This is a genomic window from Pseudomonas sp. P1_F7, from assembly GCF_056405655.1.
This window is the reverse complement of sequence record NZ_JBFUBR010000005.1, coordinates 459,641-516,879: the sequence shown is the minus strand read 5'-3', so window position 1 is coordinate 516,879 and position 57,239 is coordinate 459,641. Positions and strand designations below refer to the sequence as shown.

The 57,239-nt window shown below is 59.6% G+C and carries 50 protein-coding genes and 3 pseudogenes (2 of these 53 running past the window's edge); 23 read left to right on the top strand and 30 right to left on the bottom strand.

Annotated elements, in window-relative coordinates; genetic code table 11:
- The 7 genes from AC1D1M_RS10760 to AC1D1M_RS10730 form a co-directional block, all read left to right on the top strand.
- Window positions 1–753: the 3' portion of an energy transducer TonB gene (locus AC1D1M_RS10760; protein ID WP_477775616.1), read on the top strand. The gene continues 57 nt to the left of window position 1, outside the view; only the last 753 of its 810 coding nucleotides appear in the window; its start codon lies beyond the left edge, outside the window; it ends in the stop codon at window positions 751–753.
- A gap of 44 nt (window positions 754–797) precedes the next feature.
- The gene (locus tag AC1D1M_RS10755; RefSeq protein ID WP_110660782.1) at window positions 798–1,523 is read left to right on the top strand and encodes a MotA/TolQ/ExbB proton channel family protein; all 726 of its coding nucleotides are present in this window, start codon (window positions 798–800) and stop codon (window positions 1,521–1,523) included.
- A gap of 1 nt (window position 1,524) precedes the next feature.
- The gene (locus AC1D1M_RS10750) at window positions 1,525–1,938 is read left to right on the top strand and encodes an ExbD/TolR family protein (protein WP_477775615.1); all 414 of its coding nucleotides are present in this window, start codon (window positions 1,525–1,527) and stop codon (window positions 1,936–1,938) included.
- A gap of 76 nt (window positions 1,939–2,014) precedes the next feature.
- On the top strand, window positions 2,015–2,596 hold the full coding sequence (locus AC1D1M_RS10745) for an alpha/beta hydrolase (protein WP_477775614.1): 582 nt from the start codon (window positions 2,015–2,017) through the stop codon (window positions 2,594–2,596).
- A gap of 55 nt (window positions 2,597–2,651) precedes the next feature.
- Window positions 2,652–3,545 carry a sigma 54-interacting transcriptional regulator gene (locus AC1D1M_RS10740; RefSeq protein ID WP_477775613.1) on the top strand — a complete coding sequence of 298 codons (894 nt, stop codon included), beginning with the start codon at window positions 2,652–2,654 and terminating at the stop codon, window positions 3,543–3,545.
- Window positions 3,546–3,669: 124 nt separating this feature from the next.
- Entirely contained in the window at window positions 3,670–4,452 is a 783-nt protein-coding gene (locus tag AC1D1M_RS10735; RefSeq protein ID WP_150726432.1) for a MetQ/NlpA family ABC transporter substrate-binding protein, read from the top strand.
- Between the two features lie 400 nt (window positions 4,453–4,852).
- Window positions 4,853–5,875: an RHS repeat-associated core domain-containing protein gene (locus tag AC1D1M_RS10730; RefSeq protein ID WP_477775612.1), complete on the top strand. Its 1,023-nt coding sequence runs from the start codon at window positions 4,853–4,855 to the stop codon at window positions 5,873–5,875.
- A gap of 10 nt (window positions 5,876–5,885) precedes the next feature.
- Here the strand turns inward: AC1D1M_RS10730 and AC1D1M_RS10725 are convergent, their stop codons facing one another.
- On the bottom strand, window positions 5,886–7,082 hold the full coding sequence (locus AC1D1M_RS10725) for an AAA family ATPase (RefSeq protein WP_477775611.1): 1,197 nt from the start codon (window positions 7,080–7,082) through the stop codon (window positions 5,886–5,888).
- A 177-nt stretch (window positions 7,083–7,259) separates the two neighbouring features.
- Here AC1D1M_RS10725 and AC1D1M_RS10720 point away from each other — a divergent pair, with 177 nt between their 5' ends.
- The 4 genes from AC1D1M_RS10720 to AC1D1M_RS10705 all read left to right on the top strand — a co-directional run bounded on the left by AC1D1M_RS10720 (window position 7,260) and on the right by AC1D1M_RS10705 (window position 14,879).
- A complete protein-coding gene (locus AC1D1M_RS10720; protein WP_477775610.1) occupies window positions 7,260–8,363 on the top strand; it encodes an efflux RND transporter periplasmic adaptor subunit in 1,104 nt (367 codons plus the stop codon).
- Window positions 8,360–9,424: an efflux RND transporter periplasmic adaptor subunit gene (locus AC1D1M_RS10715; protein ID WP_477775609.1), complete on the top strand. Its 1,065-nt coding sequence runs from the start codon at window positions 8,360–8,362 to the stop codon at window positions 9,422–9,424. The genes AC1D1M_RS10720 and AC1D1M_RS10715 overlap by 4 nt, the downstream gene beginning before the upstream one ends.
- A complete protein-coding gene (locus AC1D1M_RS10710) occupies window positions 9,421–12,471 on the top strand; it encodes an efflux RND transporter permease subunit (RefSeq protein WP_477775608.1) in 3,051 nt (1,016 codons plus the stop codon). Before AC1D1M_RS10715 ends, AC1D1M_RS10710 begins: the two co-directional genes overlap by 4 nt.
- Window positions 12,472–12,632: 161 nt before the next feature.
- Window positions 12,633–14,879: a glycoside hydrolase gene (locus AC1D1M_RS10705; protein WP_477775607.1), complete on the top strand. Its 2,247-nt coding sequence runs from the start codon at window positions 12,633–12,635 to the stop codon at window positions 14,877–14,879.
- Window positions 14,880–14,888: 9 nt separating this feature from the next.
- Here AC1D1M_RS10705 and AC1D1M_RS10700 read toward each other — a convergent pair whose 3' ends face one another.
- From AC1D1M_RS10700 to AC1D1M_RS10640, 13 genes are all read right to left on the bottom strand, one after another.
- Entirely contained in the window at window positions 14,889–15,518 is a 630-nt protein-coding gene (locus AC1D1M_RS10700) for a class I SAM-dependent methyltransferase (protein ID WP_477775606.1), read from the bottom strand.
- A 139-nt stretch (window positions 15,519–15,657) separates the two neighbouring features.
- Complete coding sequence (locus AC1D1M_RS10695; protein WP_477775605.1) at window positions 15,658–16,014, bottom strand: DUF6124 family protein; 357 nt, start codon at window positions 16,012–16,014, stop codon at window positions 15,658–15,660.
- Window positions 16,015–16,375: 361 nt separating this feature from the next.
- Window positions 16,376–17,020: a methionine ABC transporter permease gene (locus AC1D1M_RS10690; RefSeq protein ID WP_477775604.1), complete on the bottom strand. Its 645-nt coding sequence runs from the start codon at window positions 17,018–17,020 to the stop codon at window positions 16,376–16,378.
- Window positions 17,010–18,131 carry a methionine ABC transporter ATP-binding protein gene (locus AC1D1M_RS10685; protein ID WP_477775603.1) on the bottom strand — a complete coding sequence of 374 codons (1,122 nt, stop codon included), beginning with the start codon at window positions 18,129–18,131 and terminating at the stop codon, window positions 17,010–17,012. Before AC1D1M_RS10685 ends, AC1D1M_RS10690 begins: the two co-directional genes overlap by 11 nt.
- A 2-nt stretch (window positions 18,132–18,133) precedes the next feature.
- Window positions 18,134–18,943 (bottom strand): MetQ/NlpA family ABC transporter substrate-binding protein, encoded by an 810-nt coding sequence (locus tag AC1D1M_RS10680; RefSeq protein WP_057712486.1) that lies wholly within the window; start codon window positions 18,941–18,943, stop codon window positions 18,134–18,136.
- Between the two features lie 129 nt (window positions 18,944–19,072).
- The gene (locus AC1D1M_RS10675; RefSeq protein WP_477775602.1) at window positions 19,073–20,431 is read right to left on the bottom strand and encodes an LLM class flavin-dependent oxidoreductase; all 1,359 of its coding nucleotides are present in this window, start codon (window positions 20,429–20,431) and stop codon (window positions 19,073–19,075) included.
- Window positions 20,431–21,624: an SfnB family sulfur acquisition oxidoreductase gene (locus tag AC1D1M_RS10670; RefSeq protein WP_477775601.1), complete on the bottom strand. Its 1,194-nt coding sequence runs from the start codon at window positions 21,622–21,624 to the stop codon at window positions 20,431–20,433. Before AC1D1M_RS10670 ends, AC1D1M_RS10675 begins: the two co-directional genes overlap by 1 nt.
- 23 nt (window positions 21,625–21,647) lie before the next feature.
- Window positions 21,648–22,880: an SfnB family sulfur acquisition oxidoreductase gene (locus AC1D1M_RS10665; protein ID WP_477775600.1), complete on the bottom strand. Its 1,233-nt coding sequence runs from the start codon at window positions 22,878–22,880 to the stop codon at window positions 21,648–21,650.
- A gap of 215 nt (window positions 22,881–23,095) precedes the next feature.
- Window positions 23,096–23,860 (bottom strand): hypothetical protein, encoded by a 765-nt coding sequence (locus AC1D1M_RS10660; protein ID WP_477775599.1) that lies wholly within the window; start codon window positions 23,858–23,860, stop codon window positions 23,096–23,098.
- 482 nt (window positions 23,861–24,342) lie between these two features.
- A complete protein-coding gene (gene tcyN / locus AC1D1M_RS10655) occupies window positions 24,343–25,098 on the bottom strand; it encodes an L-cystine ABC transporter ATP-binding protein TcyN (RefSeq protein ID WP_477775598.1) in 756 nt (251 codons plus the stop codon).
- 4 nt (window positions 25,099–25,102) lie between these two features.
- On the bottom strand, window positions 25,103–25,768 hold the full coding sequence (tcyL, locus tag AC1D1M_RS10650) for a cystine ABC transporter permease (protein ID WP_477775597.1): 666 nt from the start codon (window positions 25,766–25,768) through the stop codon (window positions 25,103–25,105).
- Complete coding sequence (tcyJ, locus tag AC1D1M_RS10645) at window positions 25,768–26,568, bottom strand: cystine ABC transporter substrate-binding protein (protein ID WP_477775596.1); 801 nt, start codon at window positions 26,566–26,568, stop codon at window positions 25,768–25,770. The genes tcyL and tcyJ overlap by 1 nt, the downstream gene beginning before the upstream one ends.
- A gap of 295 nt (window positions 26,569–26,863) precedes the next feature.
- Complete coding sequence (locus tag AC1D1M_RS10640) at window positions 26,864–27,856, bottom strand: D-cysteine desulfhydrase (RefSeq protein WP_477775595.1); 993 nt, start codon at window positions 27,854–27,856, stop codon at window positions 26,864–26,866.
- 190 nt (window positions 27,857–28,046) lie between these two features.
- Between AC1D1M_RS10640 and epsC the strand changes: the two genes are divergently transcribed.
- Complete coding sequence (gene epsC / locus AC1D1M_RS10635) at window positions 28,047–28,973, top strand: serine O-acetyltransferase EpsC (RefSeq protein WP_477775594.1); 927 nt, start codon at window positions 28,047–28,049, stop codon at window positions 28,971–28,973.
- A gap of 372 nt (window positions 28,974–29,345) precedes the next feature.
- The gene (gene betT / locus AC1D1M_RS10630) at window positions 29,346–31,301 is read left to right on the top strand and encodes a choline transporter BetT (RefSeq protein ID WP_223532864.1); all 1,956 of its coding nucleotides are present in this window, start codon (window positions 29,346–29,348) and stop codon (window positions 31,299–31,301) included.
- Between the two features lie 24 nt (window positions 31,302–31,325).
- On the opposite strand, the gene AC1D1M_RS10625 is transcribed toward betT, so the two are convergent.
- Entirely contained in the window at window positions 31,326–31,586 is a 261-nt protein-coding gene (locus tag AC1D1M_RS10625) for a hypothetical protein (protein ID WP_477775593.1), read from the bottom strand.
- A gap of 236 nt (window positions 31,587–31,822) precedes the next feature.
- Between AC1D1M_RS10625 and mgrA the strand changes: the two genes are divergently transcribed.
- Window positions 31,823–32,860 carry an L-glyceraldehyde 3-phosphate reductase gene (mgrA, locus tag AC1D1M_RS10620; protein ID WP_477775592.1) on the top strand — a complete coding sequence of 346 codons (1,038 nt, stop codon included), beginning with the start codon at window positions 31,823–31,825 and terminating at the stop codon, window positions 32,858–32,860.
- A 92-nt stretch (window positions 32,861–32,952) separates the two neighbouring features.
- Here mgrA and tauD read toward each other — a convergent pair whose 3' ends face one another.
- The 7 genes from tauD to AC1D1M_RS10585 all read right to left on the bottom strand — a co-directional run bounded on the left by tauD (window position 32,953) and on the right by AC1D1M_RS10585 (window position 41,307).
- Entirely contained in the window at window positions 32,953–33,795 is an 843-nt protein-coding gene (tauD, locus tag AC1D1M_RS10615) for a taurine dioxygenase (RefSeq protein WP_477775591.1), read from the bottom strand.
- A 144-nt stretch (window positions 33,796–33,939) separates the two neighbouring features.
- Complete coding sequence (tauC, locus tag AC1D1M_RS10610; RefSeq protein ID WP_477775590.1) at window positions 33,940–34,773, bottom strand: taurine ABC transporter permease TauC; 834 nt, start codon at window positions 34,771–34,773, stop codon at window positions 33,940–33,942.
- A complete protein-coding gene (gene tauB, locus AC1D1M_RS10605) occupies window positions 34,770–35,564 on the bottom strand; it encodes a taurine ABC transporter ATP-binding subunit (RefSeq protein ID WP_477775589.1) in 795 nt (264 codons plus the stop codon). Before tauB ends, tauC begins: the two co-directional genes overlap by 4 nt.
- Window positions 35,565–35,579: 15 nt before the next feature.
- Complete coding sequence (gene tauA / locus AC1D1M_RS10600) at window positions 35,580–36,557, bottom strand: taurine ABC transporter substrate-binding protein (protein ID WP_477775588.1); 978 nt, start codon at window positions 36,555–36,557, stop codon at window positions 35,580–35,582.
- A gap of 226 nt (window positions 36,558–36,783) precedes the next feature.
- Window positions 36,784–38,367: a glutamate--cysteine ligase gene (gene gshA, locus AC1D1M_RS10595; RefSeq protein ID WP_477775587.1), complete on the bottom strand. Its 1,584-nt coding sequence runs from the start codon at window positions 38,365–38,367 to the stop codon at window positions 36,784–36,786.
- 232 nt (window positions 38,368–38,599) lie between these two features.
- Window positions 38,600–38,983: a PaaI family thioesterase gene (locus AC1D1M_RS10590; RefSeq protein ID WP_007972875.1), complete on the bottom strand. Its 384-nt coding sequence runs from the start codon at window positions 38,981–38,983 to the stop codon at window positions 38,600–38,602.
- A complete protein-coding gene (locus AC1D1M_RS10585) occupies window positions 38,983–41,307 on the bottom strand; it encodes a Tex family protein (RefSeq protein ID WP_477775586.1) in 2,325 nt (774 codons plus the stop codon). Before AC1D1M_RS10585 ends, AC1D1M_RS10590 begins: the two co-directional genes overlap by 1 nt.
- Window positions 41,308–41,668: 361 nt before the next feature.
- Between AC1D1M_RS10585 and ompR the strand changes: the two genes are divergently transcribed.
- A complete protein-coding gene (ompR, locus tag AC1D1M_RS10580; RefSeq protein ID WP_007972873.1) occupies window positions 41,669–42,409 on the top strand; it encodes an osmolarity response regulator transcription factor OmpR in 741 nt (246 codons plus the stop codon).
- Window positions 42,410–42,524: 115 nt separating this feature from the next.
- Complete coding sequence (locus AC1D1M_RS10575; RefSeq protein ID WP_111286644.1) at window positions 42,525–43,838, top strand: ATP-binding protein; 1,314 nt, start codon at window positions 42,525–42,527, stop codon at window positions 43,836–43,838.
- An 83-nt stretch (window positions 43,839–43,921) separates the two neighbouring features.
- Here AC1D1M_RS10575 and rimK read toward each other — a convergent pair whose 3' ends face one another.
- Together rimK and rimB are read right to left on the bottom strand one after the other, a co-directional pair.
- Window positions 43,922–44,827 carry a 30S ribosomal protein S6--L-glutamate ligase gene (rimK, locus tag AC1D1M_RS10570; RefSeq protein ID WP_007972871.1) on the bottom strand — a complete coding sequence of 302 codons (906 nt, stop codon included), beginning with the start codon at window positions 44,825–44,827 and terminating at the stop codon, window positions 43,922–43,924.
- A complete protein-coding gene (rimB, locus tag AC1D1M_RS10565) occupies window positions 44,824–45,303 on the bottom strand; it encodes a retropepsin-like aspartic endopeptidase RimB (RefSeq protein ID WP_150726445.1) in 480 nt (159 codons plus the stop codon). The genes rimK and rimB overlap by 4 nt, the downstream gene beginning before the upstream one ends.
- 216 nt (window positions 45,304–45,519) lie before the next feature.
- Between rimB and AC1D1M_RS10560 the strand changes: the two genes are divergently transcribed.
- The 3 genes from AC1D1M_RS10560 (at window position 45,520) to AC1D1M_RS10550 (ending at window position 48,777) form a co-directional block, all read left to right on the top strand.
- Window positions 45,520–45,924 (top strand): RNA-binding S4 domain-containing protein, encoded by a 405-nt coding sequence (locus tag AC1D1M_RS10560; RefSeq protein WP_477775585.1) that lies wholly within the window; start codon window positions 45,520–45,522, stop codon window positions 45,922–45,924.
- Between the two features lie 228 nt (window positions 45,925–46,152).
- Window positions 46,153–47,055 carry an Hsp33 family molecular chaperone HslO gene (gene hslO / locus AC1D1M_RS10555; protein WP_477775584.1) on the top strand — a complete coding sequence of 301 codons (903 nt, stop codon included), beginning with the start codon at window positions 46,153–46,155 and terminating at the stop codon, window positions 47,053–47,055.
- A gap of 180 nt (window positions 47,056–47,235) precedes the next feature.
- Entirely contained in the window at window positions 47,236–48,777 is a 1,542-nt protein-coding gene (locus tag AC1D1M_RS10550) for a phosphoenolpyruvate carboxykinase (protein WP_223462728.1), read from the top strand.
- Between the two features lie 1,190 nt (window positions 48,778–49,967).
- Here the strand turns inward: AC1D1M_RS10550 and AC1D1M_RS10545 are convergent.
- Together AC1D1M_RS10545 and AC1D1M_RS10540 are read right to left on the bottom strand one after the other, a co-directional pair.
- Window positions 49,968–50,072 (bottom strand): annotated as a pseudogene (locus tag AC1D1M_RS10545) (hypothetical protein); the annotation flags it as partial.
- A 452-nt stretch (window positions 50,073–50,524) separates the two neighbouring features.
- Window positions 50,525–51,130 (bottom strand): annotated as a pseudogene (locus AC1D1M_RS10540) (CapA family protein); the annotation flags it as partial.
- Window positions 51,131–51,490: 360 nt separating this feature from the next.
- Between AC1D1M_RS10540 and AC1D1M_RS10535 the strand changes: the two are divergent.
- The 4 genes and pseudogenes from AC1D1M_RS10535 to AC1D1M_RS10520 form a co-directional block, all read left to right on the top strand.
- Window positions 51,491–51,562: pseudogene (locus tag AC1D1M_RS10535) on the top strand (hypothetical protein); the annotation flags it as partial.
- A gap of 77 nt (window positions 51,563–51,639) precedes the next feature.
- Entirely contained in the window at window positions 51,640–51,684 is a 45-nt protein-coding gene (locus tag AC1D1M_RS10530; RefSeq protein ID WP_477775655.1) for a hypothetical protein, read from the top strand.
- Window positions 51,685–51,884: 200 nt separating this feature from the next.
- A complete protein-coding gene (locus tag AC1D1M_RS10525) occupies window positions 51,885–53,504 on the top strand; it encodes a hypothetical protein (RefSeq protein ID WP_477775583.1) in 1,620 nt (539 codons plus the stop codon).
- Between the two features lie 313 nt (window positions 53,505–53,817).
- Window positions 53,818–53,949 (top strand): hypothetical protein, encoded by a 132-nt coding sequence (locus AC1D1M_RS10520; RefSeq protein WP_477775582.1) that lies wholly within the window; start codon window positions 53,818–53,820, stop codon window positions 53,947–53,949.
- An 871-nt stretch (window positions 53,950–54,820) separates the two neighbouring features.
- On the opposite strand, the gene AC1D1M_RS10515 is transcribed toward AC1D1M_RS10520, so the two are convergent.
- The 4 genes from AC1D1M_RS10515 to AC1D1M_RS10500 all read right to left on the bottom strand — a co-directional run.
- Window positions 54,821–55,174 (bottom strand): DUF1493 family protein, encoded by a 354-nt coding sequence (locus AC1D1M_RS10515; protein ID WP_477775581.1) that lies wholly within the window; start codon window positions 55,172–55,174, stop codon window positions 54,821–54,823.
- Entirely contained in the window at window positions 55,171–56,448 is a 1,278-nt protein-coding gene (locus AC1D1M_RS10510) for a type II toxin-antitoxin system HipA family toxin (protein ID WP_477775580.1), read from the bottom strand. The genes AC1D1M_RS10515 and AC1D1M_RS10510 overlap by 4 nt, the downstream gene beginning before the upstream one ends.
- Window positions 56,445–56,936: a helix-turn-helix domain-containing protein gene (locus AC1D1M_RS10505; RefSeq protein WP_477775579.1), complete on the bottom strand. Its 492-nt coding sequence runs from the start codon at window positions 56,934–56,936 to the stop codon at window positions 56,445–56,447. The genes AC1D1M_RS10510 and AC1D1M_RS10505 overlap by 4 nt, the downstream gene beginning before the upstream one ends.
- Window positions 56,937–57,139: 203 nt before the next feature.
- A protein-coding gene (locus AC1D1M_RS10500) for a hypothetical protein (RefSeq protein WP_477775578.1) crosses the window boundary here: on the bottom strand, window positions 57,140–57,239 show its end. It continues 197 nt past the right edge of the window; 100 of the gene's 297 nt are visible here — the last part of the coding sequence; its start codon lies off the right edge, out of view — the gene reads right to left on this strand; it ends in the stop codon at window positions 57,140–57,142.

The window sequence follows — 57,239 nt, the reverse complement described above, 5'->3', positions numbered from 1 at the left end:
GGTGGTGAGTTGGTCGACCTCGGCCGACCGCACCGGGTGCCCTTGGGCCAGTTGCGTTTGCAGCGCGCGCCCAAGGGCGTCCTTCGCCGACGGGAAGCGATCGTGCTGGGCGTGCTGGCGTTGCTGGTGCATGGCGCGGTGATCTATTGGGTCAATCAGCAACCGACCACCGTGCTACCCATCGTGCCACCGCAGATTCCGCCGATGACCATCGAGTTTTCGCGTCCGGCGCCACCGGTGGTCGAGCCGCCGCCACCGCAACCTGTCCAGCCTGTGGTGGAGCCGCCTGCGCCCGTGGAGGACGAACTGGCGGTGAAGCCACCTCCACCGAAGCCGGTTCCCAAGCCCAGGCCGGTGGCCAAACCGGTACCGAAACCGGCACCAAAAGCCGTTGAACAACCACCTGCGCCGCCACAACCGGCAGCGCCTGTCGCGGCCCCGGCGCCACCTGCACCGCCTGCGCCTGCGCCAGTGACACCGGCCTCGGCCACCGCCGGTTACTTGAAAAACCCGGCGCCGGAATACCCGTCACTGGCCCAGCGTCGCGGCTGGGAAGGCACGGTGTTGTTGCGCGTGCATGTACTGGCCAGCGGCAAGCCTGGCGAGATCCAGCTGCAGAAAAGCAGCGGTCGCGATGCACTGGACGAAGCGGCGCTGAACGCAGTGAAACGCTGGAGTTTCGTGCCGGCCAAGCAAGGTGATGTCGCCCAGGACGGCTGGGTCAGCGTGCCCATCGATTTCAAGATTCATTAAACCGAAACCAATTTCGCGCGAAACGTTTACACGAGGAATACACCATGACGTTACTGGCATCTCCACTTGAATCCATCGAAAGCGCGGTGATCTGGCTGCTGGTGGTTTTTTCCGTCGCGACCTGGGGGCTGGCATTGCTCAAGGGCGTGCAGTTCGGTCGCCTCAAGGCACAGGATCGAAAGTTTCATCAACAGTTCTGGGCCGCTTCGAGCCTCGACTCGGCGGCCGAACTGAGCGAAACCCGGCCCGGAGCGGCAGCCCGGGTTGCACAGGCCGGTTATGCGGCCATCCAGGTGGGCGAGGCGCCACAGGCGGCGGACTTGAGCCAGGCGATCAATCATCAGGATCGTCTGGAGCGTGCCTTGCGTCAGCAGATCGTGCGCGAGCGCCGGTCGCTGGAAACCGGGTTGGCGGTGCTCGCGAGCATTGGCAGCACCTCGCCGTTCATTGGTTTGTTCGGCACGGTGTGGGGAATCATGGAAGCGTTGAAAGGCATCAGCGCGGCGGGTTCGGCAAGCCTTGAAACGGTCGCCGGACCGATTGGTGCGGCACTGGTCGCCACCGGCGTAGGGATCGCCGTCGCGGTGCCGGCGGTGCTGGTTTACAACTATTTTTTGCGTCGTTTGAAACTGACGGCGGCTGACCTGGACGACTTCGCCCACGACTTCTACAGCCTGGCGCAGAAGAGTTCGTTCCGTGTGCTGATCCACCCGACGGCGCACAAGGCGGCAGCCCAGGGCAATGCGCAGAAAGTGAAGGAGGCGTCCTGATATGGCCTTCTCTACGCAAGACACTGATGAGGTGCTCAGCGAGATCAATGTGACGCCGTTGGTGGATGTGATGCTGGTGTTGCTGGTGGTGTTCATCGTCACCGCACCGCTGCTGACCAACGCGATACCGATCAACCTGCCCAAGACCGAGGCGGTCGCGCCGGTGGAGCAGAAAGACCCGTTGGTGGTGAGCATCGACGGTGCCGGCAAACTGTTTATCAACAAGGACGAGATACAACCGGACTTGCTGGAGTTCAACCTCAAGTCGGCGAAGGCCAAGGACCCCGAGGTGCGCGTGCAGTTGCAGGCGGACGATGGGGTGAATTCATCAAGGGTGGCTGATCCACCGCTATCGCGAGCAGGCTCGCTCCCACAGGGGATTTGTCTAATATTCCATATAGATCTTAATAAATAGCTTCTTATTCCTTAACGAATATAACTCTCCTCCCTATACTCGACCGGGAACAGACACGCAGCAGGAGAGCTCCCCCATGCGCAACGAATCAATTCGCTACCTGATTGTGCCGGGCTGGCAAGGATCGCCAGAAGATCATTGGCAAAGCCACTGGCAGAACAGCCTGCCGAACAGCGCACGGGTGGAGCAGGCCGACTGGCTGACGCCGCGCCGTGAAGACTGGGTCGCGGCGCTGGCCGAGGCGATTGCCGCCGACAGCACACCGGTGATTCTCATTGCCCACAGCCTGGGTTGCATCACCGTTGCCCATTGGGCAGCGAGCGCCCCCGTGCAGTTTCTGCGTCAAGTGCGCGGTGCCTTGCTCGTCGCGCCGGCAGATGTCGAACGCCCGGCTTGCGCGCCGGCCTTGCGCAACTTCGCGCCGATTCCGACGGATCTGCTGCCATTCCCCAGCCAGGTCGTCAGCTCCGACAACGACAGCGCCGTCAGTGCACCGCGGGCGCTGGAACTGGCGCGCCACTGGGGCGCCGAGGCGGGGATTCTGTCGGGGGCAGGGCATATCAACGTGAAGTCCGGTCATCAGCGCTGGGAGCAGGGTTTTGCCTATCTCTATCGTCTGCAGAACCGCATGGAACACCACGCTCTGCGCCGCGCTTGAACACTTTTTTTATTTAACGCCCCCGTCCCCCGGCGGTTTTGGGCGGGAGTCTGCCATGAGCTTTGAAACCTTCGGTCAGCCGCTGCTGACCTTTCCCGATGCCGAAAAAAGTCCCCTGAGCATCCGCGCCAAGGCGCTGGTGTTTGTCGATCCACGGTCGCGGCAATTACGTGAAGACCTTGAGCAACTGGCCACGCGCTCAGTGTCAGTGCTGATCCGTGGCGAAACCGGCACCGGCAAGGAATTGCTGGCCCGCCATATCCACCGCGCCAGTGATCGCGGCGGGTTATTCGTGTCGGTCAACTGCGGCGCCATCAGCCCGACTTATGCCGACGCCGAGTTGTTTGGCTACGCCGCGGGCAGCTACAGCGGCTCGGCGAGCAGCCGTGCCGGGTGGTTTGGCTCGGCCAACGGCGGCACGCTGTACCTGGACGAAATCGGCGACTTGCCGCTGCCGATCCAGACCAAATTGCTCGCTGCGCTGGAAAACCACGAAGTCACCCGCGTCGGTGCCCAGCAGCCGAGCCCGGTGGATGTACGGCTGGTGGCGGCCACCAGCATCGACCTGGCCCAGGCGGTTGCCGCCGGAAAATTCCATGAACGGCTCTATCACTACCTCAGCGAAGGCCAACTCGAACTGCCGGCACTGCGCGAGCGCACGGGTGACATCCTGTCGCTGGCCGAATACTTCCTCGGCATCTACAGCCAGCGCCTCGACTTGCCAGTGCCGCTGATCAGCGAGGCGGCGCAGCTTGTGCTGGAACGCCACAGTTGGCCGGGTAATACCCGGGAGCTGGAAAACATCATTCACTTTGCGCTGCTGGTGAGTACGGGCGACGAGATTTTGCCGGAGCATTTGAACCTGCCCGAGGCTCAATGCCATCAAAGTCAAAAGATCGCAGCCTGCGGCAGCTCCTACGTGAACAAAATGGAATATGAAAGTGAATAAAGGTTATTGTTCGGGAATAAAAAATCCCGGTATTGTCCGCTTCACGCCAGCGATAGCACTTCACTGGCACTCTCATATTCAAGCCGTCGCCACAAGCGACTGTGATTTTCGATAAGGACACTGCATGAAAAAGGTTCTGTTGTTCACCGCACTGGCGGCTGCCCTGACCGCGGGCCTGGCCCAGGCTGGCGAGAAACTGGTGGTTGCCGCGACCCCGGTTCCACACGCCGAGATTCTCGAGCTGATCAAGCCAACCCTCGCCAAAGAAGGCGTGGACCTGGAAATCAAGGTGTTCACCGACTACGTTCAGCCGAACGTGCAGGTCGACCAGAAGCGTCTGGACGCCAACTACTTCCAGACCCTGCCGTACCTGAAGAGCTTCAACGAAGGCAAAGGCACTCACCTGGAAACCGTAATCGGTGTGCATGTCGAACCCTTCGGCGGCTACTCGAAGAAAGTCAAAACCCTGGCTGAGCTGAAAGACGGCGCGACCATCGCCATCCCGAACGAAGGCAGCAACAGCGGCCGTGCCCTGATCCTGCTGCAGAAGGCTGGCTTGATCGAGTTGAAAGACCCGAAAAACGCCGTGTCGACCCCGAAAGACATTGCCAAGAATCCGCACAACTTCAAGTTCAAGGAACTCGAATCGGCCATGTTGCCGCGTGTGCTGGATCAGGTCGACCTGGACATGATCAACACCAACTACGCGCTGGAAGCGGGCCTGAACCCGGCGAAAGACGCGCTGATCATTGAAGGTGCTGATTCGCCTTACGTGAACTACCTGGTGGCCCGTCCGGACAACAAGGACAGCGTTGCTATCCAGAAGTTGGCCAAAGCCCTGACCAGCCCGGAAGTGAAAGCCTTCATCGAGAAGAAGTACAGCGGCGCGGTACTGCCGGCGTTCTGATTCGCGAAGCAAACCCCTTCAAGGTTTCAAACGCCGACGGCTGATTTAGCGTCGGCGTTTTTTATTGGGCGATGGATTGCTCAGGCCGGCCCGGCCTTCAAGGCTCTGCGCAACGCCATCAAGAGTTTCAGAATGTCCTGCGGATCCATCCGTTGCAGCGTTTGTACGTCTGCCATGTTCTCGTCCTTGTGAGGTTTTGGCCGGGAGTCTGGCCAAAAGTGGTTCGTCCCTGGAGCTGTGTTTCAAAAAAAGATCCTTCCTGCGGCGCAATGGAAAGTAGCTGTCCTCTCTTGACTTGGCAAACCCGGTCGACAGTTTTCTCCCGGCACTAACAGTTCTGCTAGGTGCCGGCGCATTTTAAGCGGGTGCAAACTGCGTCCTTCGCCAGGAGTTGACCCTGATGAGCATATTGACGCGCCCCCTCAATCACTACCGTTATGACGCCCTGGATCGGCTGGTCGAACTGGAGCCGTTCGGGCTGGAAAAACTGACCTGGTTCTACTGCGGCGAACATCTGGTGACGCAACTGAAAGGTCAGGATGGGTACAGCGTGTTTCAACACGATAGGCAACTGCTGGCACTGCAATTGTTTGACGGCGCCCAGCGCAGCAGCCAGTTGCTGGTCACTGATCAGCAACGTTCGGTATTGCAGATGGCCGGACCTGGCGAAGCTGTGCGGCAGGTTTACGCGCCTTACGGTTACCGCCGGGTCGAAGGCGGCCCTGGCAGTATTCTGGGATTCACCGGTGAAGCGGTCGATCCGGCCACCGGCCATTATCTGCTGGGTAACGGGCATCGGGCGTTCAACCCGGTGCTGATGCGCTTCAACAGCCCGGACAGCCTGAGTCCGTTTGGGCGGGGTGGGTTGAATCCGTATGCGTATTGTTTAGGCGATCCGGTGAACTTCAGTGATCCGACTGGGCGGTTTGAAGTCATTGCCAGAATACTTACCAGTATTGGCACGCTGTTTAATTCGATCATCACGCTGAGACCAAGCATTTCCTTTCAGGTCGGGGTGGACGCGCTGGCGAATGGAGCCTTTTTCCGCTTGCCCCTACGATATACAGCGGGTGCTGCGTCATCCGTAGTCGCCGGCGTGTCGGGTGTGGCTGGGGCTGCGGTCGGTCTGGGGAGCACGATTACTGCTGCCATTAATCCCGCTTCTACGCTGCTTGCACCTCTGGCCAATACCTCTCTGGGGTTGATGAGCACCGCGGCGATTGGACGATTCGGATCCTGGTGGGCTGCCCGTGATCCAGCGGTACTTCCAGCGTTGAGAAATCTGGCGAGCAGTACGCCTGCTGCAGTACGCCCAATGGCACCATCAGTTTCGTCGAAGGCCACAAACACCATTATTGAAATTGAGGTGTCGATGAATGCCGACTGGATCCGTCGTCGCCATAATCGCTCACTCAGCGTCTGACAATCCACACTCAATCCGGCCAATACCACGCCGGCTCATCCAGCATCCGCTGCCCAACAATCCCGGTCTGCCCGAGATTCTTCTCCAACACGATGCAATTGCACTCCGGGTCTTCCTGCAATGCCGAAATCAAGCGCCGGGCATGGGACACCACCCACACCTGGCACTGCTCTGAAGCGCGGATAATCAGGCGCGCCAGCGCCGGAAGCAGATCCGGGTGCAGGCTGGTTTCCGGCTCGTTCAACACCATCAGTGTCGGCGGCCGTGGCGTCAGCAGCGCGGCGACCAACAGCAGATAACGCAACGTTCCGTCCGACAACTCGGCGGCCGACAGCGGCCGCAACAAACCTTCCTGAAAAAATTCGATGGCGAAGCGGCCACCTGGCAATGGTTCGATGTTCAGTCGCGCGCCGGGGAAGGCGTCGCTGATGGCGGCCTGCAACGCCTCCTGATCGCCGATTTCGATGATGGTCTGCAAGGCCGCCGCCAGATCGCGCCCGTCGTGATGCAGCACCGGCGTGCGGGTGCCCAGTTGCGGTTGACGGGCGGGAGCTTCGGCATCGCTGCGAAAGTGATCGTAAAAGCGCCAGCGGCGGATGAATTCGCGCATCTCCAGCACTTCCGGCGAACTGCGCAGGCTGCCGACCTGATCGAACAGACTGTCGAACATCGGCGTGTGCTGGGCCAGTACATCCCACTTGCGATTGGCGCGGGCACGGATCATCGGACCGTCACGATCGACCAGCAGACTGGCCGGGCGATAGAACGCCCCGGCCCACAGGCATTCGCGTTTGATCTGCGGGTCGAGGCTGAAACGTGACGGGATCGGCCAGCGGTGCCCCGGCAGCATGAAATGGCCATTGGAATCCGGCAGGCCCAGGCTGATCGAGTAGCCGAAATCCTCTCCCGCAAACCCCAGGCGCAAGCGTTTGACGCCTTGGCTCACGGTCGGCTCGATGGGTACTTCGCCGTTGCGCATGCGCCGGGTGATGGTCTCCGGGCCGGCCCAGAAGGTCGAATCCAGCCCGCCTTCACGGGCCAGGGCATTGACCACACCGCCCTGGGCGGTTTCCGCCAGCAGGCGCAGCGCTCGGTACAGGTTGGATTTGCCGCTGCCGTTGGGCCCGGTGATCAGATTCAGCCGGCCCAGCGGGATCACCAGTTTGTTGATCGAGCGGTAATTGGCTACCGCGAGCGTGTTGAGCATGTGGGTTCCTGAGGCGGTATCGACCGGGGCTCATTGTCCGGTATGCGCAGGCGTCTATGGCAAGTGTTTTGGGGGTAAAACATAGCGAATTTTTTCTTCATAAGACGAACGTGCAAGGTCGAATTCCTGTTCTAAGCTCTCTGTCGAGTTGTCCATAAAAAAGGCCAAGGAGATTGCATGGCGGTTCCCGGATTGAAAGTAGTCATGGCCTTGAGTGTCATCACCCTGCTAACGGCTTGCGAGGAGAAAAAGCCCGTGCAGGAATACCTGCCACGGGTGTTCGTGCAGGTCGTCAAACCAGCGGATTACTCGGCCTCGGTCACCCTCACCGGTGATATCCAGGCGCGGGTACAGACGGAGCTGTCTTTCCGCGTCGGTGGCAAGATCATCCAGCGCTCGGTTGACGTCGGTGATCGCGTGACCGCCAAGCAAGTGCTCGCCCGGCTCGACCCCAAGGATCTACAGACCAATGTCGACTCGGCCCAGGCACAAGTGGTCGCCGAACAGGCGCGGGTGAAGCAGAGCGAGCTGGCGTTCGTCCGTCAGCAAAAACTCTTGCCCAAGGGCTACACCAGCCAGAGCGAATATGACTCGGCCCAGGCCGCCTTGCACAGCAGCCAGAGCGCCCTGAGCGCTGCCCAGGCGCAGTTGGCCAATGCCAGGGATCAGTTGAGCTATACGGCGCTGATCGCCGATGCGCCGGGGATCATTACCGAGCGTCAGGCGGAAGTCGGCCAGGTGGTGCAGGCGACGATGCCGATCTTCAGCCTGGCCCGGGACGGCGACCGCGATGCGGTGTTCAACGTTTATGAATCGCTGCTGGCCGAGAAACCCAAGGATCAAACCATCGTCCTGAGTCTGCTCGACAACCCAGCAATCAAAACCACGGGCACCGTACGTGAAGTCACCCCGTCGGTGTCGGCGCAATCCGGCACCGTGCAGGTCAAGGTCGGCCTCAACAGCCTGCCCGACGGCATGCAATTGGGCTCGGTGGTGAGTGCCACGGCCAAGGGGTCGGGCAAGTCGGTCATCGAGTTGCCGTGGTCGGCACTGACCAAAAACATCAGTGAACCTGCTGTCTGGATTGTCGACGACAAGGGCAAGGCCCAGTTGCATTCGGTGACGGTCAGCCGCTACCTGACCGGCAAGATCATCGTCAGCGACGGGTTGAAGGATGGGGACAAAGTCATCATCGCGGGCGGGCAACTGTTGCACCCGGACATGGAAGTCGAGATTGCCGAAAACACTTACAAGGATCTGACGTGGGGAGCCAAGCCATGAAGCCTTTATGGGCGTTGTCCATCGGGCTGGTGCTGAGCGCCTGTTCCAAAAGCGAACCGCCGCCGGCGCCGGTACGGCCGGTGCTGTCGATCAAGGTTCAGGCCTTGAGCGAAGAGGATCTGGGCCGCTTCGCTGGCAGTATCCAGGCTCGCTATGAAAGCAATACCGGGTTCCGCGTGGGCGGGCGAATCGCCAGTCGTAACGTCGATGTCGGCACCGAGGTCGAGAAGGGTACGTTGCTCGCCACCCTCGATCCTTCAGATCAACAGAACCAATTGCGCTCGGCCCAGGGCGATCTGGCGAAAATCCAGGCGCAACTGATCAACGCCAAGGCCACTGCCCAGCGTCAGCAAGCCTTGTTTGACCGCGGGGTCGGCGCGCAAGCGCAACTCGACGAGGCCAACACGGACCTGAAAACCACCCAGGCCTCCCTCGATCAGGCCCGGGCAGCCGTCAACCAGAGCAAGGACCAACTGGGCTACACCGAATTGCGCGCCGACCATAAAGCCGTGGTCACCAATTGGAGCGCCGAAGCCGGACAAGTGGTGACGGCCGGTCAGCAAGTGGTGACACTGGCGCAACCGGACATCAAGGAAGCGGTGATCGATCTGCCGGATACCCTGGTCGATCAACTGCCCAGCGATGTGGTGTTCCTGGTCGCTGCGCAACTCGATCCGAGCATCAACACCACCGCCATCATCCGTGAAATCGAACCTCAGGCTCAAAGCGCGACACGCACCCGTCGCGCCCGCCTGACCCTGGCCGAAACGCCAGTTGGCTTTCGTCTGGGTACGGCCATCAGCGTCACTTTGAGCTCGGCGATCAAGCCGCGTATCGAACTGCCTGTCACCGCGCTGCAGGAGGTCGATGGCAAGCCACGCATCTGGGTGATTGATGCACAGAGTAAAACCGTCTCCCCCCGTGACGTCACCGTGATCAGCCGCACCGACAGCACTGTGGTGCTGGCCGACGGCGTGAAGAACGGCGAGCGAGTGGTCAGTGCCGGTGTCAACAGCCTCAAGCCGGGGCAACAAGTGAAAATCGACGAGGACAGTCAATGAAAGGGCCTTTCAATCTCTCGGAATGGGCCCTCAAGCATCAGTCGTTCATCTGGTATCTGATGTTCGTCGCGTTGTTGATGGGTGTGTTCTCGTATTTCAACCTGGGGCGCGAAGAAGACCCTTCGTTCACCATCAAAACCATGGTGATCCAGAGCAAATGGCCGGGGGCGACCCAGGAGGAAACCCTCAAGCAGATCACCGACCGGATCGAGAAAAAGCTCGAGGAGCTCGACTCCCTCGACTACGTGAAAAGCTACACGCGTCCCGGTGAATCGACGGTTTACGTGTACCTGCGTGACACCACCAGTGCCAAGGACATCCCGGAAATCTGGTACCAGGTGCGCAAGAAGATCAACGACATCAAATACCAGTTCCCGCAAGGCATACAGGGACCGTCGTTCAACGACGAATTTGGTGACGTCTTCGGCTCGATCTACGCCTTCACCGCCGACGGTCTGACCCTGCGTCAGTTGCGCGACTACGTCGAACAGGCGCGCATGGAGATTCGCGGTGTGCCGGGGCTGGGCAAGATCGAGATGGTCGGCCAGCAGGATGAAGTGCTGTACCTGAATTTCTCCACACGCAAACTCGCAGCGCTGGGCATCGATGAGCGTCAGGTGGTGGAGAGTCTGCAAACCCAGAACGCCGTGACCCCGGCGGGCGTCATCGAGGCCGGACCGGAGCGGATTTCGGTGCGCACTTCAGGGAAGTTCGCTTCGGAGAAAGACCTGGCCGAGGTCAACCTCAAGCTCAACGACCGCTACTATCGTCTGGCCGACATTGCCGAAATCAGCCGCGGCTACGTCGATCCGGCCTCGCCGGAATTTCGCTACAACGGTAAACAGGCCATCGGCCTGGCGATTGCCATGCAGAAGGGTGGCAACGTCCAGGCATTCGGCAAAGCTTTGCACACTCGTATCGACGAGTTGACCGCCGACCTGCCGGTGGGTGTCGGCATCTACAACGTCTCCGATCAGGCCGTGGTGGTGGAGGAAGCCGTCGGCGGCTTTACCAGCGCGTTGTTTGAAGCGGTGGTGATCGTGCTGCTGGTCAGCTTCGTCAGCCTTGGCGTGCGCGCCGGTTTGGTAGTGGCGTGCTCGATCCCGTTGGTGCTGGCGATGGTGTTCGTGTTCATGGAATACAGCGGCATCACCATGCAGCGGATTTCCCTCGGTGCACTGATCATCGCACTCGGCCTGCTGGTGGACGATGCGATGATCACCGTGGAAATGATGGTCACCCGTCTGGAATTGGGCGAGACCAAGGAGCAGGCGGCGACCTTCGCCTACACCTCCACGGCGTTCCCGATGCTCACCGGTACGCTGGTGACGGTGGCGGGCTTCGTGCCGATCGGCTTGAACGCCAGCTCCGCCGGTGAGTACACCTACACCCTGTTTGCGGTGATTGCCTGTGCGATGCTGGTGTCGTGGGTGGTGGCGGTTCTGTTTGCGCCGGTGATCGGCGTGCACATCCTCAGCACCAACGTGAAACCCCATGAAGGTGAACCCGGGCGCATCGGCAAGGCGTTCAATGGCGGGCTGCTGTGGTGCATGCGCAATCGCTGGTGGGCCATCGGCATTACGGTGCTGTGTTTTGTGCTGGCGCTGTTTAGCATGCGCTACGTGCAGAACCAGTTCTTCCCGTCTTCGGATCGTCCGGAAATCCTGGTGGACCTGAACCTGCCGCAAAACGCCTCGCTCGACGAAACCCGCCGGGCCGTCGATCGCCTCGAAGCCACGCTCAAGGACGATCCGGACATCGTGCGCTGGAGCACCTACGTCGGTCAGGGCGCGATCCGTTTCTACTTGCCACTGGACCAGCAACTGCAAAACCCGTTCTACGCGCAGTTGGTGATCGTCAGCAAAGGCCATACCCGTGAAGCCATGATGCAGAAGCTTCGCGAGCGCTTGCGCAACGACTTCGTCGGCATCGGCGGTTATGTCCAGGCACTGGAAATGGGCCCACCGGTAGGGCGTCCGATCCAGTACCGGGTCAGCGGCAAAGACATCGACCAGGTGCGCCGCCATGCCATCGACCTGGCCACGGAGCTGGACAAGAACCCGCACATTGGCGAGATCATCTACGACTGGAACGAACCGGGCAAAGTCCTGCGCATCGACATCGCCCAGGACAAGGCGCGGCAGTTGGGGTTGTCTTCCGAGGATGTGGCCAACCTGATGAACGGCATCGTCAGCGGCCAGGCGGTGACCCAGGTCGACGACGACATCTACCTGATCAACGTGGTCGGTCGTGCGGTGGATTCCGAGCGCGGTACGCCGGAAACCCTGCAGAACCTGCAAATTGTCACGCCGAGCGGCACGTCGATTCCTCTGTTGGCGTTCGCCACGGTGCGCTACGAACTGGAGCAGCCGCTGGTGTGGCGTCGCGATCGTCTGCCGACCATCACCATCAAGGCGGCGATACGCGACGAGATCCAGCCGACGGACCTGGTGAAAATCCTCAAGCCGTCCATCGATGCTTTCGCAGCCAAATTGCCGGCGGGCTACAAGGTCGCCACCGGTGGTACGGTGGAGGAAAGCGGCAAGGCCCAGGGCCCGATTGCCAAGGTTGTGCCGCTGATGCTGTTCTTGATGGCGACCTTCCTGATGATCCAGCTGCACAGCGTGCAGAAGCTGTTCCTGGTGGCCAGCGTCGCGCCGCTGGGGTTGATCGGCGTGGTGATCGCGCTGGTGCCGACGGGCACGCCTATGGGCTTCGTGGCGATCCTCGGGATTCTGGCGCTGATCGGTATCATCATCCGTAACTCGGTGATCCTGGTAACCCAGATCGAAGAGTACGAGCAGAAGGGCTACGCGCCGTGGGATGCGGTGGTGCAGGCCACCGAGCATCGACGTCGGCCGATCCTGCTGACCGCTGCGGCGGCGAGCATGGGGATGATCCCGATTGCCCGGGAAGTGTTCTGGGGCCCGATGGCCTACGCAATGATCGGCGGGATCGTCATCGCCACCTTGCTGACGCTGCTGTTTTTGCCGGCGCTGTATGTGGCCTGGTACAAAATTCGCGAGCCGAAGAAAGAGGCGCAGTAAAGGCGAGCGCTTCGCGCTCATCGCGAGCAAGCTCGCTCCCACAGTTGACCGCGATTAACTGTGGGAGCGAGCTTGCTCGCGATTGTTTCGGAACGGTCTGACTTACAGCCAGGGCCGAGTGCACTAGTCTGTCCCTCCTTCAATCAGGAACGGGGCAGCTCATGCTTGACCTCATTCGCGGGGCGCTGCTGTTTGGACTGTTGCTGGCCTGGTCGACATCCGCGACAAGTGCCGTGCTGGAAAACCCGCTGTGGCGTATCGAGATCGACCCGGCGACCCTGGCGATAAGCGCGACTCCGGCGGGTCATGAAACCGTGCAGGCTTCCAGCGGCGTTGCGGCGCGACGGGTCAGTGCGCTGAAACACACGGCCGAGCGTCTGGAGTGGCAATGGGATGAGGGCACGTATGCCCTCAGCGCTGAATTGCAGGGCGCGGATCTTTCCCTGTCGATCAAGGCGCGTGCAGCCGCCGACCTGACATTTCTCGACCAACCCGGTAGCGCAATGGGTCAAGGCCTGAGCTGGCCGATGGCCGAGGGGCATTACGTGCCGGCCGGCGATCGGCAGTGGCAAACGTTTTTGCTGGAGCAGGGCGCAGTCAATACCACTCAGGATTTGAGCCTGCCGCTTTGGGGTGTTGACCATGGCGGATTCAGCCTGCATTGGCTGATGACCAATCCCTACAACAATCGCCTGACCTTCAGCGCCGACGGCAGAAATCTTGCGCTGACGGCAAGGCATGAATTCACGTCGCTGGAGCCCTCGGCACCGCTGACGTTCATCTTGTTTCTCGGCGATGCCGACCCGCTGGCAGGGGCGAAACGCTACCGCCAATGGCTGATCGACAACGGGCGCTACGAGCCCTTGAGCGGCAAATTCGAGAAAACCCCGCAAGCTGCAAAGCTGCTGGGCGCCAGCCATGTCTATCTGTGGGGCAACGATCTGCTGGGGCCCAAGGATGTGCGCAACTGGCCGGCTCTGCTCGCGCAGTTACGCAGCCAGACACCGCTGGCGCGGGAGCTGCGAGAGGGGCTGGATAATGAAGCCATGTTGATACTCGACAGTGGTGACGCCACGCTGGATCGCTACCGAAAAACGGTTTTGCTGCGCAGTCTCAATGCCGCCCTCAACACAATGGCGCGTAAAAACTGGCAAGCGCGAGCCGCGCCGGACATGCAGGTACTCGCCAGCGCTTATGGTGAATTGCGCACGAGGCTGGCGCGTAACTTCACGGATGCCTTGAGTTCCGCGCCTGAACGCTGGGGCAGCACCTTGTCGCTGAACACCTTCGAGCAATTGCGCAAGGCCGGTCTGTCGCGACTGTGGCTGGGTCTTGGCGAGGGTTGGGAAGGCGGCTTGTGGCACCCGGAAACGGTGCGCGCCGGTGTGGCGGCGGGGTATTTGCTGGCGCCTTACGACTCTTATGAAACGGCGTTGGCGTCCAATGAAAACCTGGACTGGACCACGGCGCATCTGGGCGACAAGGCCCATGCCGAATGCGCCATCGTGCTCAAGGACGGCACGTTGAAAAGTGGCTTCCAGCAATCGGGGCACTACACCGAACCGGGATGCATGCGCTCGTTGCTCAAGGCCCGGATCAGGGCTGTCCAGGCGCGGGCCGGGTTTAACAGCTGGTTTCTCGATGCTTATGCCACAGGCATGCTCTACGACAGCTATCGCCCGGGTGCGACGCTGACGCAGGCGCAGAATGCACAGGACAAAATTGACGCTTCGCGCTGGATCAACGAAAGCCTGCATCTGCCCAGTGGTTCCGAGGATGGCAACGCAACCACCGCCCAAGGCGTGTTTTTCACCCACGGCATGCAAACGCCAGTGATTGGTTGGGACGATGTCGATCTGCGCAAAAAAACCGAGTCCGACTATTTTCTGGGCAAGTGGTATCCGCCCGAGCAACCGGCCGTGTTCTTCAAGCCAGTGCCCTTGAAAGAACCCTATCGGCGCATTCACTTTGATCCGACGACTCGATTGCCAATGTATCAAACGGTGTTCCACGGCTCTGTCATCACCACCCATCACTGGTTGTTCGACAGCCTGAAACTGAGCAACGTGCGGGTACCGAATGAACTGACCCAACTGCTTTACAATGTGCCGCCGCTCTACCATTTGAGTGCCGCTACCCTGAGTGAGCGGTTGCCGCTGATCGCCCGTCAGGATGCATTCTTCCGGCCGATGCACGAGCGTCTGGCCACGCAGGCGATGACGGACTTTCGCTGGCTCAGCGCTGATCGTCTGATACAGCAAACCACGTTCGCCGACGGCACGCGGCTGCTGGCCAATTTTGCTGCACAGATGCGTGAAGTGAACGGTTTACGTCTGGCCGGCCAAAGCATTACCGCGCTGATGATGGACGGCCAGACCCTGAGTCATGAGGTTTCTACGCCGCGCTGAAAAACTCGATCAAGCGGGTTTACGCCAGACACTCGCCAACCAAGGCTGCTGCTCCCGCGGCAGCCCCGTTGGCCGGTAGTAATGCTCAAGCTCCACAAACCCCGCCTCGATCAACAATTGCTGCCAGGCCGCAAGGTCGTGATACGACCCATAACGTGTCCCGTTCCAGCCTTCCTGATTTTCGCCACGGGGATTGGAACTGAACAACACCCCACCCGGTTTCAACGCTCCCCACAACTGCTTCAACACCCGCGGTAATTCCTGACGCGGTACATGAAACAGCACCGCGTTGGCAAAAATCCCGTCGAAACGTTCGGCCGGCAGATCGAGCTTCAGGAAGTCCTGCTGCCACACCTCGCACCCGCTGTCCTCACGGGCCATCTGCGCGAATTTTTCCGAACCGTCGAGGCCGACCGCCTTGTGGCCCATATGAGTGAACGTCTGCAAATCCCGACCCGGCCCACAACCAAAATCGAGAATGTCGAAAGGCGCTTCGCCCTGAATGTGCCGCAGCAGGGCATCGATGTTCTGGCTGACGTCGTGATCGCGCGTGCCTTCTCGGAAACTTTCGGCCGTCGAGTTGTAGTGGCCCAGGGTCGTGGAGGTGATCTGTTCGAGGTCGTCGGGTGTTTGCTTCATGGTCGGCTGCGCAGGAAAAAGGAGATGTGTTGACTATAAGCGCTTTCGCGCTTTGAAAGATCGCAGCCTGCGGCAGCTCCTACGTGTGAACGCCAAACTCTGTAGGAGCTGCCGAAGGCTGCGATCTTTTGGCCTTGGCTCAGCCCTGCTTCATCCCCAAACACTCAATGGAGTGATCCACCATCGCCTTGGCAATCTCCAGCAAATGCCAGATCGAGTACACCATCGCCCGGTCGGCGCCCTTGAGTTGATCGCCACACTGATACGCCGTGACCGAAGCACAGCGCAGCAGGTCGGCGACATAGAGTTGGGTGTCTTCAAAACTCACGTCCTTGCTGACGTTGTAGAAGCGCATTTCATCGGTTGGTGCGGGTTGCTTGCCGGTGAGGTGGAAATCGATGGCGCGGTAAAGCGCGGAACGATCTCTGAGCAAATCGTCGGTGACGGTTTCGTTGGTGGGATTTTCTGGAGGCGGATCGGGAACGGATTTTTTCATGAGTGTTGCTCCTATTGCTGCATGGGAGCCATCACCTATCGCCCACTAAACGATTGGGTGGCGGCTGTACGCAGGTTAGTAGGCCGGTCAATAGGAAAACCGGTGCACCCGAAGGTGCCCCACGCACAGCCACCATATTCTTCATGCGGCAAAATTTGCCGGACATGAGCATGGAATCGCTATGCGCCTATTGTTCCGGGCTACTAAACCCGATCACTGATGAGCAGTGACGGGCCGAGACTAGCCACCGGATTTGGCAGGCGCAAGCGAGCGAAATGATCTAGGAACGTCCTGCAAAGGAAAGGGAACGGGCCTTCGGAATCGCTGATTTTCCTGTGCGAAATATCGCCGGGATCTTCACTTACCGCTTGTTCAACCCCCGCGCCAACCGATCCCCACCGAGTTGAATCACCGCCACCACCGCGACCAGCAGCACGATAACCGTCAACATGATCTGGCTATCAAAGCGCTGATACCCATACCGATAGGCAATGTCCCCCAACCCACCCGCGCCAATCGCCCCGGCCATGGCCGATGAGTTGATCATGGTGACCAAGGTGATGGTGAACCCGCCAACAATCCCCGGCAGCGCTTCCGGCAACAACACATGCCATACGATGTGCCAGCGCCGGCAGCCCATGGCTTGCGCCGCTTCGATCAGTCCATGATCGACCTCGCGCAAGCTGACCTCGGCAATGCGTGCAAAGAATGGCGTAGCGGCGATGGTCAGTGGCACCACGGCCGCCCACACGCCGTAGGTGGTGCCGACGATCAATCGGGTGAACGGAATCAGCGCCACCATCAGAATCAGAAACGGAATCGAGCGGAACAGGTTCACGAACGCTCCCAGTGGGCGGTTCAGCGCCGGGGCTTCGTAGATGCCGCCCTTGGAGCTGGTGACCAGGATTACCGCCAGCGGAATGCCCGCCAACAGCGCGATCAACGACGACACACCGACCATCAGGAACGTGTCGATGAAACCCTGCAGCAAGCGATCAAACCACATAGCCCAGTACCTCCACCTGTTGCGCCCAATGGCCGGCGCGTTGACGCAATTGTTCGGCACCGAGAGTCGAGCCGGTCACTGCCAGCAGCAGTTGCCCGAGGGCATGGCCCTGAATCCGTTCCACGCCGCCTTGCAGCAATCGCACACGGCCTCCGAGGGCGCTGAACAGTGCCGCCAGGTCCGGTTCGTCGCGTTGACTCCCGGTGAACTGCAAGCGCAGGACCACGGCATCGTCCGAGGACTTTGGCTGTGGCTGCAAACGGCTCTGCAGCTCTTTCGGCAATGCGTGTTGCAACGGCGCCAGCAATGTCTTGCTGACCTCATGCTGCGGATTGCCGAACACTTCCCACACCGGCCCTTGCTCGGCGATGCGCCCGTGTTCCAGGACAACCACGCGATCACAGATCTCACGGATCACCGCCATCTCGTGGGTGATCAGCACAATGGTCAGGCCAAGGCGTTGATTGATCTCGCGCAGCAGGCCGAGGATCGATTGCGTGGTCTCCGGATCGAGTGCCGAGGTGGCTTCGTCGCACAGCAGAATTTCCGGGTCATGCACCAGCGCCCGGGCAATGCCCACGCGCTGTTTCTGCCCGCCGGACAACTGCGCCGGGTAAGCCTTGTGTTTGGCCTGCAAGCCCACCAGCTCCAGCAGTTCACGGACTTTGTGCTCGCGTTGTTCCTTGGGCACACCAGCGACTTTCAGCGGCAGCTCGACGTTCTGCCAAACAGTCTTGGCCGACATCAGATTGAAGTGCTGGAAGATCATGCCGATGCGCCGACGCAGCGCCACCAGGCGGTCTTCGTCGAACTCGCCGATATCCACTTGATCGATCAGCACCCGACCGCTGCTCGGCTGTTCCAGGCGATTGATGGTGCGGATCAGCGACGACTTGCCGGCGCCGCTGCGACCGATGATGCCGAACACTTCGCCGCGCTGGATCGCCAGGTCGATGCCGTGCAACGCGGCCACCGGGCCTTGCTGGCCGTTGTAGGTTTTGCCCAGGCCGATGAAGCGGACGTGGGCATGGTTGAGTTCGGGGTGCAGCTCAGTGCGCTCGGCGCTTTGAGGCTCTGGAGTCTCCAGTCGCCGTTGGATGGCAGCGGTCATGCTCAGCTTTCCCAACCGGCTTGATAGAGCTTGCCGTGAGCTTTATCCAGTGCGGCGCGCACAGCGGGCGAGTGCTGGTAGATGTCGACGAACTTGATCAGGCGCGGGTCGGTTTTGCTCTTTGGCTGGATCACGAACTGAATCACGTATTCCTTGTGATCGAGGCCGTCGAACAGCAGCGCGGAGCCCGCGTCGAAGGTTTTCGACAAGCGAATATAGGCCGGGTAACCCTGCACCAGATCGGCATCGTCATAGGCGCGCACCAGTTGCACGGCTTCGACCTGGAGGATCTTGATGTGCTTCGGGTTGGCGATGATGTCTTCTTCGGTGGCCTTGTAGCCGACGCCGGGCTTGAGGGTGATCAGGCCGGCCTTGGCCAGCAGCTGCAAGCCACGGCCGCTGTTGATCGGATCGTTGGCGATGGCCACGCTGGCGCCTTGCGGCAGTTCGTCGAAGCTTTTGTATTTTTTCGAGTAGAGGCCGACGTTGTTGATGATCCCCGGCGCGAATGGCACCAGGTCGAAACCTGACGCAGCCTTGGCGTTTTCCAGGAACGGGATGTGTTGGAAGTAGTTCACGTCGATGTCGCCGGCGGCGAGGCTGACGTTCGGCGCAATCCAGTCGGTGAACTCCACCAGTTCGACTTTCAGGCCTTGTTTGCCGGCTTCTTCGACCGCCGCTTCCAGAGGAATGGCGAAGGCCGCGGTGGTGCCGATTTTCAGTGGAGCGTCGGCGGCGAATGTCACCGAGCTGAACAGGCCGAGGGCCAGGGCCAGTGCTTTGACTGGGTGAGAGAGGTAGTTCTTTTTCATGATGAGTTATCCAGTCAGTGCATTAAGTTTGTGGTGTCTGTTCGGGCCTCATCGCGAGCAAGCTCGCTCCCACAGGGGTTTTGTGAACACCCGAGATCCACTGTGGGAGCGAGCTTGCTCGCGATGCTTTCAGCGTCGGAAAGTCGAGCCGGTGTGCTGCTGAGGCAAATGCGCCTCCCGCTGAAACAGCTTTTCGCGCAAGGTGCCGCTGTCGTACGCCGTCTTGTACGAGCCCCGCCGTTGTAACTCGGGGATCACCAGTTCGATGAAGTCCTCGTAGCTTTCCGGCGTGACAATCCGCGTCAGGTTGAAGCCATCCAGCCCGGTCTCGGCGATCCAGGATTCCAGTTCATCCGCCACTTGCTGCGGTAAGCCGACCACGGTGATGTAACGCCCGCCGAGGGCGTGTTGTTCCAGCAGTTTGCGTCGGGTCCAGTCGTTGTTTTGCAGGTGTTTGGTGGCGGACTGGATCGCGTTGCTCTTCACATACTGGATCGGCTCGTCGATTTCATATTGGGAAAAATCGATCCCGGTGGACGCCGAGAAGTGCGCAACACCGGCCTCGGCACTGGCGTAGCTCAAGTATTCGGCGTGCTTGGCCCAGGCCAGCTCTTCGGTGGCACCGACGATCACGTTCAGCCCCATGAACACCTTGATGTCCTCGGGGTTGCGCCCGGCTTCGACGGCGCTGGCGCGCACCTTGTCCACCTGTGCCTTGGTCGATGCCTTGGTCTGGCCGCTGATGAACACGCACTCGGCATGTCGCCCGGCGAACAGCAAGCCGCGATCCGAACTGCCGGCCTGGAACAGCACCGGCGTGCGCTGCGGCGAGGGTTCACACAGGTGATAACCCTCGACCTGATAGAACTCGCCCTTGTGCTCGACCTTGTGCACTTTGTCTGGCAGCGCATAGATCCGTTGCTGCGGATCGTTGAGTACCGCGCCGTTTTCCCAACTGCCTTCCAGGAGTTTGTAGAGCACCTCCAGGTACTCGTCGGCCTGGTCATAACGACGGTCATGCTCGACCTGTTCGCTCAGACCCATGGCCTTGGCGGCGCTGTCGAGATAGCCGGTGACGATGTTCCAGCCGACACGCCCACGGCTCAGGTGATCCAGCGTCGACAGGCGTCGGGCGAACAGATACGGAGCTTCGTAGGTGAGGTTGGCGGTCAGGCCGAAACCGAGGTTTTTCGTTACCGCCGCCATGGCCGAGACCAACAGAAGTGGGTCGTTGACCGGTAGCTGGATCGACTCTTTCAGCGGCACGTCCACCGAGTTCTGGTAGACGTCGTAGACCCCGACGATGTCGGCGATGAACAGGCCGTCGAACAATCCACGCTCCAGCAGCTGCGCCAGTTCGGTCCAGTATTCGAGGGTGTTGTACTGGGTCGAGTTATCTCGTGGATGGGTCCACAGACCGTGGTTGATGTGTCCGATGCAATTCATGTTGAACGCGTTGAGCAGGATTTTCTTTTTCGCGGCGGTCATCAGATGGTCCCCCGCAGTGGCGGGTTTTCATCGTTGAGGTAGTAATTGCCGACGGCGTGGTATTTCCAGCGCACCGGGTCGTGCAGGGTATGCACCCGGGCGTTGCGCCAGTGGCGGTCGAGGCCGTGTTCGATCAGGGTCGCCTGGCTGCCGGCCAGTTCGAACAGTGTGCTGCCGGCGGCCAGGGAGATTTCGGTGCTGAGGGCGCGGGCTTCGGCGACGGCAATCGACGCAGCCGCGACGGTCTCGGCATGCGTGTCGGCCTGGGCCTTGTCGAGGTATTCACCGGCACGTTCCAGCAGCGCCTCGGCAGCGTGCAGGCGAATGCTCAGGTGGCCGAAGCTCTTGAGGGTCAGTGGATCGTCCGTGGCTTTTTCATGGGTGGCGTCGATCCACGGCCGGGTTTTGGTGCGCACGAAGTGCAGCGCATCTTCATACGCGGCGCGGGCGATGCCGGTGTCGATGGCGGCATGGAGAATCTGCGCCAGCGGGCCGACCGGGGTCGGGCGCTCGAAAGCGCTTTGAAAGGGGATGACATCTTCAGCAGCAACAAAGACATCTTCGAACACCACCGAACCGCTGCCGGTGGTGCGCTGGCCGAAGCCGCTCCAGTCGTCGATCACACTCAGGCCCTTGCTGTCGCGTGGCACGAACGCCAGTTGCTGCACACCGTTTTCATCCACCACCGAGGTGGGAATGCGCTGGGCGTAGATCGCGCCCGTGGCGTAGAACTTGCGACCATTGATGCGATAGCCGCTGCCATCGCGAGTCAGGCTGGTGACCCGATCGTGTGCGGTTTTGGTGCCGAGTTCAGCCAACGCATTGCCGAAGCGCTGACCGGCCAATACTTCGGCGTACAGGCGTTGCTTCTGCTCGTGGCTGCCGTTCACCCGCAGTACTTCGAGGGCATAGAAATGGTTCTGCGGAATCTGCCCCAGGGAGCCGTCGGCCCGGGCGATCAAGGCGATGACGTTGGCCAGGGTGATGTTGGAAACACCGGCGCCGCCGTATTCCTTTGGCACGCTGATGCCCCACAGGCCCGAGCGGGAAAACACTTCCAGTTCCGGGTGTGGCAAACGGCGCTCGCGGTCGCGTGTGGCGCTGTCGCGCTTGAAGTCTTCGGCAAGGTCGCTGGCGACGATCAAGGCTTGTTCATCGCTGGTGATGACCGCGACGGGGTGAGAACTTGTCATGTGCTTCTCCAGATGTCTGGTCGTCAGATCCAGGAATGGCGATTAGGCAGCGTGCCGTTGAGGCGATAGGCGCCGACCGCGTGATACTTCCAGCGCACCGGGTCGTGCAGGGTGTGCACCCGGGCGTTGCGCCAGTGGCGGTCGAGGTTGAATTCGGCGAGGGTGGCGCGGCTGCCGGCCAGTTCGAACAGTTTTTCGCTGGCCAGCAACGAAATCTCGGTGGTCAGCACTTTGGCTTCGGCCACGGCAATCGAGGCACGGGCGGCGGACTCGGCGGTGAAGGGGGCGGCGCTGACGACATCGAGCACTTGCCCGGCCTTGCGCAGCAGCGCTTCGGCGGCGTGCAGTTCGATTTTCAATCTGCCGATATCGGCGATCACGTACAGGTCATCGCTGGCCCGCTCGACCTTGGCGTCGATCCACGGCCGGGCGCGGGTTTTCACGAAGTCGATGGCGTCATCGATGGCACCTCGGGCGATACCGGCGTCGATGGCCGCTTGAATCAGTTGCGAGACGGCGCCCTGGATGTTCGGCGTGTCGTTGATCCGCCAGTTATCCACCACCAGTTCGGGATCGGCCTGCACGTTGTTGAGCAAAATCGTGCCGCTGGCGGTGGTGCGCTGACCAAAACCGGACCAGTCATCGACGATGCGCAATCCCGGTGTGCCGCGACGGATGAACGCCAACACCTGCTTGCCATCGTCGTTCAACGCTTTGACCGCAACCCAATGGGCGAACAGTGCGCCGGTGGAATAGAACTTCTGGCCGTTGAGGACGCCGTCAGCGGTGATGCGCGCCTTCAGTTCCAGAGTGTTTTTGGTGCCGCGTTCCGGCCCGGCATTACCGATGCGCCAGCCATCAAGGACACTTTTGAACAGCAGATTTTTCTGCGCTTCGGTGGCGCTGCCGAGTATCAGGTTAAGAATGCCGAACTGGTTTTGCGGGATCTGCCCGAGCGCCGGGTCTGCCGCGGAAATGATCGCGAAGACCTCGGCCAGGGTGACGAACGAAACCTGCGGGCCACCGTACTCGCGGGGGATGGAAATGCTGCCCAGGCCACTGCGGGTGAACCGCTCGATTTCCGCCCATGGCAGCTTGCGCTGCCGGTCACGTTTGGCCGCTTGTAGACGGGCGACTTGCGCCAGTTCATGGGCCGCCTTGATGGCTTGAGCATCGTTGCGCAAGACTTGTGCGGGCAACAACAGCGGGGCGATGTCCAGGTCACTCTGGACGATTGCATCTGCCAGACTGGACATCAGTGCCGCTCCTTGGCTGCACGCAATGCCCTGGCGATCTGCACTGGGGTGATTGTGTTCCGGACCATACCTACCTCACATCTTATGGAAGCGCCGCTTGTGGCCGCGCATGAAAACAAGGATGTCCGGTGGTCCGGTGTATATACCCTAAACGTGTACAAATAATTTATAAACTAACTTTTAGGAATATGAATAGAAGATCAAAAACCGTGGTATCACCGTGAGCGGGGCTCGGCAGCCTTGAGGTGTTTTGTCTTGGCAATCTTCAGATAAGGATTGGCGCAACCGATCTTCAGCGTACGGGCTGGTGCCCAGCGGGAGTTGTTGCCCACTCTGTCGAGAATGCAGTACGTCACTTCCAGCCGCAGATCTTCGCCGGCTTCGAGGATGATGGCTGGCGGTATCCAGACCTGGATCGGCTGACCCACATCGGCAGACTTGAGCCGTGGCAGATCCATGCGCACATCGCCCCAGCGCAGGGTGATTTCGTCGTCGACGGCCATGTTCAGGTACGGCTCGATGGTCAAGGGAACTCCGCGTTTGACCTGGCTCGGATTGACCCCCTGACGGCGAATGGCCTCGGGAATGCTCACCGGTGCCAGGCACTGGTTTTCATCGCCGCTCAGCGCGGAGGGTTGGCCACCTGGACAGTCGAGTTTGATCTGCACGTTTCGGCTGGCCGATATCGCCGGGCCCCGACCCACCTGCATGACCCGGTAGTGAATGCGCGACGTACCGTTGGCGACAAAGCTCTCAGGCACCCGTAATTGCACCGGTTGGCCGACATCGCTGGCTGTCAGCACGCGGGAGGCTACGTAGCAGTTGTCCCAGAACAGTTCGATCAGGTCGCCTGCGTCCATGGCGGGGTAGGGCGCCACATCGATCAGCAGGTGCGCCGCGCAAGTGACGTTGATGCCGGTCTTGTTGGATTGCGCCAGGGTCGGGGCCACAAGCCCGGATTTGTTCGAGGTGCTTTTCATGAAGTCTCCTTGAAGTCTTGCAACGAAGTCCGTTTCTGGAATATCAAAAACCAATAATCGAACAGAAAAACCATTCATTACTTTGAGTTGGAATAATGATTGAGTCGTGATGAGTGTCGCTGGCTGGAGACTAGATAAGAGTTGGGGAGATCAGGTGTCAATAAAATTTGTTAGTTGTGGGTCGTGTGCGGTGCTATTCAGAAAGTTCCTACGGCTCCAAGTAAGTAAACCATGCCTGTGTGTCGAATTTATCTGCTGAAAGCGGGTGGATACGGGCAGGTTCTCGCAACTCATAGGTTCCGACTTGAGATGGGCTGTCTGATTGGAATAGCACCGCTTAAATGTTGTGATGCATATATATGTACCGCGAATACGTACAAGCTACGCATCTCGAATAGATAGGTTTAGTTTGATATTAATGGGGTGTATTTCGAGGTTGGTAACTTCCGTCCGTGGAAGATTACCGTTGTTGCGCAGGGTTATTAGTTGTGAGCGTTATTCCGAAACTTGCTCAGAAACTGTTTTGTCCGCTCTTCTTTCGGGTTGGCAAACAATGCCTTCGCTTCGCCTTGCTCGACGATCACGCCCTTGTCGAAAAACACCACACGGTTGGCCACGTCCCGGGCAAAGCCCATTTCGTGGGTGACGATCACCATGGTGCGCTTCTCTTCGGCCAGGCCACGGATGGTCGCCAACACCTCGCCCACCAGTTCCGGGTCGAGGGCCGAGGTCGGCTCATCGAACAGGATCACTTCCGGCTCCATCGCCAGCGCCCGGGCAATCGCCACGCGCTGTTGCTGACCGCCGGAGAGGCGACGCGGGTAAGCATCCTCCTTGCCCGCCAGACCGACCTTGGCCAAGAGCTTTTTGCCCAGGTCAACGGCATCGGCGTGCGGGATCTTCTTCACGATGATCGGGCCTTCGATGACGTTTTCCAGGGCGGTGCGATGGGGGAACAGGTTGAAGTTCTGGAACACGAAACCTACGTGCTGGCGCAAACGCCGCACCAGGCTCTGCTGCTGGTTCAGGGGGCGGCTGGTATCGATTTCGATATCACCGACCTTGATCCGGCCGCTGGTGGGTTCTTCCAGAAAATTCAGGCAACGCAGGAAGGTGGTCTTGCCCGAACCGCTGGGGCCGATGATTGCCACCACCTCGCCTTCCTTGACCTCAAGATCGATGCCATTGAGCACGACTTGACCCTTGAACTGCTTTGTCAGTTTTTCCACGACAATCATTGGGTCAGGACTCCTGGTCGTGCCGATTGACCCGCGCTTCCAACTGGTTCTGCAGGTGCGAAAGCACCGTGGCCAGGATCCAGTAGATCAGTGCGGCGGCAAGATACATGGTGAAGATTTCGAAGGTGCGAGCGGTGATCAACTGTGCCTGACGGAACAGCTCCGGCACCTGGATGGTGGCGGCCAGTGCGGTGTCCTTGACCAGCGAAATGAAGCTGTTGCCCAGCGGCGGCAATGCGGTGCGCATTGCCTGCGGCAGGATGGCCCGGCGCAGGGTCTGCGCGCGGGTCATGCCGATACTGGCAGCCGCTTCCCACTGGCCGCGCTCGATGGAGCTGATCGCGGCACGCAGGATTTCACAGGCGTAGGCGGCCATGTTCAGCGAGAAGCCGATCAAGGCCGCCGGCAGCGGATCAAGTTCCAGACCCAGTTGCGGCAAGCCGTAATAGATCACGAACAGTTGCACCAGCAACGGCGTGCCGCGAAAGAACGACACGTAGATGCGGGCGATCCAGCTCACCAGTTTGAAGCGCGACAGGCGCATCAGCGCCAGGCCGAACCCCATCACCAGGCCGAAGAACATCCCGCCCAGGCTGAGGATCACCGTGTAGTACGCGCCCTTGAGCAGAAAGGGCACGGAGTCCAGTGCGAGTTGAAAAGCTTCTTCCATTATTGAGTGACGTCAGCGTTGAAGTATTTTTCCGAGAGCTTTTTCAGGGTGCCATCGGCGCGCAGTTTGTCGATCGCCTTGTTCACCGCAGCCAGCAGTTCAGGCTCGCCTTTGCGCAGGGCAATGCCGGCTTCCTGACGGGAGAACGCGTCACCGGCGGCGGTGGTGTCCTTGGCTTTCTTGGCGTATTCCAGCGCGGCCAGGCGGTCGATCAGAATGGCGTCGATACGGCCGACACGCAGGTCCTGGAACTTGGTCGGATCATCTTCGTAGGTGCGGATGTCAGCGGTCGGCACATTGGCTTTCACCCACTCTTCGTAGTTGGTGCCCAGGCCTACGCCGACTTTTTTGCCAGACAGGTCAGCGGCGGACTTGATGTTCAGCTCGGCGGCCTTCTTCGTCAGCACCAGCGCCTGAATCCCGGAAACGGTGTAGGGCTCGGAGAAGTCGTACTTCTTCTTACGCTCTTCGGAGATGGTCACCTGGTTGATCACTGCGTCCAGGCGCTTGGATTCCAGGGCGGCGAGGATGCCGTCCCATTTGGTCGGTTGCAGCTTGACCTTCACGCCCAGCTCTTTGGCCAGGGCTTCGGAGAACTCGACTTCGAAGCCGGCCAGTTTGCCGTCGGCGTCGACGAAACTGAACGGTGGGTAGGTGCCTTCCAGGCCGACGTTGATTACGCCTTTGTCCTTGATTTGTTGCAGTTGCTCACCGGCAACCGCCTGGCCAATCAGGCCGGCGCTCAGTGCCAGGCCCAGCGAGCCCACCAGCAGATTGCGACGTAGTGCGGAAAAATTCATGACAAGCCCCTGTGTTTTCTTATGGAAGACGCTTAAGGAAAGTTGGCAAATTCGGGATTCGGACGACTGCGATATCCTGCCCTAATGCAGCTTATGCGTCTCGCTGCAAATTCGCCTGCGGCGTGACTATAAGATGACGCCGTTAGATAGGAAAATAATAAATATACTATTTGTTATTCGCTAATTGAATATGTGTCTCATAGGAAAAGATCGCAGCCTGCGGCAGCTCCTACATGGATTGGCATGCACCTGTAGGAGCTGCCGCAGGCTGCGATCTTTTGATCTTCTGAATCGCTTACAGAAAATCCTTATAGGCAAACAACGCCGGTGCCCCGCCGGTGTGCAGGAAGATAATCGGACCTTCGTCGAAACGCTGACGGCCGATCCCGTCCAGCAAGCCCGCCATGGCCTTGCCAGTGTAGACCGGGTCCAGCAGCAAGCCTTCCTGACCCGCCAGCAACTTCACCGCCGCCAGTGTTCCGGCATTCGGTTCGCCATAACGCGGGGCGAAATACTCATCCCACAACTCGACCTTGAAAGCGTCCGGCAGGCTCACACCCAGCAACTCTGCAGTGCGCTCAGCCAGGTCTTGTACCTTTGGCCGCTGGTCTTCGTCGCTGCGCGAAACCGTCACGCCGATCACTGGCAGATCCGGCAGTGCTTCACTCAAGGCCAGTGCCAGACCGCTGTGGGTACCGGCACTACCCGAGGCCAGGACCACGGCGGCGAACTTCAGGCCGGTGTCCTTGATCTGCTCGGCCAGTTCCAGCCCTGCGCGCACATAGCCCAGAGCGCCCAGGGCATTGGAACCACCGATCGGCACCAGGTACGGCTTCTTGCCGTTGCTGCGCAGTCGGCCGGCCAGGGCTTGCAGTTGCTCGTCGGCGTTGTCGAGGTTTTCCACCAGTTCGACCTTGGCATCGAACAGGTTGAGCAGCAGTCGGTTGCCATTGCCGGTGTAATTGCTGTCGTCAGTGCCGAGGGGGTTTTCCAGAAGGGCTACGCAACCCAGACCCAACTTGGCGGCTATAGCAGCGGTCTGGCGCACGTGGTTCGATTGCAGCGCGCCGGCGGTGATCAAGGTGTCGGCACCCTGGGCCAGCGCATCGGCGGCCAGGTATTCGAGTTTGCGCAGCTTGTTGCCGCCCATCGCCAGCGGCGTCAGGTCATCGCGCTTGACGTACAGGTCGCGACCCAGCCAGGTCGACAGGCGTTCGAGTTTTTCCAAAGCGGTGGGCTGACCGAGCAGGTCGAGGCGGTTAAAGCGGGCGAGCTGTTGTTTGATCATGGGTCCGTACTGGCCGTTGAAGGTCTCAGGACTATAGGCAGGCCCCAAAGCCTGGGCAACCGCCAATCGCTTATAGCCAATCGAACTGAGCACAGCACTATTGGTTCTTAATTTGCCTCGCGGCCCTTGCCGTAAAGTAATCGCCGTCAGTGCGGCCAGACAGTCCGGTCGCCCGTGAGGAGTTTTTACCGTGAGTGAGCGTTCCAGCCATTGGCAATTGCAGACCATCGTCAGCCAGCTGCGCACGGCACGTGAACAGTGGCGTGCACAAAACGGCCGGGCCAGCGGCGAGCAGGGTGGTCGCGAATTGCCTTCCCGCGCAGCCATGGCGGACATTCTCGAGGCCCTGTGCGGTGCGTTGTTCCCGATGCGCCTGGGGCCGGTTGACCTGCGCGAAGAGAGTGAAGACTTCTATGTCGGTCATACCCTGGATGTGGCGCTGAATGCGCTGTTGGCCCAGGCGCGACTCGAATTGCGCTACGCCGCGCGCCACAGTGCCCAGGCCGAGACTGAAGTCGAAGCCAAAACCATCCAGATCATTCAGGACTTCGCCCTCGCTTTGCCTGGGTTGCGCAGCCTGTTGGACACCGATGTACTCGCGGCCTATCACGGTGACCCGGCGGCCCGCAGTGTCGATGAAGTGCTGTTGTGCTACCCGGGGATTCTGGCGGTGATTCATCATCGTCTGGCCCACCATTTGTATCGCGCCGGGTTGCCGCTGCTGGCGCGGATCAGTGCGGAAATCGCCCACTCGGCCACTGGCATCGACATTCACCCCGGCGCGCAGATCGGCCGCAGTTTCTTCATCGACCACGGGACAGGTGTGGTGATTGGCGAGACGGCGATCATCGGCGAGCGCGTGCGGATCTATCAGGCGGTGACCTTGGGCGCCAAGCGCTTCCCGGCGGACGAAGACGGCCAACTGCAGAAAGGCCAGCTGCGGCATCCGATTGTCGAGGATGACGTGGTGATTTATGCCGGGGCGACGATTCTGGGGCGGATCACCATCGGTCAGGGCTCGACCATCGGCGGCAATGTCTGGCTGACCCGCAGCGTGCCGGCGGGCAGCAACCTGACCCAGGCGAATCTGCAGCATGATGATGGGGCGCAGAAGTAGGCCTTTGAATCTCCTTTGACTGGTCTGGCCTCATCGCGAGCAAGCTCGCTCCCACAGTGGATCTCTGGTGGACACAACTGTTGTGACCGGCATTGAACCCTGTGGGAGCGAGCTTGCTCGCGAAGCTTTTAAATCCTGCTTATTTCCTTCCTTGAGCTAGCGTACATCCAGTACCGTCGAGCCCTGCGATTAGTCCTTAGCCCCCTATCCATGTTTAACTTGAACGTTCATTCAAGTTAAACCGGCGGTTCGCTGCCCGCTCACAACAGGAGGCTTGCCTTTGCTGAGTCCGATTTCTACAGCCACGTTTTTCCCCTTCGAGGTGCACCGAACATGAGTGCATCGTCCATCCCTCCAAGCGGTCTGATCCGCATGAATCCGCCGGTGTTCTGGTTCTCGGCGAGTTTCATTCTGTTGTTTGGTGTCGTTGTCATCGCCATGCCCGAGCAGGCCGGTGCCTGGTTGCTGGCGGCGCAAAACTGGGCGGCCAACACGGTCGGCTGGTATTACCTGCTGGCGATGACCCTGTATCTGGTCTTCGTGGTGGTCACCGCCTTGTCCGGCTACGGCAAGATCAAGCTCGGTGCCGACCACGACGAACCCGAGTTCAGTTACCTGTCCTGGGCCGGCATGCTGTTCGCCGCCGGGATCAGCATCACTCTGTTTTTCTTCTGCGTGTCCGAGCCGCTGACCCACATGCTGCAACCGCCCCAAGGCGAGGCCGGTACGGCGGATGCGGCGCGCCAGGCGATGCAGATTCTGTTTCTGCACTGGGGCCTGCATGGCTGGGGCGTGTTCGCCTTTGTCGGCATGGCGCTGGCCTACTTTGCCTACCGGCATAACCTGCCACTGGCCCTGCGTTCGGCGCTGTATCCGCTGATCGGCAAGCGCATCAACGGCCCCATCGGTTACGCGGTGGATGGCTTCGGCATCATCGCCACGGTGTTCGGTCTCGGTGCCGACATGGGCTTCGGCGTGTTGCACCTCAACTCGGGCCTGGACTATCTGTTCGGCATCGCCCACACCCAATGGATTCAGGTCGGCCTGATCACCTTGATGATGGGCGCTGCGATCATCGTGGCCGTATCCGGCGTCGACAAGGGCGTGCGGGTGATGTCCGACATCAACATGCTGCTGGCTTGCGCGCTGCTGCTGTTCGTGTTGTTCGCGGGTCCCACGCAGCACTTGCTCAACACCCTGATCCAGAACCTCGGCGATTACCTCGGTGCTTTGCCGATGAAGAGCTTCGACCTTTACGCCTACGACAAACCCAGCGACTGGCTGGGCGGCTGGACAGTGTTCTACTGGGCTTGGTGGATTGCATGGTCGCCGTTCGTGGGCCTGTTCATCGCACGGATTTCCCGTGGCCGGACTATCCGCGAATTCGTTTTCGGCGTGCTGTTGATTCCGCTCGGCTTCACCCTGGCGTGGATGTCGATCTTCGGTAACAGTGCCATCGATCAAGTGCTCAACCACGGCATGAGCGCGCTCGGCATGTCGGCCATCGACAATCCGTCGATGACGCTCTACCTGCTGCTGGAAACCTACCCGTGGAGCAAAACCGTCATCGCGGTCACGGTGTTCATCAGCTTCGTGTTCTTCGTCACCTCCGCCGACTCCGGCACCGTGGTGCTGTCGACGCTGTCCGCCAAGGGCGGCAACCCTGATGAAGACGGGCCGAAATGGCTGCGGGTGTTCTGGGGCGCGATGACCGCATTGGTGACCAGCGCGCTGCTGTTTTCCGGCAGCATCGATGCGTTGAAGTCGGCGGTGGTCCTGACTTCGCTGCCGTTCTCGTTGATCTTGCTGTTGATGATGTGGGGGCTGCACAAGGCGTTTTATCTGGAGTCGCAAAAGCAGATTGCGCAGATGCATTCCTTGGCACCGGTGTCCGGTTCACGGCGGGGCGGCTGGCGTCAGCGCCTGAGTCAGGCGGTGCATTTCCCGTCGCGGGACGAGGTCTATCGCTTCCTCGATACGACGGTGCGCCCGGCGATTGAAGAAGTGTCTGCGGTGTTCATCGAAAAGGGTTTGCACGTAGCGACACACCCGGACCCGGCCAATGACAGCGTCAGCCTGGAAATCGGCCACGGCGATCAGCATCCGTTCGTTTATCAGGTGCAGATGCGCGGTTACTTCACGCCATCGTTTGCCCGTGGCGGCATGGGTTCCAAGCAGCTCAACAATCGCCGCTATTACCGGGCCGAAGTGCATTTGAGCGAGGGCAGTCAGGACTACGATCTGGTCGGCTACACCAAGGAGCAGATCATCAACGACATCCTCGACCAGTACGAACGGCACATGCAGTTCCTGCATCTGGTGCGTTGATCGCGGGCAGGGCGCCGGGGCTTTTCAGCTCTCGGCGCTCAGCACCATGAACAACACCAGCGCCGCTACCGGAATGCTGAACACCATCGTGCCGATGGCCAGTTCCGTGCTCAACGACTGGCCAGCGTTCACCATGCCGATGGCGCCGTTGATCACCGTCAGCGCCAGCCACAGCACCACGAAACTGTAGGTCAGTGTCTGGCGGCTGAAACCGATTTTCTCTCCGATGAACAGCATCAGGGCGAGCAAGGCCAGGCCGAAGGTGATGATGATCGTGGTGTGCATGGCTTCTTCCATCCTTGCGATAGCTATCGCTTCTTCGTTGCTTTGGCGACTTTGTTCCTGTCGACCCTGATCACGCAAGCCTGTCGCTGTTTTGTTGAATTCTCTGGGCAGATTGAATTTCTGTGAAACGTTTCAGCATTTAGTCGAATCTCAGGTTTTTGGTGTCCGGCCGGGCGTATGCTGGGCGACTGGCGAAGCAGTCGAGACCAGATTCAAGACCGACAAGAGAGGATTCGATGACTTACACCGCTGCCGAAAACCGCTACGACTCCATCCCTTACCGCCGCGTGGGCCGCAGTGGGTTGGTGCTGCCGGCGCTGTCCTTGGGCTTGTGGCACAACTTCGGCGACAGCACGCCGATCGCTACCCAGCGCGCGTTATTGCGCACGGCATTTGACCTGGGCATCAACCACTTCGACCTGGCCAACAACTATGGCCCGCCGTACGGCAGCGCCGAGATCAACTTCGGCCGTTTACTGCGCGAAGACTTCAAGCAGTACCGCGACGAGCTGATCATTTCCAGCAAGGCCGGTTGGGACATGTGGCCCGGCCCTTACGGTCAGGGCGGCGGTTCACGCAAGTACGTGCTGGCCAGTCTCGACCAGAGCCTGCAACGCCTGGGCGTTGACTACGTCGACATCTTCTACTCCCACCGTTTTGATCCGGATACGCCGCTGGAAGAAACCGCCAGTGCACTCGCCACCGCCGTACAACAGGGCAAGGCGTTGTACATCGGCATCTCGTCCTATTCCGGGGTGAAAACCCGCGAAATGGCGGCGCTGCTCAAGGAGTGGAAAGTCCCGCTGCTGATCCACCAACCGGCCTACAACCTGCTCAATCGCTGGGTTGAAAAAGACCTGCTGGACACCACTGACGAACTCGGCACGGGCGTGATTGCCTTCACGCCGCTGGCGCAGGGATTGCTGACCGACAAGTACCTCAATGGCGTGCCGGCGGATGCGCGGGTCAACCGTCCGGGCGGTGGTTCGTTGCAGGCATCGCATTTGTCCGAGGCCAACATTGCCCAGGTGCGGGCACTCAACGAAATCGCCAAACGTCGTGGTCAGAGCCTGGCGCAACTGGCGTTGGCCTGGACCCTGCGCGATCCACGGGTGACCTCGGCGCTGATCGGTGCGAGCCGGCCGGAACAGATCATCGAGAACGTCGGGGCGTTGAAGAACCTGAGCTTCAGTGCGCAGGAACTGGCGGAGATTGACCGGTTTGCCCAGGAGGGTGGGGTCAATCTTTGGGAGAAGCCTTCGACGGCTGAGTAAGTAGTTGGCGCCGGATTATTCGGCGCCTTTCAGATTGCCATCGCGAGAAAGCTCGCGATGAGGCCTGGACAGGCAATGAAGATGTCAGGGGTTCAGCGAAAAAACGGCACATCCCCCAACACCGTCGCCCGATGCATCACCCTCCGCGCCGGCCGGTAGTCATCCACCGCGTAATGCTGGGTCACGCGGTTGTCCCAGAACGCAATGTCGTCCTGCTGCCAGCGCCAGCGAATGGTGAATTCTGGCCGTGTGGCATGGGCAAACAGAAACTTCAGAATCGCTTCGCTCTCGGTTTCCGAGAGTTCGTTGATCTTCGAGGTGAAGCCTTCATTGACGAACAGCGAGCGGCGCCCGCTCACCGGGTGCGTGCGGATCACCGGGTGCGACAGCGGTGGATTCTTGCGTCGTGCTTCTTCCCATTGGGCCAGCGCCTCGGGCGTGTTGCCGTAGCGCTCCAGCGGAAACGAACGGGTGAAGTCATGGGTGGCGGTCAGACCTTCGAGCAAGGTTTTCATCGGCGCCGACAGGGCTTCATACGCGGCAATCCCGCTGGCCCACAACGTGTCGCCGCCAAACTCCGGCAGCAGCTTGGCACTGAGCACCGCGCCCATGGCCGGGGTCGGCAGGAAGGTGACGTCGGTGTGCCAGATTGCGTTATCGCGTACGTCGGTGACGGCGGTGTCGAGGATCAGTACTTCCGGTTGTTCCGGCACGTTGGGGTAGATCGGGTGAATGTGCAGGTCGCCGAAATTCGCGGCGAATCGCGCCTGTTGCTGTGGCGTGATCGGCTGGTCGCGAAAGAACAGCACTTGATGCTTGAGCAGGGCCTGTTCGATAGCGTCGCGTTGTTCCGCACTCAGCGGCTGGCTGATGTCGGCGCCACCGATTTGCGCGCCGAGGGCGGAGCTTAGGGGGACGATGGTCAAGTCACTCATGGTGATTCTCTTGAAATTCGGGGGTGTTGATTACTGTGGGAGCGAGCTTGCTCGCGATAGCGATATGTCAGTCACATCAGTGCTGTCTGACACTCTGCAATCGCGAGCAAGCTCGCTCCCACAGGGTTACTCACAGGGCAGTTATCAGTGGGCCTGACCATGCCACGGCACCAGTTTGCGTTGCAGGGCGCGCAGGCCTAACTCCATCGCGAAGGCGATCAGCGCGATCACCAGAATCCCCAGTACCACCACATCGGTAACCAGGAACTGCGCGGCGGACTGCACCATAAAGCCAAGACCGCTGGTGGCGGCAATCAATTCGGCGGCGACCAGGGTCGACCAGCCCACACCGAGGCCAATGCGCACACCGGTCAGAATATCCGGCAAGGCACTCGGCAAAATCACGTGGCGAATCAACTGTGCGCGAGTGGCACCCAACGACTGCGCGGCGCGTAATTTGGCCGGATCGACCGTGCGCACGCCGGTGGCGGTGGCGATGGCAATCGGGGCGAAGATCGCCAGGTAAATCAGCAGCACTTTCGACAATTCACCGATGCCGCACCAGATCACGATCAGGGGCAGATAAGCCAGCGGCGGAATCGGCCGGTAGAACTCGATCAGCGGATCGAGCACACCACGGGCAATACGGTTGGCGCCGATGGCGATGCCCACCGGCACGGCGGTGAGAATCGCGAAACCGAGGCCCAGGCCAATGCGGCTCAGGCTCGCGCCGAGGTGCTGCCACAGGGTTGAGTCCATGTAACCCGAGGTCGCCAGCAGCCAGCCTTTTTGCAGCACGGCGGAAGGCGGCGGCAGGAACAGCGGCTCGATCAAGCCGCTCGCCGTCACGGCCCACCAAATAGCAATGAGAACAACCAGCGTCAGCACACTGATCCAGCGAGTGCTCAAACGGCGACTTGCCGGAATCACGGCTGAGCCTGGCTTTATCGCTGCGACGGGAATTTCGTAACTGCTCATGCGCGCTCCTGCCGCTGGGCGGCGCTGCGTTGGGAGAACACTTTGGCGAGTACGTGTTCGCGGGTTTCGATAAAACGCGGGTCGGATTTGATCGAGCGTGCCGACTCACCGGCGGCATAACGCGGACCGAAATCGAGGCTCAGGTGCTCGACGATTTGCCCCGGGTTCGGCGCCAACAGAATCAGGTCGGTGGCGAGGAACACCGCTTCTTCGATGTCGTGGGTAATCAGGAACACCGGTTTGGCGGTGCGTTGCCAGACTTGCAGCAACAGCTCCTGCATCTGCTCGCGGGTGAAGGCGTCGAGGGCACCGAAAGGTTCATCCATCAGCAACACGCGCGGGTCGGCGGCGAGGGCGCGGGCCAGGCCGACACGCTGCTTCTGGCCACCGGAAAGCTGCCAGATGCGGCGCTGTTCAAAACCGGAAAGATCGACCAGAGCGAGCATTTCCCGGGCGCGGGCCTCGCGTTTGTCCCTAGCGATGCCGGCCAGCTCCAGGCCGAAGCCGACGTTGGCCAGCACGTCTTGCCACGGCAGCAGCGCGTCGTCCTGGAACACTACGCCGCGCTCGGCACTCGGGCCTTTGACCGGCACGCCGTCGAGGGTGATACGCCCGGCGCTAGGCTCGACGAAACCGGCAATCAGGTTCAACAGCGAAGTTTTGCCACTGCCGGACGGGCCTAGGGCGACCAGCAATTGCCGGGGCCCGAGGCTCAGGGAGATATCCGCCAACACCGGTTCCGGGTTGCCGGGGTACTGTGCGCTGATGCGCTCCAGCTGTAGCAAGGCCATCGCATTGACTCCCGATCAGTTGGTGATGAACTTGGCGCTGACGTACGGCGCGTAGTCCGGCAGCACGGCCTCGACCTTGCCTTGTTCCTTGAGGAACGCCGCGGTGTCGGTGATGGCTTTGGTAGTCGGCGCGCCGAGGGTAATCACCTGGTCAGCCGCCAGTGGATAGACGTTGCCTTGCAGCAGCAGAGGAATATCGCTGGCCTTGGCACCGGAGAGCTTCACCAGTTTGTCGACGTTGCCCTGGTTGGCGAGCCAGGCTTGTGGGTCTTTGCGGTAATCGGCGTAGGCGTCCAGGGTCACTTTGGCGAACGCGGTGACGATTTCCGGGTGCTTCTCGGCGAAATCCTTGCGCACGATCCAGGCGTCGAAGGTCGGTGCGCCGAACTTGGCCAGTTCGCCTGAGGTGATCAGTACCTTGCCGTTTTCCTTGGCGACACCGAGGGCCGGGTCCCACACGTAAGTGGCGTCGATGTCACCGCGTTTCCAGGCGGCAATAATCGCGGGTGGCGCCAGGTTGAGGACGGTGACTTTCGACGGGTCGATGTTCCAGTGCTTCAGCGCGGCGAGCAGGCTGTAGTGGCCGGTGGATACAAACGGCACGGCGATCTTCTTGCCGATCAGGTCTTGCGGGGTCTTGATCCCGGAACCGTCGCGGGCGACCAAGGCTTCGGCGGCGCCGATCTGGGTGGCGATGAGGAAGGTTTCCACCGGAACCTTACGGGTAATGGCAGCGGTCAACGGGCTGGAGCCGAGGTAGCCGATCTGCACATCGCCGGAGGCAATGGCAGCGATGATATCGGCACCATTGTCGAATTTGCGCCAGCTGATATCGGCCTTGGTGGCCTTTTCGTAAGCGCCGTCAGCCTGGGCGACTTTCGCCGGGTCAACGGTGGTCTGGTAGGCGACGGTGAAGTCGGCCGCCTGGGCAAAAAAACTCGCGGTAGCCAAGGAAGCGGCCGCCAGCAAGCGTAGAGGGAAAGTCAGTTTCATCAGAAAGCTCCTTGTCAGGCGACCGAGAGTCGGCGTGAGAAAGAGACTAAATGATCTAAAAATTCTAAAATAAATAACTTTTTAGAATTAGCTTATGAGGGGAAAACCCGGTGAGTCATTGTGAATGGGCTGGAAACAAAAAGATCGCAGCCTTTGGCAGCTCCTACAGGAAACGCATTCCAATGTAGGAGCTGCCGAAGGCTGCGATCTTTCTTACAGGCGCCGGTTAGTTACTGATCGCCAAAATGCTCGCTTGGTACGCCCCGACAAACACATCGAAATCACCGACTTCGTTCTGCTCCAGCTCAGCCTGCTGAGCCAGCGATGAACGCGCCCGCTCTTCAAATTTCGCCTGCTCCTCAGCTGCCAAAGGCTCGCTGCGGAAGAACTCGGCATGGGCCTGACTCTGGCGCAATGAGAACTGGGCGAAGCTTTCCTTGTGCTCGGCCATCGCCGCCAATACCTGGGCCGACGGCGTCAGGGACGGGTCCTGGACCTTGGCCATCTGGGCGTCCAGCGCCTTGCTGTGGGCATCGCCGCCATGGCTCTGGTCGAGCATCGCCGCCAGAGGAGCGATTTTTTCCAGCAGCTCGCCGGCCCATCCCTTCAGGTCAACCGGCTGGCCATCCCGCTGCAGTTGCAGGCCCGGACGACGACCTTCCTTGACCACGCTGAGGAAGTTCGAGGTCGCATTGCCGCAACTGGTATTGGTCAGAAGCGGGCTGTCGTTGAGCGCGCAGTACAGCAGGAACGCATCGAGGAAGCGCGACTCCGTGAGGTCGATACCCATCGGCAGGAACGGGTTGATGTCCAGGCAACGCACTTCGACGTACTGGATGCCCCGGGCCACCAGTGCCTGGATAGGGCGTTCACCGGTGTAGGTCACGCGTTTCGGGCGGATGTTGGAGTAGTACTCGTTTTCGATCTGCAGGATGTTGGTGTTGAGCTGTACCCACTCGCCATCCTGGTGGGTGCCGACTTCGACGTACGGCGGATACGGCGTGGCCACCGCTTTGCGCAGGCTGTCGGTGTAGCTGTTCAGATCGTTGTAGCACGGCGTCAGGCCGGCCTGGGCGTTGCTCTGGTAACCCAGGTCGCTCATGCGCAGGCTGGTGGCGTACGGCAGGTACAAGGTCTGCGGGTCCAGTTGTTCCAACTGGTGCGAACGACCGCGCAGGAAGCCTGCGTCCAGTGCGGGTGAAGCACCGAACAGGTACATCAGCAGCCAGCTGTAGCGGCGGAAGTTGCGGATCAGCGCGATGTAGGACGACGACTGGAAATCGCGGTCGGTACCGACAAAACCCTCGGCCTGCTTGAGCAGCGGCCAGAGTTTTTCCGGCAGGGAAAAGTTGTAGTGGATGCCGGCAATGCACTGCATGGTCTTGCCATAACGCAGGGCCAGGCCCTTGCGGTACACATACTTGAGCTGCCCGATGTTGGACGTGCCGTAGTAGGCGATCGGGATATCTTCCTCGGCCGGCAACGGGCACGGCATCGATGGGCTCCACAGGTACTCGTTGCCGAGCTTGCTGTAGGCAAAGCGGTGAATGCTGTCCAGGCTCGCCAGCGTATCGGCAGGATCGGGCAGGGCCGGGGTGATGAACTCCAGCAGCGACTCGGAATAGTCGGTGGTGATCTGTTCATTGGTCAGCGCGGAACCCAATTCTTCCGGGTGCGGCGTTTGCGCCAGGCGACCTTCATCGGTCACGCGCAGGCATTCACGTTCGATGCCGTGAAGGCACTGTTCGAGCAGAGAGAGGTTAGCGCGCTCGCCGAGCAGAGCCAGGCGGCGGTTGAGAAGTTCGCTCAAGTTGGATTCCTTCACGCGTCAGTCGCCCCAATATGGGGGTGGGCAAGACGGTCTACAAGGGTGAAGTTAAAACTGGCGTTTTCGCCTGGTTTTGTAGGAGCGAGCTTGCTCGCGATGGAGGTTAACGATAACGAGGGGTGCCTGAGTGAAAACGGCGCCCTGACGTTCATCGCGAGCAAGCTCACTCCTACAGGTCATAACGCCGAAATTAACTCAAATCGATGACATCTAGCTACAGGACAGCGAACGTGCCTTGTGCTTTTGCGACCAGTTTGTCGCCCTGCATCACATCGGCTTCGACCACCAGTGTGCGGCGACCCGGGTGGATCACCCGCGCCGTGCACATCACCTCGCCGTCTGAGACGGCGCGGATGTAGTTGATCTTGCACTCGATGGTCGCGCTCTGCTGGTCAAAGCCGTGGGTGCTGGAACAGGCCAGCCCCATGGCAATGTCCACCAGGCTGAACAAGGCCCCGCCATGCAGCTTGCCACCGCGGTTGCGCAGTTCCGGTTCCAGCGCCAGGGCGACTTGCGCCACCCCGGTTTCCAGACTGTGCAAGCGGCAGCCCAGCAGCTTGAAAAACGCGCTTTCGGTCAGCCCGGCAGGGATGTCCATCAGCGCTTCTTCAACTGCTTGGCATTGGCGAACAGCGAAGCCATGGCGTTGTTGCTCGGGGCCGCTGCCGTGGTTTCCTTGCGTGGTGCGGTGTTCTGGGACTGGCGTGGCGCCGCCCCCGGACGCGCGCCGCGAGCGCCGTCGATTTTCTCGCCCGGGGTGTCGCTCATGCGCATCGACAGGCCAACGCGTTTGCGCGGGATGTCGACTTCCATGACCTTCACTTTCACCACGTCACCGGCCTTCACCGCTTCCCGTGGATCCTTGATGAACTTCTCCGAAAGCGCGGAGATGTGCACCAAACCGTCCTGATGCACGCCGATATCGACAAAGGCACCGAAGTTGGTCACGTTGGTCACCACACCTTCGAGGATCATGCCCAGTTGCAGGTCCTTGAGGTCTTCGACGCCTTCCTGGAACTCGGCGGTCTTGAACTCGGGACGCGGGTCGCGACCGGGCTTTTCCAGTTCCTGGAGGATGTCGGTCACGGTCGGGAGGCCGAAGGTTTCATCGGTGTACTTCTTCGGATCGAGACGCTTGAGGAACGTGGCATCGCCAATCAGCGAGCGGATGTCACGGTCGGTTTCAGCGGCGATGCGCTGAACCAGCGGATAGGCTTCCGGGTGAACGGCCGACGAGTCCAGCGGGTTTTCGCCGTTCATGACGCGCAGGAATCCGGCGGCCTGTTCGAAGGTTTTTTCACCCAGGCGCGCGACTTTCTTCAAGGCTGCTCGGGTTTTGAACGCTCCGTGCTCGTCGCGATGGCTGACGATGTTCTGCGCCAGGGTCGCGTTGAGGCCGGAGATGCGTGCCAGCAGCGCCACGGATGCCGTGTTCACGTCAACGCCGACGGCGTTCACGCAGTCCTCGACCACCGCATCCAGGCCACGGGCCAGTTTCAGCTGCGACACGTCGTGCTGGTACTGGCCGACACCGATGGATTTCGGATCGATCTTCACCAGCTCAGCCAATGGGTCTTGCAGGCGACGGGCAATCGACACGGCGCCACGGATCGACACGTCGAGGTCCGGGAATTCCTTGGAAGCCAGTTCCGATGCCGAGTAAACCGATGCGCCGGCCTCGGAAACCATGACCTTGGTCATTTTCATCGCTGGATATTTTTTGATCAGCTCGGCGGCGAGCTTGTCGGTCTCGCGGCTGGCGGTGCCGTTGCCGATGGCAATCAGGTCCACCGAGTGCTTGGCGCACAGGGCGGCGAGCACGGCGAGGGTCTGGTCCCACTTGTTGTGCGGCACGTGCGGGTAAACCGTGGCGTGATCCAGCAGCTTGCCGGTGGAATCGACCACGGCCACCTTGCAACCGGTGCGCAGGCCCGGGTCGAGGCCCAGAGTGGCGCGCGGGCCGGCCGGGGCCGACAGCAGCAGGTCGTGCAGGTTGTGGGCGAACACGTTGATCGCTTCGGTTTCCGCGCCATCGCGCAGCTCGCCCAGCAGATCAGTTTCCAGATGGGTATAGAGCTTGACCTTCCAGGTCCAGCGCACCACCTCGCCCAGCCATTTGTCGGCGGCGCGATTCTGGTTCTGGATGCCGAATTGCTGGCCGATCATGCCTTCGCACGGATGCATGCTGCCCGGCAGTTCGTCGCCAACTTTCAGCGCGGAGCTGAGGATGCCTTCGTTACGGCCACGGAAAATCGCCAGCGCGCGGTGCGACGGCATGCTTTTGAGCGGTTCGTCGTGTTCGAAGTAATCGCGGAACTTGGCGCCTTCCTCTTCCTTGCCGGCGATCACGCGGGCACTGAGGGTGGCTTCCTGCTTGAGGTAGTTGCGCAGCTTGTCCAGCAGGCCGGCGTCTTCGGCGAAGCGTTCCATCAGGATGTACTTGGCGCCTTCGAGGGCAGCCTTCACATCGGCCACGCCTTTTTCCGCGTCGATGAAGCGTGCGGCTTCGGCTTCCGGGCTCAGGGACGGGTCGTTGAACAGGCCGTCGGCCAGCTCGCCGAGGCCGGCTTCCAGGGCGATTTGGCCCTTGGTGCGGCGCTTCTGCTTGTACGGCAGGTACAAGTCTTCGAGACGGGTCTTGGTGTCGGCGAGCTTGATGTCGCGTTCCAGTTGCGGGGTCAGCTTGCCCTGCTCCTGGATGCTGGCAAGGATGCTGATACGCCGTTCGTCGAGTTCTCGCAGGTAGCGCAGGCGCTCTTCCAGATGACGCAATTGCGTATCGTCGAGGCTGCCTGTCACTTCTTTCCGGTAACGGGCGATGAAGGGAACGGTAGAGCCTTCATCGAGTAGCGCGACGGCCGCTTCGACCTGTTGTGGGCGTACACCGAGTTCCTCGGCGATGCGGCTGTTGATGCTGTCCATAAAACCACCTGACAAATTGTGAAAGCAGGCTCGCAGGCGCAGAGATAGGGCCTGGGCGAGTCTGGTTGAGCGGCCTGGCCTGCGCCGCTACCTGGATCAAAAGGTATCCCGTTGACCCGTGAAATCGAACAATTACTGCCGACGCCATGAAAAAAAATGGTGTCCGTCTGTAGTACCTGTCTGATGTTGCCTGACACAAAAGGCCGCGCATTATAACCAGCGTTCCGGCATTCGGGGACATCGTGGGTTGCAGGTGCAATGGCCGGTTTTCTGGCACTAAAGGAAAAATCTGCTAACAATGCACACGGTGCGTATAACGGCAGCTACGCCATAATGCGCGCCGAGATCAAAGGAGCATCCAATGAGCAGCACTGCACAAACTGCTGAAGGCGAAAAAATTCTTATCGTTGACGACGATCCGGGGCTCAGCAGCCTGCTGGAGCGTTTTTTCGTCAGCAAGGGCTACCGCGCCCGCGCCGTACCGAACACTGAGCAAATGGATCGCCTGCTGGCGCGCGAAGTGTTCAACCTGGTCGTCCTCGACCTGATGTTGCCCGGCGAAGACGGCCTGACCGCCTGCCGCCGTCTGCGCAACGCGAACAACCAGATTCCGATCATCATGCTCACCGCCAAGGGCGACGAGCTGAGCCGCATCAAGGGCCTGGAACTGGGCGCCGATGATTACCTGGCCAAGCCGTTCAACCCCGATGAGCTGATGGCTCGCGTCAAAGCGGTCTTGCGTCGCCAGTCGGCTCCGGTGCCGGGTGCCCCGGGCAGCGAAGACGAAAGCGTGACCTTCGGTGACTACGAGTTGTCCCTGGCCACCCGCGAGCTCAAGCGCGGCGAAGAAGTGCACATGCTCACCACCGGTGAATTCGCTGTGCTCAAGGCACTGGTGATGAACGCGCGTCAACCGCTGACCCGCGACAAATTGATGAACCTGGCCCGTGGCCGCGAGTGGGATGCCCTGGAGCGTTCCATCGATGTACAGATTTCCCGTCTGCGCCGGATGATCGAACCCGATCCCTCCAAACCGCGTTACATCCAGACTGTCTGGGGCGTGGGTTATGTGTTTGTTCCGGATGGTACCGCCACCAAGTGATTGGCGATTTGTAGGAGCGGGTCATGCGGGCAACGGATCAATCGATCCTGTCCGCAGACTCGCGATCCGCAATGTGCGAGCATCGCTCGCTCCTGCAAGTGTTTAACGGTTATCCATGAAAACCCCCGTTTGGTTCCCCCAGAGCTTCTTCTCCCGCACCCTTTGGCTGGTGCTCATCGTCGTACTCTTCTCCAAAGCACTGACTCTGGTTTATCTGCTGATGAACGAAGACGTGCTGGTGGACCGCCAGTACAGCCACGGTGTCGCCCTGACGCTACGTGCCTATTGGGCTGCCGATGAAGAAAACCGCGGCAAGATCGCCGAGGCCGCGACCCTGATCCGGGTGGTGGGTGCCGGCGTGCCGGAAGGCGAACAACACTGGCCTTACAGCGAGATCTACCAGCGGCAGATGCAGGCGGAACTGGGTGCCGACACTGAAGTCCGGTTACGCATGCATTCACCACCGGCGCTGTGGGTTCGGGCACCAAGCCTGGGCGATGGCTGGCTCAAGGTGCCGCTCTACCCCCATCCGTTGCGCGGCCAGAAAATCTGGAACGTGCTGGGCTGGTTCCTCGCTATTGGTCTGCTTTCCACCGCTTCGGCCTGGATCTTCGTTAGCCAACTCAATCAACCATTGAAGCGTCTGGTGTATGCCGCGCGGCAACTCGGCCAGGGTCGCAGCGTGCGCCTGCCGATCAGCGATACGCCGAGTGAGATGACCGAGGTTTACCGCGCGTTCAACCAGATGGCCGAAGACGTCGAACAGGCCGGTCGCGAGCGTGAACTGATGCTGGCCGGGGTTTCCCACGACTTGCGCACGCCGTTGACCCGCCTGCGTCTGTCCCTGGAATTGATGGGCGACCGCACTGATCTGACCGACGACATGGTGCGCGACATCGAAGACATGGATGCGATTCTCGATCAGTTCCTGGCGTTCATTCGCGACGGGCGTGACGAGTCGGTGGAGGAGGTTGACCTGAGTGATCTGGTCCGTGAGGTCGCCGCGCCCTACAACCAGAATGAAGAAAAAGTGCGGCTGCGCCTGGAGCCGATTCAGCCTTTTCCGCTGCGTCGTGTGTCGATGAAACGACTGCTGAACAACCTGATTGGCAACGCGCTGCATCATGCCGGCAGCGGTGTGGAAGTGGCGGCGTATGTATCCGGAGACACCAGCGCGCCGTATGTGGTGCTGAGCGTCATGGACCGTGGTGCCGGGATCGATCCGTCGGAACTGGAAGCGATCTTCAACCCGTTCACTCGTGGCGACCGTGCACGCGGCGGCAAGGGCACCGGGTTGGGATTGGCAATCGTGAAGCGGATTGCGTCGATGCATGGCGGCAACGTTGAGCTGCGTAACCGCTCGGGCGGTGGGCTGGAGGCGCGGGTGCGGTTGCCGTTGGGGTTGATGTTGCCGCGGGATGCCGTTTAAGTCCGTAGTTCTTCGGTGAGGCTAATGGCCTCTTCGCGAGCCTGCTCGCGATGGCGGCATCCCTGCCGCCACAAGGCTGAGGTTTAACCCTTCCCTTTGGTCCGCGTCATGTTCGGCCCACCATTCTTCTCCAAATGCTCAATGATGATCCCCGCCACATTCTTCCCGGTGGTGGTCTCGATCCCTTCAAGCCCCGGCGACGAGTTCACTTCCATCACCAGCGGCCCGTGATTGGAGCGCAGGATATCCACACCCGCCACCGCCAATCCCATGACCTTCGCCGCGCGCAACGCCGTCATGCGTTCTTCCGGGGTGATCTTGATCAGGCTCGCGCTGCCACCGCGATGCAGGTTGGAGCGAAACTCGCCGGGTTTGGCCTGGCGCTTCATCGCCGCAATCACCTTGTCGCCGACGACGAAGCAGCGAATGTCTGCACCTCCGGCCTCCTTGATGTACTCCTGAACCATGATGTTTTGCTTGAGGCCCATGAACGCCTCGATCACCGATTCTGCGGCTGTAGCGGTTTCGCATAGCACCACGCCGATGCCTTGGGTGCCTTCCAGCACCTTGATCACCAGCGGTGCGCCGTTGACCATTTCGATCAGGTCGGGAATGTCATCGGGGGAGTGGGCAAACCCGGTCACCGGCAAACCGATCCCGCGACGGGACAGCAATTGCAGCGAACGCAGCTTGTCCCGCGAACGGGCAATGGCCACCGATTCGTTGAGCGGAAATACCCCCATCATTTCAAACTGGCGCAACACTGCGCAGCCATAAAAGGTCACGGACGCACCGATCCGTGGAATCACTGCATCGAAACCCTCCAGCGGTTTGCCGCGGTAGTGGATCTGCGGCTTGTGGCTGGCGATGTTCATGTAGGCGCGCAAGGTGTCGACCACTACCATTTCATGGCCACGCTCGGTACCGGCTTCGACCAGACGACGGGTGGAATACAGACGCGGATTCCGCGACAGCACAGCGATCTTCATGCAACACCTGTGGAGGAGGTAGATACCGGGAACACCGGCTTGTCTTGTACATACTTGATGCCCGGATTGACCACCAACTGGCCGTGGATCAGGGCTTTGGAGCCGAGCAGCAGGCGATAACGCATGGACTTGCGGCAGGCGAGCGTGAACTCGACCCGCCAGACCCGATCACCAAGGGCCAGGGTGGTGCTGATCACGTATCGCACCTGCGCGTGACCGTTTGAGCTTTTAATGGTTTTCCTCGTCACCAGCGGTGCTTCGCAGCGCCGGTGACGCAACTGAACCACCGTGCCCAGGTGCGCCGTGAAGCGCACCCACTGCTCACCGTCCCGGTCAAATGTCTCGATGTCGGTGGCATGCAGGCTGGAAGTGCTGGCGCCGGTGTCGATTTTTGCCCGAAGGCCGGCGACTCCCAAATCAGGGAGCGCCACCCACTCGCGCAGACCGACAACGGTCAAATGGTCAAATGTCTTCAATATTGCTCAACCGGTAGAAACCGCGGTGGCCGCAGGCGGCAGAATTCGCGGTATTCACGCAGAATAATGGTTAAAAGGCGACAGATATCTACAGCCCGGATTTCCAGCCTCGCAAGGAGGTTATGGAATGTCAGCATTGTAGTCCGGGACGGAGTAATTCTTGGTACGACAGAAACGGTAGTACAGTTCACCAATATTTCAGAATGAGGAAATTCCATGGCACAAAAAAACGAAGAGGACGACAAAGTCCGCCTCGATAAATGGTTGTGGGCCGCACGATTCTACAAAACCCGCGCCTTGGCCAAGGCGGCGATTGAAAGCGGCAAGGTGCATTGCCGGGGCGAACGTTGCAAGCCGGGTAAAGAGCCACGCGTCGGCGACGAGTTTGTGATTCGCACCGGTTTCGAGGAGCGCACGGTGGTGGTCCAGGCGTTGTCGATCGTTCGCCGTGGCGCACCGCAGGCGCAGACCTTATATGCCGAAACCCAGGCCAGCATCGCCAAGCGCGAAGAGGCCGCGGCGCAAAGAAAGGCCGGAGCCTTGGGCGTGAGCACCGACGGCAAACCGAGCAAGAAACAGCGGCGGGATTTGTTCAAGTTTCGTGGCAGCAGCAACGAATGATTGACCGGGGCCGTCGATCACTGAAACAGGCAAAGACTTGTAATTGTGCTTGCGCGTAGCCATATGGGGTAATTCGCCTACCCTGCATGAGTCATTGGCAGTGCCATTCGTCGTAAAGCGTGCACAGTCGCCGGCCTGTAAGCCATAACCAGACAGCAAGACGCTATGGCCAAGGCGTAACCTCGAATTCTGTAACCACTTTTGTCACCATTTCAGATACCCAGACTTATGACCGACCTACCGGATAACGACTTCACCCAACGCTTCATCTTCGATGACAGCGACACCCGTGGCGAGCTGGTCTCGTTGGAGCTCAGCTACGCCGAAGTCCTGGCCAAACACGCCTACCCGCAGCCGGTCGCGCAACTGCTCGGCGAGCTGATGGCGGCCGCATCGTTGCTGGTCGGCACGTTGAAGTTCGATGGCTTGCTGATTCTGCAGGCACGCTCCGAAGGCCCGATCCCGCTACTGATGATCGAGTGCTCCAGCGAGCGCGAGATCCGTGGCCTGGCCCGTTACGAGGCGGACCGCATCGCACCTGATGCTACCCTGGCTGACCTGATGCCGGACGGCTCGCTGACATTGACCGTCGATCCGAAACGGGGCCAACGCTACCAGGGCGTCGTCGATCTGGATGGCGAAACGTTGTCCGACTGCTTTACCAACTACTTCGTCATGTCCCAGCAGATTGGCACCCGCATCAAGCTCTGCGCCGATGGTCGTCGCGCCCGTGGCCTGTTGCTGCAACAACTGCCTGCGGACCGTTTGAAAGACGAAGACGAGCGTGCCGCCAGCTGGCAGCACATCACCACGCTGGGCGGTACGCTGACCGCCGATGAGTTGTTGAGCCTGGACAACGAAACCGTGTTGCATCGTCTGTACCACGACGAGCAGGTGCGTCTGTTCGATGTGCAGAAGCTGCGCTTCCGTTGCAGTTGCTCGCGCGAACGTTCGGCCAATGCGCTGGTCAGTCTGGGTATGGAAGACGCGCAGCAATTGGTAGTCGAGCATGGTGGCAACATCGAAATCGATTGCCAGTTTTGCAACCAGCGCTACCTGTTTGACGCGGCCGATGTCACTCAATTGTTCGCCGGTGCGGGTATCGAGACACCGTCAGATACTCGTCACTAAAACGGTTCAGCGCAGGTAAATTCACTGGCTGCCGCCGGATTAATGCCGTTACGACAGGAGGGGCCTACTCTTTTTGGGCTTTTCTGGCATAATCCGGCCCACTTTTTTCGCGGTAGTAGTGCACGACTTTCTACTACAAAAACGTTTGGAGCACTCGGCCACTGGCCGACGGGGAACCTCATGACGCAAGCCAACAATGCCGTGTACACCGATCTGAGTGTTGATGATCTGGTTAAAGAAGCCCTCAACCGCGGTGAAGGCGAGCTTGCCGATACCGGCGCACTGGTTGTTCGTACCGGTCACCGTACCGGCCGTTCGCCAGTCGATCGTTTCATCGTTGAAGAGCCAAGCACCCAGGCCGCCATCGCCTGGGGCCCGATCAACCGCAAGTTCCCGGCCGACAAGTTCGACGCCCTGTGGGCTCGCGTTGAGGCATTCAACAACGCGCAAGAGCATTTCGTTTCCCACGTGCATGTAGGTGCGGCTTCCGAGCACTACCTGGCCGTGAAGATGACCACCCAGACTGCCTGGCAGAACCTGTTCGGCCGTTGCCTGTTCATCAACCCGGCTCAGTACAACCCGGCGGGTCGTGACGAGTGGCAGGTCCTCAACGTTGCCAACTTCGAGTGCGTGCCAGAGCGTGACGGCACCAACTCCGACGGCTGCGTGATCCTCAACTTCGCACAGAAGAAAGTGCTGATCGCCGGCATGCGTTACGCCGGTGAAATGAAGAAAGCCATGTTCTCGGTGCAGAACTTCCTGCTGCCGGCTGCCGACGTACTGCCAATGCACTGCGCCGCCAACATCGGCGAAGAGGGCGACGTGACCCTGTTCTTCGGTCTGTCCGGCACCGGTAAAACTACCCTGTCCGCCGACGAAAGCCGTTACTTGATCGGTGACGACGAGCACGGCTGGGGTGAAGGCGTTGTGTTCAACATCGAAGGCGGTTGCTATGCCAAGTGCATCGACCTGTCCGAGAAGAACGAGCCGGTTATCTGGAAAGCCATCAAGCACGGCGCGGTATTGGAAAACGTCGTTATCGACGATGCCAAGCACGCCGACTACGCCGATGTCAGCCTGACCCAGAACAGCCGCGCCGCCTACCCGCTGGAGCACGTTGCCAAGCGCTCCGAGAAGAACCTCGGTGGCGAGCCGAACGCTGTGATCTTCCTGACCTGCGACCTGACCGGCGTGCTGCCGCCAGTGTCGATCCTCAACGAAGAACAAGCGGCTTACCACTTCCTGTCCGGTTACACCGCTCTGGTCGGTTCGACCGAAATGGGTTCGGGCAGCGGCATCAAGTCGACCTTCTCCACCTGCTTCGGCGCACCGTTCTTCCCGCGTCCGGCCGGCGAATACGCTGAGCTGCTGATCAAGCGCATCCGCGGCTTCGGTTCCAAGGTCTACCTGGTCAACACCGGCTGGACCGGCGGTGGCTACGGCGTCGGCAAACGCTTCAACATCCCGACCACTCGTGCCGTGATCGCAGCGATCCAGAGCGGCGCGCTGATCGGTGCCGAGACCGAGCACCTGGACACCATCAACCTCGACGTGCCAGTGGCCGTACCGGGCGTTGAGACTGGCCTGCTGAACCCACGCAACACCTGGGCCGACAAAGCCGCCTACGACGAAGCCGCCAAAGCACTGGCCGGCCTGTTCATCGAGAACTTCAAGAAGTTCGAAGTGAGCGACGCGATCAAGGCTGCGGGTCCAAAGCTGTAATTGTTGGATAGAGCTAACGAAGAAGCCGCCCCTCGGTTATTCCCCCCTCTTGGGAATACATAGTTAGGCCCTTTTCAGCCAGTTACTGCATCAATACCCCTCTATGAGGGGTATTTTTTTATCCGTAGATGTGAAAGCCATACCATGATTTAGCATGGCATGTAGGCGAGGCCCAGTCTTATGCATGACCACGTTGTGCTCCTCGGCAGAGTTTGCAGGTTCCGGCGAGTTGACCGTGTGTACGGATAGATGCTGACAGCTTCAGGGGCTCACACCGAATTCTCCTGCCGCACTGGGTTGCGACTATCACGGCAAGCACTTTGGCGCTCCGTACCTTGACGCTCAGTGCATTGATGGTTTTCTCTGGGACGAAGACAGCTGCGATGAACCGGGTGGCGCTTTGCATAACGGCGGCGATATTCCATGCCCGAAATGCAATGCAGCCGAATACGCCGCCGAATATGGGGATACAAAAGATGAGTGACGAACAGACCTACCCCCGCAGAGGCGCTGGAGCACAGGCGTGTTGCATTTGAAGAGGGGATCAAGCGGATCGCCGTTGAGCGGTTCGGCTATAGGGGAAGAACGTAATGCGTTATCGGAGCAACAAAGCAGGGACAAGCCGCCTTTTTGCCTTTGTAGCGCAGTGCATAGCTTTGGCTTTCTGCGCGGGCTTATGGGCCTTCTCCTGGGTCAAAGAAAGCCCCGACACAAGCTTCTATGCCTGGGCGACAGTCATCCTGTTTGCCTTAATGTCAGTCCGTCATTTCTTCGGTCTTGACTATGAAAGGCCAAGACAACCACCCAGCCAAAAGTGAATGTGGCTGGGCTTCGGTCGCTGACACTGGCACCCTGTCTACTGGCACGCTTCCACCAGGTGGATCATTTGCTCATCTGATCTGACTCACCTGGAAAACGTCATGGCCACCCCTCTCCCTAGCGTCATCCGCGTCGAAGCCAACACCAACCTCAAGCAGATCGGCGTCCAGCCCGGCTGGTTCGTCCGCGCCGGTTCCTGCTCGATCTGGTTCGAGGTGCAGCACGTGTATGACAAAGCAATACTGGTCGCCGCCCGCGATCCGCGCCGCGTCTCAGACGTGGTGAGTGTGGGGAACTTCTTCAGCGCAATTAACGAGGTGTCGAGCGTGGCCCCGCCTCACAGCCACTGGATCAAGCTCGACCGTAAGTTGCCCCCACTCGCGACGCTCCAGGGTCATCAGCTCGGCCGGCTTGCTATGCCTCACCAACCATTCGCCGACCACCCAGGTGAAGTCACTGCCGTACAGATCGCGGTTGAGCTGCTGCTCAACGCCGCCCAGTTCTTCATTGAGGCCGTCCAGTTGCCCGAGCTGGTTGTACGTCGCTTGGCCTTGGCTGTCCTTAACAATTGGGCTCCAAAGCATGAAGTGTCGGCTGTACTCCGACAGGTACTTGTTTGCGTACTCAATGTCTCTTGAGAATTTATCGGTGAGTTTCTGTACGTTGTTGGGCCGTTTGTCCTTGACGTACTGGAGTCCTGTAGTCAGGTGAATGGCAACCTCACAAATGTAGACCTGCTTCTCTTTGAGGTTGATGCCCACAACGTCGATCTCGCCGTGAGCCTCAACGGTGTAGAGATTGGTTTGAATGAAGTCGCATTTGCGGATGTACCGCAGATACGATGACACCAGTTGCTCTCCGACATTCAGCACCACGATCTCCTTAGCGGCTAACGATTAAGCCAAAGGGCGGCGGTACGCCGTCCCAGCTCCAACCGCGCGATGCCCGCGTGCCTATCCGTGGCGAGCCAGTCTGGCGGAATGCCGCTGTCGGCTGTGCCGAGGCCGAACACCAGCAAGCGCCGCCCGCCAGGCTGCGGCAGCACGGCGGGCGCTTCGGCAGCTTGCCGGTCGTGCCCGGCGCCGGCACTGCACATGCCATTGCTCGATAGCGTATCCAGGGTATCGGCCAGGCCGGCTGCCCCCCAGTCCAGCACATGATTATTGGCCAGCATGCAGCAGTCGATGCCGGCTGCGCTGATGACCGGGAAGTTCTCCGGGCTCATGCGGTAATTGATGCCCTTCGGCTCCGGTCGGCCACGGCGGGTCACCGCAGTTTCCAGATTGATGATGCGTGCGTGTGGCTGGCGGAGTTCCAGTTCATCCAGCGCATCGCCCCAGACATAGGTGAAGTCGACTGGGCGCGGAATCGAGCCATTGAGCCTTTCTGCCAGCCGGACGTAAGTGCCGGCATTCTTGACGTAGGCTTCGTAAAGCCGCGGATCACCAGGATGCGGCAGCACTGCGTCGATGCCGCGAGCGGTCATGACGTCGCCGGCGAGAAACAGCTTCAGCGTATCGGTAACAGCTGCCATGGGCACGCTCCCGGATATCCTGAATAACGTAAACCGCGTAAACCGGGGGCAGCCCCCCCGCGTAGCTCAGCTGCGGGCCCCGTCACAACGGTCATCACGCTTCAACTATAGCCAGCGAGCCAGCAGTCTCTTCAGTGCATCCAGGGGTCATAAACCCTAATTGGGGTCTACCTCTCGCCACTGGGCCCAAATCGCCATGGGCTGAACCCACAGAGAACTATCCTTTTATTACTGCCCCCCAAGGGCACCAACCAACTTTTGCCAATAGCATCACGGTGAAAACCATGAAGACAATCCTTACCGGCCTTGCCCTGGCCAGCCTTTGCCCCCTTGCCCCCTTGCCCCCTTGCCCTGGCAAGCATGGATGCGTCCAATGAACTGCCAGTGGAGATCTACAACTACTCGATGAACCTGGATATTGCCAAGGTCATCGCCACAGCCCCCCTTCCCTACGCCTGTGAGGTCGTGCCTACACGCAGACCTATGAGGACTCCAAGGGTCAGCAGCATATCCTTGAATACCTTGTATGGGGCGATGGCTGCAGCGGCGGCTGATGCGCCATTGAAGTAAGTCCGTGGCGGCTGTTCGAGGAATTAGCCGCCACGCCTACCGACTGGTGCTCCTTGAGCGCCTCCAGGAAAGTCTTCCACGGAGGCGACTCGAGCGGGCCTTGGTATAGTCCCATTGGACGAAGAATGATGCTTGCGCGCGCTCGACAATGGCGGCTTCTCAATTAATCCGGAATTTGCCAATCATGCCAACAAATATCCATGAGCGCAGGTCCAGGAAAAAGATCTATGTTCTTCTGTCAGCTTCGATGCTGGTGTTGGCCTGTATTGGTATAAAGTTCCTGGTTGCGGATAAGCTGCCCCTCTCGCTGACCGCCTTTCGGGAGATCCTCGGGGGGGCTGGCGATATTGGCCACCTGGCCAACGGATCGGCAAACCGCGAATTTCAAGTGGCAGACGGAATCAGGGTGCCAACGCTGGTTGGAAGCCACCCGCTGATTCCGCACCCCCTGCCGAGACTGCCTATGCCAGACCATCCATTTCTTATGGATGAAACCGCGAGCGGCGGGGTTCATGGGGATACGTATAATTCCAGTACCACGCCATATGCGGGGCCTCTCGGGATCGCGCCAATAGCGACATATGTGCCGACACGCCCCGGCAACGAGATTTCGATGTGCACGCCCATGCTCATGACGCCCGGTGAAAAACTGGCGTCCTTGTGCGTCGGCTTGGGCAATCCGAGCCAGCTGGTGCTTTTTGATCCCAAGAACAATTTCAAGGTCGCGGCGCAGGTCGCCACGACCAGCAAGAAAATGAATTTCCTGGAGCCGGGAATGGGATGGTACACCGGCCTCGACGCTCTGGGTCGGGCCATCGTGGCGAACCCGGAACAAAAAGTTCAGATATATTCTATTGTTGGAAGCAATGACCAATACAAATGGTCTCTTGAAAAAGAGTATGACCTAAGCAGCGCCTTGCCTGATGGCCAACCAATTTCAGATGTTCATCCTGACTGGAAAAATAATCTCTGGTTTAGCACGATGTATGGCTATGTCGGCTACATCAACCAAATGACCGGCAAGATAGAACGTATGAAACTTCCGGGGGGTGAGGTTTCAGGTACGGCACTGGCGTTGAACGCGGATGCGACGTTCGTACTCACTACCATGGCACTTTATCGCTTTGAAATAGATGATGATGGAAAGATTATCACTCGCTGGCGATATGAATATGGACAGTCCAACTCAAGTGGTGATTTGACCGCTCCGACGCTGTTCGATGAAGGTAAGTTGATCTCATTCGGTTTGAACGATGACTCGCATCGCTTTGCGAGGGTGCTGGTACTTAAAACCGACGGCGCAGCAATGGCAAACAGCTCCAGGGTCGTATGTGAGCATCCCGTGTTTAAAGAAGATAGAGGATATCTTGATAATACATTTGTGGGTTACGGAAAGTCACTTGTAATTCAAAATAATTATGGGTCGAAGTTCTTTGAACCGGCAGCATCCGAACCCGGGCTTGCGAGAGTCGATGTCAGGCCTGGATACAGTGGATGCAACACGATCTGGGAGAATTACTCGGTTTCGTCAAAGGTTCCACCCAAACTTTCGACTGCCGATGGTTATGTTTATCAATACACTATGAAATCGGGCGCTGGAGACAAGCTGGACGCATTTTATCTCAGTGCCCTCGATTTCCAGACAGGCAAACTAGCTTCAGAAATATTTATTGGAAGTGGAAAGAGGCTGGACAGCCCGATGCTGTCAATCAATTTCCTGCCTGGCGGCGTGATGGTTGCCGGCGTGCGGAACGGGTTGGTCACGTTGAGAGATCGCCCCGAGGCAACGGCCGGTGCCAGATAGGTTCAAATTGTGCCCAGACCTGTCGGTGACCATGGTGCGCGAGTTCGGTGTGAAGGCTTCCTGCTGGTTCTGAAGACAACGGATGGCCCCGGCCCGGACGGCCCGGGGCATCGAAATCCTCAGGGTCACTTAGCCTCCAAGGCGAAGGACTTTGGAACGTACCGTCCGCATTTCAACGGGCTCAATGCGGACAAGTGAGGAGCAAGCAGTTGAAATCTATCGGACGAATGATCAGTCTGTGCGGGATGGCTTTGGCTATCGGCGTGCCTGCGAGTATGACGGCTTGACGACGTAGGCTTCGGCGCTGGGCGTGATGGCAGCCACCAATGAAGCGGTCGAACACGCCGAGGTGGTGATGCTGGTGTCGATCTTCGGTGCCATCACGCTGCAAAGGGGTCGTGACAATCGGGGACAGACCACGGTTATCTATTTCGATTTTGTCTGACTAATCGTGGACTGTCCCTGGTTATCCCCGCTGCGCGAACTACAGAGTGGCCAGGGCGGTAACGCCCACTACAGGCCGAATATACGAATGCAACCGCACTGACGACAGGGTTGGAAGAGCTTTACTCACTACTTGTGAGGAGAGTCCATATACGCATTGTTTGTTAGGTGCTATTTGAACCCAACCAGATTTATGTAGGATATGCCCTTCATACCCATTTGGGACTCTGTGTGGGCTGACTCAATGTAAGCGTTTCTAACTCCGCACTGGCATAATTTGTTGATATGGTTTTTGATTGCACCTTCAGTGCTGTGGTCGAAACTAAATGCACTGCTGCCCTCTACAATGCATATTTCTTTGGTCATGCCATTTTCTATGGCCTGATTCTTTGTTTGATATACCGTGACCTCGCAGCTTGGCTCTACGCGGACAGCGTCGACCCCGACCGACAAGCCATTCTCGCATCGCCGACTTCCTTCGAGGAGCTTGTCGCCATTGCGAAGGGAGAGATTTGCCAGATCCGCTTGCGCGTACAGCCTGGGCACGAACCGGGACTGACACATTGCCTTCAACCCGCCTTCGCGTTTGAGCTACCCACAGTCGGTGATCGGCTACCCGTGCGATTCGCAAGGTGTTTGACGACTGACCGTCGCAATGAAAAAGCGCCGACGTTGCCGCCGGCGCTCGAAAGTAACGATGTATTCTGATGTAGCGATACATCGCTAACTCAGATGGGCCAGACCCTTGACCAGGTTGGCTTCTGAGCTATCCGCCCCTGAACTATGTACCGCTACGGTATAAGTCTTGAGAGGGCGGCTTTTTTGTGCGCAAAATTCGGTTTTTCGCGGGCAAGTCAGAATGCGTCGGGCCGTTACAGGCCTTCGAGCTCATCCGTGTCCCAGCGTTGGGCCTTGATGGCCCGGTAGAGCATGCCGAGGGTCAATGGCACCTTCTCGCCGCGACCCTTGGCTTTTCGCTTTAGATTCACGTCAAAGCCGTCGGGCTGGAAATAGCGATAGCTGTCGAAATCCACGAAATCGACGGCGAAGTGGTCTTCCAGGGTTTCGATCAAATGACGGGCGTCTGCACCGTTGCAGCCCAGGTCGAAGTTGATCGAGGTGCTGAGGCTGATGGTTTTGCGTTCGGGGAAGCCGAGTTCTTCATGCAACAGTTGCATGAGTTGCTGCATTAAGTGGTCGTCGGGGAGGTTGGGGGCGAGGTTCATTGCGTAGGCTCCGCTAATCGAAATGCAGGCGCCATATTATCCTGCTCACGTTTCGATAGCCCCAATGCCCCCGCTAGTGTTGGCCATTGGCTGACAACTTCTTTGAAGCTGTCGATGATGTTTTCTGCATCCGCACGACTGACCCGAAAATACTCTGCCACTTCCCGGGCCAGCTCCAGATCCAGTGCGTTATCGGTATCGGTGATGTTGAGCTTCAAGCCGTCGGCGTGCGCCACCGGGTTCATGTCATAGGCGGCAGACAATCGCCATCCCCGACCCGGATCAAGAATAAAACCGTGGTTACGCAGGTGATCGTCGGTGTTGGAGACCAGGATGTTGAAAACAATCCGAGACCACAACTCTCGTAAGTCTGCTTTGGTTTCAGAGCCGTGTTCCATGAGCACTTCAGCCAACTCAAGGTAGCTCGCGCCGACGGAGGCATCGTCACCGTCAACTCGGTCAGTCATGGTCATGCCTGAGGCAAAATGCAATCGGCCACCCCGTTCGGTGCGGTCGAATCGCTTGACCATGAAGCAGTGAAAATCGCTGGCATAGCGTCGGGCGATACCGGTCGCGACTCGCAGGCCACATTGATTGGCCAGGGCATTGACCACCAGTTCCCAGGCGCCAATGTCATAGTCGTCGCGGGCGCTGGGGAACTTGGCAATCCACAAGTGACCGTGTTCGTCTGCAACGCTGGCCTTGGGGCGGGCGCCACCCAGCGAGCCTCCAGGTGCGATCAGCATTCTCAGCCACTCGCGGCCATCGAGTGAGGTGTTGTCCGGATCGTTTTCCAGAGCACGGCTTGCTTGTTCCAACGCCCGCAATTCAATGAAAGGTGGGGCAGCCAGGCCATCGCGATCATCGAGAAAGTTGCCTTCATCATTGAGCTTGTAGCGGATCGCGCCGACCCGATAGAGATCATGTACGCCTAACAGGAAATCCGACTCGTAGAGCTTGCTGCCTTTGGCTGCCAAACCGTCGCGAATATCTCGTTCCATCCGCCGCTTCATCAACAGTTGACCCCACCGACCCGGGCTTGAATCAGCGAACACGCCAAATCGGCTTTGATGTTGGCCAGGGAACTGACGGCCTTCATAGAGCCCGATTCGAGGGTCCAGCGCTGTGAAGTTCAACTCGGGATCTGCTAGCGCCGCAGCGTCGTATTCAAATTCGAAGACGTCCGTGGAGCGGGCCTTGCGGGAGCGCAAGAAACCGAGACGTCTGGGCCCATTCAAGGATTCCCAATCGGCATACACCGCAATCTGCGTCATTTCTCACCTGTCGTGGACTTGGTTTTTTTCTTGGTCAACAGATTGGAAAGTGAGTGGGTGTTGAAGGGGAAGTCAGCGGATAGATCTGCTGTGGTGGCACTTTCAATCACTCCAGTGCCTTTTCCGGGTATCGGAGCATTTTTTTTCACTGCACTCGTTCTGCGTGCTCGCTGGCTTGAGCCTGCGGTGGAGGTGGTCCTGGATTTCAGTTGTGCGTCCTGCAGTTGACGGCCCACTTCATCGGCTGCCGCGAGTTTGCTCAAGTCTTTTTCCAGACCCAGAACTTGCATGACAGACAGGTAGGCTCCGATGGTCACCCCTGACCCACCTGACTCCAGTGAGCGCAAAGTTGTCAGTGACATGCCCGCCCTCTCGGCGACTTGCTTAGCTGTGAGCTTGCGGCGTAGGCGAGCGAGTTTCAGTCGCTCGCCGAACTCGGAAAGTAGTCTGGAAGCGGCGGGCAAGAGTGGAGCTGTCTTCTTGGCCATGTGCCAATATTCCTTCATTAAGGCGCTATAACTGCCAGAATAATAGCACTTGAAGAAAAAGATGGCTGCGATTGGGACATTGAAAAAGACACCATTTTTCGTGACGCTGATTTCCTGAAGGAAGGCATGCTAACTGCCACTATTCCAGCTGTTTTGTTTTTAAACAGCCAGAATAATGCCACTTGGTACTCTGATGAATGGCGTCAGGCTGGGGCTTTCCAGTTGAGCATGCGTTGCTGGGCAACCTTGAGCAGGTCGCAGCCGTCCTGGGTCAGCAGGTAGAGGGCGTGGGTGATGTGCGGG

Bases quoted from the DNA above. Each gene is read 5' to 3' on its own strand.
- AC1D1M_RS10755 (WP_110660782.1), top strand. From the start codon at position 798: ATGACGTTACTGGCATCTCCACTTGAATCCATCGAAAGCGCGGTGATC.
- AC1D1M_RS10750 (WP_477775615.1), top strand. From the start codon at position 1,525: ATGGCCTTCTCTACGCAAGACACTGATGAGGTGCTCAGCGAGATCAAT.
- AC1D1M_RS10745 (WP_477775614.1), top strand. From the start codon at position 2,015: ATGCGCAACGAATCAATTCGCTACCTGATTGTGCCGGGCTGGCAAGGA.
- AC1D1M_RS10740 (WP_477775613.1), top strand. From the start codon at position 2,652: ATGAGCTTTGAAACCTTCGGTCAGCCGCTGCTGACCTTTCCCGATGCC.
- AC1D1M_RS10735 (WP_150726432.1), top strand. From the start codon at position 3,670: ATGAAAAAGGTTCTGTTGTTCACCGCACTGGCGGCTGCCCTGACCGCG.
- AC1D1M_RS10730 (WP_477775612.1), top strand. From the start codon at position 4,853: ATGAGCATATTGACGCGCCCCCTCAATCACTACCGTTATGACGCCCTG.
- AC1D1M_RS10725 (WP_477775611.1), bottom strand. From the start codon at position 7,082: ATGCTCAACACGCTCGCGGTAGCCAATTACCGCTCGATCAACAAACTG.
- AC1D1M_RS10720 (WP_477775610.1), top strand. From the start codon at position 7,260: ATGGCGGTTCCCGGATTGAAAGTAGTCATGGCCTTGAGTGTCATCACC.
- AC1D1M_RS10715 (WP_477775609.1), top strand. From the start codon at position 8,360: ATGAAGCCTTTATGGGCGTTGTCCATCGGGCTGGTGCTGAGCGCCTGT.
- AC1D1M_RS10710 (WP_477775608.1), top strand. From the start codon at position 9,421: ATGAAAGGGCCTTTCAATCTCTCGGAATGGGCCCTCAAGCATCAGTCG.
- AC1D1M_RS10705 (WP_477775607.1), top strand. From the start codon at position 12,633: ATGCTTGACCTCATTCGCGGGGCGCTGCTGTTTGGACTGTTGCTGGCC.
- AC1D1M_RS10700 (WP_477775606.1), bottom strand. From the start codon at position 15,518: ATGAAGCAAACACCCGACGACCTCGAACAGATCACCTCCACGACCCTG.
- AC1D1M_RS10695 (WP_477775605.1), bottom strand. From the start codon at position 16,014: ATGAAAAAATCCGTTCCCGATCCGCCTCCAGAAAATCCCACCAACGAA.
- AC1D1M_RS10690 (WP_477775604.1), bottom strand. From the start codon at position 17,020: ATGTGGTTTGATCGCTTGCTGCAGGGTTTCATCGACACGTTCCTGATG.
- AC1D1M_RS10685 (WP_477775603.1), bottom strand. From the start codon at position 18,131: ATGACCGCTGCCATCCAACGGCGACTGGAGACTCCAGAGCCTCAAAGC.
- AC1D1M_RS10680 (WP_057712486.1), bottom strand. From the start codon at position 18,943: ATGAAAAAGAACTACCTCTCTCACCCAGTCAAAGCACTGGCCCTGGCC.
- AC1D1M_RS10675 (WP_477775602.1), bottom strand. From the start codon at position 20,431: ATGACCGCCGCGAAAAAGAAAATCCTGCTCAACGCGTTCAACATGAAT.
- AC1D1M_RS10670 (WP_477775601.1), bottom strand. From the start codon at position 21,624: ATGACAAGTTCTCACCCCGTCGCGGTCATCACCAGCGATGAACAAGCC.
- AC1D1M_RS10665 (WP_477775600.1), bottom strand. From the start codon at position 22,880: ATGTCCAGTCTGGCAGATGCAATCGTCCAGAGTGACCTGGACATCGCC.
- AC1D1M_RS10660 (WP_477775599.1), bottom strand. From the start codon at position 23,860: ATGAAAAGCACCTCGAACAAATCCGGGCTTGTGGCCCCGACCCTGGCG.
- tcyN (WP_477775598.1), bottom strand. From the start codon at position 25,098: ATGATTGTCGTGGAAAAACTGACAAAGCAGTTCAAGGGTCAAGTCGTG.
- tcyL (WP_477775597.1), bottom strand. From the start codon at position 25,768: ATGGAAGAAGCTTTTCAACTCGCACTGGACTCCGTGCCCTTTCTGCTC.
- tcyJ (WP_477775596.1), bottom strand. From the start codon at position 26,568: ATGAATTTTTCCGCACTACGTCGCAATCTGCTGGTGGGCTCGCTGGGC.
- AC1D1M_RS10640 (WP_477775595.1), bottom strand. From the start codon at position 27,856: ATGATCAAACAACAGCTCGCCCGCTTTAACCGCCTCGACCTGCTCGGT.
- betT (WP_223532864.1), top strand. From the start codon at position 29,346: ATGAATCCGCCGGTGTTCTGGTTCTCGGCGAGTTTCATTCTGTTGTTT.
- AC1D1M_RS10625 (WP_477775593.1), bottom strand. From the start codon at position 31,586: ATGCACACCACGATCATCATCACCTTCGGCCTGGCCTTGCTCGCCCTG.
- mgrA (WP_477775592.1), top strand. From the start codon at position 31,823: ATGACTTACACCGCTGCCGAAAACCGCTACGACTCCATCCCTTACCGC.
- tauD (WP_477775591.1), bottom strand. From the start codon at position 33,795: ATGAGTGACTTGACCATCGTCCCCCTAAGCTCCGCCCTCGGCGCGCAA.
- tauC (WP_477775590.1), bottom strand. From the start codon at position 34,773: ATGAGCAGTTACGAAATTCCCGTCGCAGCGATAAAGCCAGGCTCAGCC.
- tauB (WP_477775589.1), bottom strand. From the start codon at position 35,564: ATGGCCTTGCTACAGCTGGAGCGCATCAGCGCACAGTACCCCGGCAAC.
- tauA (WP_477775588.1), bottom strand. From the start codon at position 36,557: ATGAAACTGACTTTCCCTCTACGCTTGCTGGCGGCCGCTTCCTTGGCT.
- AC1D1M_RS10590 (WP_007972875.1), bottom strand. From the start codon at position 38,983: ATGGACATCCCTGCCGGGCTGACCGAAAGCGCGTTTTTCAAGCTGCTG.
- AC1D1M_RS10585 (WP_477775586.1), bottom strand. From the start codon at position 41,307: ATGGACAGCATCAACAGCCGCATCGCCGAGGAACTCGGTGTACGCCCA.
- ompR (WP_007972873.1), top strand. From the start codon at position 41,669: ATGAGCAGCACTGCACAAACTGCTGAAGGCGAAAAAATTCTTATCGTT.
- AC1D1M_RS10575 (WP_111286644.1), top strand. From the start codon at position 42,525: ATGAAAACCCCCGTTTGGTTCCCCCAGAGCTTCTTCTCCCGCACCCTT.
- rimK (WP_007972871.1), bottom strand. From the start codon at position 44,827: ATGAAGATCGCTGTGCTGTCGCGGAATCCGCGTCTGTATTCCACCCGT.
- AC1D1M_RS10560 (WP_477775585.1), top strand. From the start codon at position 45,520: ATGGCACAAAAAAACGAAGAGGACGACAAAGTCCGCCTCGATAAATGG.
- hslO (WP_477775584.1), top strand. From the start codon at position 46,153: ATGACCGACCTACCGGATAACGACTTCACCCAACGCTTCATCTTCGAT.
- AC1D1M_RS10550 (WP_223462728.1), top strand. From the start codon at position 47,236: ATGACGCAAGCCAACAATGCCGTGTACACCGATCTGAGTGTTGATGAT.
- AC1D1M_RS10525 (WP_477775583.1), top strand. From the start codon at position 51,885: ATGCCAACAAATATCCATGAGCGCAGGTCCAGGAAAAAGATCTATGTT.
- AC1D1M_RS10520 (WP_477775582.1), top strand. From the start codon at position 53,818: ATGGCAGCCACCAATGAAGCGGTCGAACACGCCGAGGTGGTGATGCTG.
- AC1D1M_RS10515 (WP_477775581.1), bottom strand. From the start codon at position 55,174: ATGAACCTCGCCCCCAACCTCCCCGACGACCACTTAATGCAGCAACTC.
- AC1D1M_RS10510 (WP_477775580.1), bottom strand. From the start codon at position 56,448: ATGACGCAGATTGCGGTGTATGCCGATTGGGAATCCTTGAATGGGCCC.
- AC1D1M_RS10505 (WP_477775579.1), bottom strand. From the start codon at position 56,936: ATGGCCAAGAAGACAGCTCCACTCTTGCCCGCCGCTTCCAGACTACTT.